At 45.8% G+C, this 57,671-nt stretch carries 50 protein-coding genes, 1 pseudogene and 1 riboswitch (1 of these 52 running past the window's edge); of the genes and pseudogenes, 42 read left to right on the top strand and 9 right to left on the bottom strand.

What is annotated here, in order from left to right; genetic code table 11:
• The 4 genes in view from dnaK to SCJ97_06860 are tightly spaced (at most 59 nt apart) and all read right to left on the bottom strand, a layout consistent with a single transcriptional unit that may run on beyond the window.
• Positions 1–875 carry the beginning of a molecular chaperone DnaK gene (dnaK, locus tag SCJ97_06875; GenBank protein MDW7739764.1) on the bottom strand. The gene continues 1,009 nt to the left of window position 1, outside the view, so 875 of the gene's 1,884 nt are visible here — the first part of the coding sequence; it begins with the start codon at positions 873–875; its stop codon lies beyond the left edge, outside the window.
• Between the two features lie 59 nt (positions 876–934).
• The gene (locus SCJ97_06870; GenBank protein MDW7739763.1) at positions 935–1,297 is read right to left on the bottom strand and encodes a rubredoxin; all 363 of its coding nucleotides are present in this window, start codon (positions 1,295–1,297) and stop codon (positions 935–937) included.
• Between the two features lie 45 nt (positions 1,298–1,342).
• Complete coding sequence (locus SCJ97_06865) at positions 1,343–1,786, bottom strand: type II toxin-antitoxin system VapC family toxin (protein MDW7739762.1); 444 nt, start codon at positions 1,784–1,786, stop codon at positions 1,343–1,345.
• Complete coding sequence (locus SCJ97_06860) at positions 1,779–2,066, bottom strand: type II toxin-antitoxin system prevent-host-death family antitoxin (GenBank protein MDW7739761.1); 288 nt, start codon at positions 2,064–2,066, stop codon at positions 1,779–1,781. The genes SCJ97_06865 and SCJ97_06860 overlap by 8 nt, the downstream gene beginning before the upstream one ends.
• A gap of 257 nt (positions 2,067–2,323) precedes the next feature.
• On the opposite strand from SCJ97_06860, the gene SCJ97_06855 reads away from it, so the two are divergent.
• Both SCJ97_06855 and hpt read left to right on the top strand, forming a co-directional pair.
• Positions 2,324–3,280 carry a cytidylate kinase family protein gene (locus tag SCJ97_06855; protein MDW7739760.1) on the top strand — a complete coding sequence of 319 codons (957 nt, stop codon included), beginning with the start codon at positions 2,324–2,326 and terminating at the stop codon, positions 3,278–3,280.
• Between the two features lie 2 nt (positions 3,281–3,282).
• Positions 3,283–3,828 carry a hypoxanthine phosphoribosyltransferase gene (gene hpt / locus SCJ97_06850; protein MDW7739759.1) on the top strand — a complete coding sequence of 182 codons (546 nt, stop codon included), beginning with the start codon at positions 3,283–3,285 and terminating at the stop codon, positions 3,826–3,828.
• A 197-nt stretch (positions 3,829–4,025) separates the two neighbouring features.
• Here the strand turns inward: hpt and SCJ97_06845 are convergent, their stop codons facing one another.
• Positions 4,026–4,193 carry a hypothetical protein gene (locus SCJ97_06845; protein ID MDW7739758.1) on the bottom strand — a complete coding sequence of 56 codons (168 nt, stop codon included), beginning with the start codon at positions 4,191–4,193 and terminating at the stop codon, positions 4,026–4,028.
• 131 nt (positions 4,194–4,324) lie between these two features.
• On the opposite strand from SCJ97_06845, the gene atpD reads away from it, so the two are divergent.
• The 9 genes from atpD to SCJ97_06800 are packed head-to-tail and all read left to right on the top strand — an operon-like array spanning position 4,325 to position 11,157.
• The gene (gene atpD, locus SCJ97_06840; GenBank protein MDW7739757.1) at positions 4,325–5,824 is read left to right on the top strand and encodes a F0F1 ATP synthase subunit beta; all 1,500 of its coding nucleotides are present in this window, start codon (positions 4,325–4,327) and stop codon (positions 5,822–5,824) included.
• A 36-nt stretch (positions 5,825–5,860) separates the two neighbouring features.
• Complete coding sequence (locus tag SCJ97_06835) at positions 5,861–6,253, top strand: F0F1 ATP synthase subunit epsilon (protein ID MDW7739756.1); 393 nt, start codon at positions 5,861–5,863, stop codon at positions 6,251–6,253.
• Positions 6,250–6,576 carry an AtpZ/AtpI family protein gene (locus SCJ97_06830; GenBank protein MDW7739755.1) on the top strand — a complete coding sequence of 109 codons (327 nt, stop codon included), beginning with the start codon at positions 6,250–6,252 and terminating at the stop codon, positions 6,574–6,576. Before SCJ97_06835 ends, SCJ97_06830 begins: the two co-directional genes overlap by 4 nt.
• Before the next feature lie 18 nt (positions 6,577–6,594).
• Positions 6,595–6,897: an ATP synthase subunit I gene (locus SCJ97_06825; GenBank protein MDW7739754.1), complete on the top strand. Its 303-nt coding sequence runs from the start codon at positions 6,595–6,597 to the stop codon at positions 6,895–6,897.
• Complete coding sequence (locus SCJ97_06820) at positions 6,887–7,579, top strand: F0F1 ATP synthase subunit A (GenBank protein ID MDW7739753.1); 693 nt, start codon at positions 6,887–6,889, stop codon at positions 7,577–7,579. Before SCJ97_06825 ends, SCJ97_06820 begins: the two co-directional genes overlap by 11 nt.
• 1 nt (position 7,580) lies before the next feature.
• Positions 7,581–7,850 (top strand): F0F1 ATP synthase subunit C, encoded by a 270-nt coding sequence (locus SCJ97_06815; GenBank protein MDW7739752.1) that lies wholly within the window; start codon positions 7,581–7,583, stop codon positions 7,848–7,850.
• Positions 7,851–7,889: 39 nt separating this feature from the next.
• Entirely contained in the window at positions 7,890–8,705 is an 816-nt protein-coding gene (locus SCJ97_06810) for a hypothetical protein (protein ID MDW7739751.1), read from the top strand.
• Positions 8,686–10,239, top strand: coding sequence for an alternate F1F0 ATPase, F1 subunit alpha (locus SCJ97_06805; GenBank protein MDW7739750.1), 1,554 nt, complete (start codon positions 8,686–8,688; stop codon positions 10,237–10,239). Before SCJ97_06810 ends, SCJ97_06805 begins: the two co-directional genes overlap by 20 nt.
• 3 nt (positions 10,240–10,242) lie before the next feature.
• A complete protein-coding gene (locus SCJ97_06800; GenBank protein ID MDW7739749.1) occupies positions 10,243–11,157 on the top strand; it encodes a F0F1 ATP synthase subunit gamma in 915 nt (304 codons plus the stop codon).
• 15 nt (positions 11,158–11,172) lie between these two features.
• Here SCJ97_06800 and SCJ97_06795 read toward each other — a convergent pair whose 3' ends face one another.
• Positions 11,173–12,678: an MFS transporter gene (locus SCJ97_06795; GenBank protein ID MDW7739748.1), complete on the bottom strand. Its 1,506-nt coding sequence runs from the start codon at positions 12,676–12,678 to the stop codon at positions 11,173–11,175.
• Positions 12,679–12,735: 57 nt separating this feature from the next.
• On the opposite strand from SCJ97_06795, the gene SCJ97_06790 reads away from it, so the two are divergent.
• The 17 genes and pseudogenes from SCJ97_06790 to SCJ97_06710 all read left to right on the top strand — a co-directional run bounded on the left by SCJ97_06790 (position 12,736) and on the right by SCJ97_06710 (position 35,647).
• Positions 12,736–13,005 carry a hypothetical protein gene (locus SCJ97_06790; GenBank protein ID MDW7739747.1) on the top strand — a complete coding sequence of 90 codons (270 nt, stop codon included), beginning with the start codon at positions 12,736–12,738 and terminating at the stop codon, positions 13,003–13,005.
• 68 nt (positions 13,006–13,073) lie between these two features.
• Complete coding sequence (locus SCJ97_06785) at positions 13,074–14,762, top strand: sigma 54-interacting transcriptional regulator (GenBank protein MDW7739746.1); 1,689 nt, start codon at positions 13,074–13,076, stop codon at positions 14,760–14,762.
• A 283-nt stretch (positions 14,763–15,045) separates the two neighbouring features.
• Positions 15,046–16,416: pseudogene (gene mtbB, locus SCJ97_06780) on the top strand ([dimethylamine--corrinoid protein] Co-methyltransferase).
• A gap of 11 nt (positions 16,417–16,427) precedes the next feature.
• The gene (locus SCJ97_06775) at positions 16,428–17,072 is read left to right on the top strand and encodes a cobalamin-dependent protein (GenBank protein ID MDW7739745.1); all 645 of its coding nucleotides are present in this window, start codon (positions 16,428–16,430) and stop codon (positions 17,070–17,072) included.
• Positions 17,073–17,522: 450 nt separating this feature from the next.
• The gene (locus SCJ97_06770) at positions 17,523–18,704 is read left to right on the top strand and encodes an ABC transporter substrate-binding protein (protein ID MDW7739744.1); all 1,182 of its coding nucleotides are present in this window, start codon (positions 17,523–17,525) and stop codon (positions 18,702–18,704) included.
• Positions 18,705–18,894: 190 nt separating this feature from the next.
• Positions 18,895–19,749, top strand: a complete 855-nt coding sequence (locus tag SCJ97_06765) for a branched-chain amino acid ABC transporter permease (GenBank protein MDW7739743.1) — start codon at positions 18,895–18,897, stop codon at positions 19,747–19,749.
• Positions 19,750–19,818: 69 nt separating this feature from the next.
• Positions 19,819–20,799 (top strand): branched-chain amino acid ABC transporter permease, encoded by a 981-nt coding sequence (locus SCJ97_06760; protein ID MDW7739742.1) that lies wholly within the window; start codon positions 19,819–19,821, stop codon positions 20,797–20,799.
• Positions 20,799–21,548, top strand: coding sequence for an ABC transporter ATP-binding protein (locus tag SCJ97_06755; GenBank protein ID MDW7739741.1), 750 nt, complete (start codon positions 20,799–20,801; stop codon positions 21,546–21,548). Before SCJ97_06760 ends, SCJ97_06755 begins: the two co-directional genes overlap by 1 nt.
• Positions 21,535–22,242, top strand: a complete 708-nt coding sequence (locus SCJ97_06750; protein ID MDW7739740.1) for an ABC transporter ATP-binding protein — start codon at positions 21,535–21,537, stop codon at positions 22,240–22,242. Before SCJ97_06755 ends, SCJ97_06750 begins: the two co-directional genes overlap by 14 nt.
• A 197-nt stretch (positions 22,243–22,439) precedes the next feature.
• Positions 22,440–23,513, top strand: a complete 1,074-nt coding sequence (locus SCJ97_06745) for a hypothetical protein (protein MDW7739739.1) — start codon at positions 22,440–22,442, stop codon at positions 23,511–23,513.
• A gap of 22 nt (positions 23,514–23,535) precedes the next feature.
• Positions 23,536–25,377: an aldehyde ferredoxin oxidoreductase family protein gene (locus tag SCJ97_06740; protein ID MDW7739738.1), complete on the top strand. Its 1,842-nt coding sequence runs from the start codon at positions 23,536–23,538 to the stop codon at positions 25,375–25,377.
• A gap of 79 nt (positions 25,378–25,456) precedes the next feature.
• Positions 25,457–26,770, top strand: a complete 1,314-nt coding sequence (locus SCJ97_06735; GenBank protein ID MDW7739737.1) for an aminotransferase class III-fold pyridoxal phosphate-dependent enzyme — start codon at positions 25,457–25,459, stop codon at positions 26,768–26,770.
• Positions 26,771–27,101: 331 nt separating this feature from the next.
• The gene (locus tag SCJ97_06730) at positions 27,102–28,415 is read left to right on the top strand and encodes an aminotransferase class III-fold pyridoxal phosphate-dependent enzyme (GenBank protein MDW7739736.1); all 1,314 of its coding nucleotides are present in this window, start codon (positions 27,102–27,104) and stop codon (positions 28,413–28,415) included.
• A 347-nt stretch (positions 28,416–28,762) separates the two neighbouring features.
• Positions 28,763–31,105 carry an InlB B-repeat-containing protein gene (locus tag SCJ97_06725; GenBank protein MDW7739735.1) on the top strand — a complete coding sequence of 781 codons (2,343 nt, stop codon included), beginning with the start codon at positions 28,763–28,765 and terminating at the stop codon, positions 31,103–31,105.
• A 112-nt stretch (positions 31,106–31,217) separates the two neighbouring features.
• Positions 31,218–32,486, top strand: coding sequence for an amidohydrolase family protein (locus tag SCJ97_06720; protein ID MDW7739734.1), 1,269 nt, complete (start codon positions 31,218–31,220; stop codon positions 32,484–32,486).
• A gap of 275 nt (positions 32,487–32,761) precedes the next feature.
• Positions 32,762–33,757, top strand: a complete 996-nt coding sequence (locus tag SCJ97_06715; protein MDW7739733.1) for a hypothetical protein — start codon at positions 32,762–32,764, stop codon at positions 33,755–33,757.
• Between the two features lie 165 nt (positions 33,758–33,922).
• Positions 33,923–35,647, top strand: coding sequence for a hypothetical protein (locus tag SCJ97_06710; protein MDW7739732.1), 1,725 nt, complete (start codon positions 33,923–33,925; stop codon positions 35,645–35,647).
• 60 nt (positions 35,648–35,707) lie between these two features.
• On the opposite strand, the gene SCJ97_06705 is transcribed toward SCJ97_06710, so the two are convergent.
• Positions 35,708–37,576, bottom strand: coding sequence for a hypothetical protein (locus SCJ97_06705; protein ID MDW7739731.1), 1,869 nt, complete (start codon positions 37,574–37,576; stop codon positions 35,708–35,710).
• Positions 37,577–37,600: 24 nt separating this feature from the next.
• Positions 37,601–38,146: a pyruvate kinase alpha/beta domain-containing protein gene (locus SCJ97_06700; protein ID MDW7739730.1), complete on the bottom strand. Its 546-nt coding sequence runs from the start codon at positions 38,144–38,146 to the stop codon at positions 37,601–37,603.
• 166 nt (positions 38,147–38,312) lie between these two features.
• Positions 38,313–38,404, top strand: a riboswitch (cyclic di-GMP riboswitch).
• A gap of 82 nt (positions 38,405–38,486) precedes the next feature.
• Between SCJ97_06700 and SCJ97_06695 the strand changes: the two genes are divergently transcribed.
• The 14 genes from SCJ97_06695 (at position 38,487) to SCJ97_06630 (ending at position 57,214) form a co-directional block, all read left to right on the top strand.
• On the top strand, positions 38,487–39,932 hold the full coding sequence (locus SCJ97_06695; GenBank protein ID MDW7739729.1) for a hypothetical protein: 1,446 nt from the start codon (positions 38,487–38,489) through the stop codon (positions 39,930–39,932).
• A gap of 39 nt (positions 39,933–39,971) precedes the next feature.
• Positions 39,972–41,741: an N-acetylmuramoyl-L-alanine amidase gene (locus tag SCJ97_06690; protein ID MDW7739728.1), complete on the top strand. Its 1,770-nt coding sequence runs from the start codon at positions 39,972–39,974 to the stop codon at positions 41,739–41,741.
• Positions 41,742–42,150: 409 nt separating this feature from the next.
• Positions 42,151–42,864 (top strand): hypothetical protein, encoded by a 714-nt coding sequence (locus tag SCJ97_06685; protein MDW7739727.1) that lies wholly within the window; start codon positions 42,151–42,153, stop codon positions 42,862–42,864.
• Between the two features lie 128 nt (positions 42,865–42,992).
• On the top strand, positions 42,993–43,997 hold the full coding sequence (locus tag SCJ97_06680; GenBank protein MDW7739726.1) for a cohesin domain-containing protein: 1,005 nt from the start codon (positions 42,993–42,995) through the stop codon (positions 43,995–43,997).
• A gap of 90 nt (positions 43,998–44,087) precedes the next feature.
• Positions 44,088–44,843, top strand: a complete 756-nt coding sequence (locus SCJ97_06675) for a cohesin domain-containing protein (protein ID MDW7739725.1) — start codon at positions 44,088–44,090, stop codon at positions 44,841–44,843.
• A 110-nt stretch (positions 44,844–44,953) separates the two neighbouring features.
• The gene (locus SCJ97_06670; GenBank protein MDW7739724.1) at positions 44,954–47,455 is read left to right on the top strand and encodes an Ig-like domain-containing protein; all 2,502 of its coding nucleotides are present in this window, start codon (positions 44,954–44,956) and stop codon (positions 47,453–47,455) included.
• A 286-nt stretch (positions 47,456–47,741) separates the two neighbouring features.
• Entirely contained in the window at positions 47,742–49,733 is a 1,992-nt protein-coding gene (locus SCJ97_06665) for a dockerin type I domain-containing protein (protein ID MDW7739723.1), read from the top strand.
• A gap of 55 nt (positions 49,734–49,788) precedes the next feature.
• On the top strand, positions 49,789–51,717 hold the full coding sequence (locus SCJ97_06660) for a hypothetical protein (GenBank protein ID MDW7739722.1): 1,929 nt from the start codon (positions 49,789–49,791) through the stop codon (positions 51,715–51,717).
• A 23-nt stretch (positions 51,718–51,740) separates the two neighbouring features.
• Entirely contained in the window at positions 51,741–53,531 is a 1,791-nt protein-coding gene (locus SCJ97_06655; protein MDW7739721.1) for a phospholipid carrier-dependent glycosyltransferase, read from the top strand.
• Positions 53,532–53,617: 86 nt separating this feature from the next.
• Positions 53,618–54,571, top strand: a complete 954-nt coding sequence (locus SCJ97_06650) for a glycosyltransferase family 2 protein (GenBank protein MDW7739720.1) — start codon at positions 53,618–53,620, stop codon at positions 54,569–54,571.
• The gene (locus tag SCJ97_06645; protein MDW7739719.1) at positions 54,531–54,980 is read left to right on the top strand and encodes a GtrA family protein; all 450 of its coding nucleotides are present in this window, start codon (positions 54,531–54,533) and stop codon (positions 54,978–54,980) included. Before SCJ97_06650 ends, SCJ97_06645 begins: the two co-directional genes overlap by 41 nt.
• Before the next feature lie 99 nt (positions 54,981–55,079).
• Positions 55,080–55,928 carry a universal stress protein gene (locus SCJ97_06640; protein MDW7739718.1) on the top strand — a complete coding sequence of 283 codons (849 nt, stop codon included), beginning with the start codon at positions 55,080–55,082 and terminating at the stop codon, positions 55,926–55,928.
• 25 nt (positions 55,929–55,953) lie between these two features.
• Positions 55,954–56,571: a cyclase family protein gene (locus tag SCJ97_06635; GenBank protein MDW7739717.1), complete on the top strand. Its 618-nt coding sequence runs from the start codon at positions 55,954–55,956 to the stop codon at positions 56,569–56,571.
• A gap of 52 nt (positions 56,572–56,623) precedes the next feature.
• Entirely contained in the window at positions 56,624–57,214 is a 591-nt protein-coding gene (locus SCJ97_06630; protein MDW7739716.1) for a hypothetical protein, read from the top strand.
• 226 nt (positions 57,215–57,440) lie between these two features.
• Here SCJ97_06630 and SCJ97_06625 read toward each other — a convergent pair.
• Positions 57,441–57,671 (bottom strand): IS30 family transposase (locus SCJ97_06625; protein ID MDW7739715.1); only part of this gene is annotated, 231 nt, incomplete at its 5' end.

Below are 57,671 nucleotides of genomic sequence, written 5' to 3'. Positions count from 1 at the left end.
TTGGTATCGAGATGTTTCGGCCCGCTTGCATCAGCAGTAATAAAAGGCACGCTGATAGCAGTTTCGGTTGTCGAAGAAAGTTCGATTTTTGCCTTTTCCGCAGCCTCAATCAAACGCTGCAGAGCCTGTTTATCCTGACGCAGGTCGATCCCCTGATCTTTCTTGAACTCCTCTGCAAGCCAGTCGACAACAACCTTGTCGAAATTGTCACCTCCAAGATGGGTATCCCCGTTTGTTGACTTAACTTCAAACACGCCATCGCCAACTTCCAGAATAGATACGTCGAAAGTACCGCCACCCAGGTCGAAGACCAGGATAGTCTCGTTTGTTTTCTTATCGAGCCCGTAGGCCAGCGATGCGGCTGTGGGCTCATTGATGATCCTCAATACATTTAATCCGGCAATTTTTCCAGCGTCCTTTGTTGCCTGGCGCTGGGCATCATTAAAATATGCCGGAACAGTAACAACTGCATCGGTTACCTTTTCACCCAGGTGTTTGGAAGCATCTTCGACCAATTTTTTAAGAACCATGGCCGAGATTTCTTCCGGTGCATACTGCTTATCGGTAACCTGGAAACGAACCGCATTATTCGGTCCGGAAATAACATTGTACGGGACCAATTTACGTTCAGATTCTACTTCATTAAATTGGCGTCCGATAAATCGTTTTACGGAAAAAAGGGTATTTTCAGGATTAAGGGCAGCCTGACGCTTGGCAACCTGCCCGACCAGCCTTTCCCCGGAGTCTTTAAAAGCGACTACCGAGGGGGTGGTTCTCGAACCCTCTGCATTGGTTATTACCTCCGGTTTACCACCTTCTACAACTGCAACAGCAGAGAAGGTGGTGCCGAGGTCAATTCCTACAGCTTTACCCATTCTATTCACCTCATTTCATTAATCTGTTAGTCAGGTTATAAATAACCTCTTTAGTTTAACTAATCCAACAAACCGTCACTGGCAACTTTAACCCAGATACATTCCTGGGCATGTCCGGCCAGTTCTTCCTTGATCATCTTGCGTATATCTTCGGTATCTTTCTGGGTCTGACCAAAGATTTCATTACATCCATCATCAAGATCGAGATCAATACCTTCCTGGGCCAATTGATGGATAGCTTCCAGGTGGTCAAGTATTTCTGCATATTTTTCCCTCGTGGCCAAGGCATCGCGCATCATCTCCGCTTCTTCCTCGTCAAGAAGCTTGAAATTCTCTTTTGGATATCCGCATTTTGGACACTGATCGGGCGGCTCTTCTCCTTCGTGCAGGTAACCGCAGATTTCACAACGCCACATTTTCATTTAGTAAACCTCTCCTTCCAAAATATTATTCGATCAGGCAGAAAGTTAATCTAACTTACCGTTTATGCACAACTTTAATCTTTCACCTTTAGAAGCCCTGGCCAGCTCCCGATCAAATGTTAAAATCATCAGTTCGGGAAACTCCTGCTGTAGGGTTTTTGCCGTGGCCAGGTGCCAGAGGCTTGAGCCTTTCAGCGGCCATTTATAGGCCAGTTCCTTTAAAGCGCTGTGAGGAGGCACTATATTAAGCCTGCTCCATGGACCGGACTCAAGCAATTCAAAAATTGAATCGATAATCATTTCAGGTAAAAAGCGCTCTCTTCGTATACGATTGATTGCTGTAAATACTTCGGCCAGGGTCAGAGCGGTAACCAGGTGAACACCTTTTTGACTGGCTTTTTCCAGCACCACTTCACTGTGACTATCCCTGATCAGGTAAGAGAGGAGTGCGGTTGAATCCCAGTAGATTACAGTCAGTTTCTCAGTCATCCTGATTCTCCTCCCCGACTTGACTCTCGTTAAATTCTTCAGGCAGTTCAATAGGAGCATTTCTCCGATTTTCCGGCTGTGGGGAGGTTTCAATTAATCCGCAGCTTTCGTAATTCCTGATTCTTTCTTCCAGGGATAAATTTTTCCCCTGGGCGGGAATAAGCATGGCGACGGGGGTGCCGCGATCGGTAATAATTATTTCCATCCCGTTTCGCACATCTTTGATCAGTTTGCTCAGGTTAATTCTTGCTTCCCTGATACCAATGTAGTTCTTTTTCACCTATACCACACCCTAATGTAGTCACAGTTACTACATTAAATTATAGGCTTTAACAACTCATTTGTCAATAAAAATGTGTACACAAGAACTACACAATTTATCTGGCAAGATTAACTTTATCGATTACGGATGGGCAGGAATAAAAAATAGAGTTGTCGAATTTTAATACCAAAATAGTTCAGATTTAGGAGCATACCTTTAGATTCAAAAAACTTTAAAAGCACGATCAGTATAGAATATATACAGGGGGTTTATGATTGGGCATAATTACGATCTCGCGTGAATTTGGCAGTGGAGGGGAAACAGTGGCCCGTTTGGTTGCAGAAAAAACCGGTTTCCTCTTGGTTAACAAGGATACAATCACCCAGGGATTGGCTGAATACGGAGTAGAAATACCGGATCCAAGGCTGGAATTCATGATTCAGGAAGAAGATAATGTGCAGACTGTTCGTCAGTACATAGAAGCAATGCATGATTATATTTATGACCTGGCGATCCGGAATAGCCTAGTTATTATAGGGCGCGGGGGTTCTGTTCTCTTTAGGGACTATCCTCCGGCATTGCATGTCAGGATTATCTCCCAGTTTACACACAGGGTTCAGAAGGTTATGAAGCTTTACGATCTGAATGCGGCAACTGCAGTCAGGTTGGTTAAAGAACAGGATTGTGATAAACGGAAATATTACCGGCAAATATTTGATGAAAACTGGATGAACGTGCGGCCCTATGATCTCGTCCTTAACACTGAAAAAATGAACTTGGAAGATGCGGCAGACATCATAGTAACCGCTTATCACATTCATGCCGAACCAAGAGCTGTTAAAAACGGTGAAGGTATAACCGAATACGAAGAGCGAATATTTACTACCCCGGCAGAAGTAGAAGCTGAAAAGTTTATGCACCCCAGCGAAGAAGAATTTGCCAAAATGCTTGATTTCTATCGTATCCGCTGGGAATATGAACCGAGAACATTTCTGCTCGAGTGGGATAGTGAAGGAAATGTTATAGAAGCTTTTTCTCCGGACTTCTATCTGCCGGATCAGGATCTTTTTATTGAACTAACCACCCAGAAACCTAAGCAGGCCTGGAAGAAAAACAGAAAAATCAGGAGGATGGGGGAGCTTTACCCGGAAATAAATGTCCGGCTGATTGATAAGAAAGGTTTTGAAAGCCTGCTTAAAAAGCACAGCATAAATCAGGATGGTGAAGAATAAACTTGAGCGAAAAAAAACCATACTCCGATGACCAGTTAAAAATTATCCTCACCCAGGAAGAAATAGAAGAGAAGATCACCGAGCTTGGTAAAACAATTTCCCGTGATTACGCGGGGAAGGAATTAATAATCATCGGTGTTCTGCGCGGTTCAGTCTTCTTTGTTGTCGACCTGAGCCGTAAAATTTATATCCCCTTTGGAATTGATTTTATCAGCATATCACATTACAGTGAGCAGGTTGATTCTGCAGGTGTGGTAAGGATTACCAAAGATTTGGATCTCAGCATATCCGGAAAGCATGTCCTCATCGTTGAAGATATTGTTGATACAGGGCTGAGCCTGGGTTATCTGTTGCGAAACCTGAAAACAAGAAACCCGGCCGATATCAAGGTATGTACCCTGCTTAACGTTGAAGCTCGCAGGATCGTAGAGGTGCCAGTTGATTACAAGGGGTTCGATCTGCCCAATATCTTTGTCGTCGGCTATGGCCTTGACTATAACGAGAAGTACCGCAACCTGCAATTTATTGCGGAGTATAATCGCCCATAATAAAACCAGGCCCCAACAGACCTGCGGCTTACCTTCAGAATCTTCATCCCCGACCATCGACGGCTGCTTCACTCGCCCCTACAGACGACTTCTTTCAACCTCCGGTCAGTTTCTTCAGACTCTGTGCTGTGGTTTTCCGGCGCTTCCCGGCTTGGTTCCGGTTTAACCCTTTCCCTTACCTTTCGGCTGCCGCTTCCTTACAGCTGCCCGATTCTTTTGGATAGTTCCGGTTTCCAATCGAGGTTTGCACCTTTTTCTTCTGCCGGTTTTTCCCTTTGAGTCGGACCTGGTTCACCTTTCAGTCTCTCGGAACCTGGTAAAATTATATTAGCATGGATCCCGGTGTCTGTCAATAGTTTTTTCAATATTTTTTATAAAAAATTTATTTGATCTTATATTTTGCTAATGAAGGCACAATAATCATTGTGTTTATAAAGGGAAAAATTATTTTTTAGCCAATAATATAGATCAGGTAAACGATAAGGGAGCGGCTTACATGAAAGCAGAAAAGAAAGCTGAAGCAGAAGACCGGCAAAACCTCGGAACGGTAACAGCTGTACGCGGCAGTGTGGTTGATGTTTACTTCCCAGCTTCTATACCAGCTTTACATACCAGGCTGGATGCCGGCCCTGAAAAGAATATTGTAGTCGAGGTTGTGTCCCATCACGATGGCGGAATTGTCCGGGGAATTGCCCTGTCGCCAACGAAAGGACTTCGCCGGAGCGATCCGGTTGTTGACAGCGGTGATATGATACGTGTCCCTGTGGGCAACGAGGTTTTGGGACGCATGTTTAATGTATTCGGCGAGACAATTGATGAAAAAGAGCCGCTTAGAGACATTGAAAGAAGAGGGATTCATAATCCACCTGCATCGATTGCACGACGGGTAACAACATCGGAAATTTTCGAAACAGGTATAAAGGCTATCGACCTGCTTACTCCCCTTGAGCGCGGTGGCAAGGCCGGATTGTTCGGCGGCGCCGGGGTAGGTAAGACTGTTTTGATCACCGAATTGATCAACAATACTGTTGGTAAACATGAAGGGGTCAGTATCTTTTGCGGTATCGGGGAAAGGTCCCGTGAAGCGGAGGAACTCTACCGCGAAATCCAGGAAGCCGGAGTACTGGATAATACAGTAATGATCTTCGGTCAGATGAACGAACCCCCCGGAGCCCGTTTTCTAGTAGGCCATTCTGCCCTGACCATGGCCGAGTATTTCAGGGATGATGCTAAACAGGATGTTTTGCTTTTAATCGATAACATATTCCGTTTTGTTCAGGCCGGTTCGGAAGTGTCGGGCCTGCTCGGTAAAATGCCATCCAGGGTGGGCTACCAACCTACCCTGTCGACCGAAATTGCCGAACTGCAGGAAAGGATTTCAAATACGTCTTCCGGAGCGATCACCTCGATCCAGGCGGTCTATGTTCCGGCCGATGACTTTACCGATCCATCGGCAACGCACACATTTGCCCACCTTTCAGCTTCAATTATCCTTTCAAGAAAAAGGGCCAGTGAGGGATTATACCCGGCAGTCGATCCACTTCGCTCCTGGTCAAAAATGCTCACACCTCTCGTTGTTGGTGAGAGACACTACAAGGTAGCCCAGGAAGTTAGGCGGACCCTTGCCGAGTACGAAGAACTTAAAGATATTATCGCCATGCTCGGGCTGGAAGAACTATCCCAGGATGACCGTCGGGTAGTGAACAGGGCCCGGCGCCTGGAACGCTTTTTAACCCAGCCGTTTGTAACGACTGAACAATTTACCGGTTACAACGGAAAAGTAGTTGACCTGGAAGATGCCATCGATGGATGTGAAAGAATCCTGGCCGACGAATTCTCCGATTACTCTGAATCTGATCTTTACATGCTCGGTAAAATTGGTGAGGTAAAAACAAAGGTCGGTAAAAGCAGCGCAAGCATTGTAAACAAGGATGAACAGGGAGAAACCAAGCCGCAACAGGATGATGAGAATATCGATAATCCGGCAGATCAGTAAATACCGGCGAATGAAAACTTTGGGAGATTAAGAAATATGAATCTGAAAATTTTACTTCCGGCGGGTATTTTAATGGAAGGGGCAGTAACGAAAATTACTGCAGAGGCAGAGAACGGATATTTTACCATTCTGCCCCGGCACATTGATTTTGTGGCCGCCCTTGTTCCGAGTCTTTTTTCATATCTTACGCCAGACGGCAGCGAAAACTTTCTTGCCCTTGATGAAGGTATATTGGTCAAACAGGGAGATCAGGTCTATGTATCGGCAGCCCGGGCTGTCCCCGGTGAAGATTTGGATCACCTGCAGGAAACGGTGGAAAGTGAGCTTAAAATACTTGATGAAAACGAGAAGAAGGCCCGCACCGTAATGGCCAGGCTCGAAGCAGATACATTGCGCAGGTTTACCAGGCTGGGAGGGGAGCGCCGGTGATCACTGATAAAAATGATAATCGGAATAAAAAGCTGCCTGGCACTGTAGGTAAAAAGGCGGCCCGCAGAATTAAAGCACGCCGTACCCGGGATCGCAGCGTCTGGTTCGGGGTCGGCCTGTTCGGCATGGTCGGCTGGACCGTGGCGATAACAACCATCATCGGGGTGGTAATCGGGATATGGCTTGACCGGATCTGGCCCGGACCCTATTCATGGACTCTTACTTTTTTAATCATCGGTTTGATTATCGGCTGTATCAATGCCTGGTACTGGATTAACAAAGAAAGCAAATCTGATGATGACAATTATGATCAGCAAGATTAAACGAGGAGCCGGTTTATGATGATCTGGTTTTATATTATTCTTTCAGTATTGGCTGGTTTAATATTGGGTGGTTTCTTCTTTGGCGGTCTCTGGTGGACTGTCCAGCGAATTACCTGCAGCGGCAGGCCATATTTATTATCGGTAGCCAGTTTCCTGATCAGGACTACCTTTATTCTCATTGCTTTTTATTTTTTGTTACAGGCAGGCTGGTCTTATCTGCTGGCAGCCCTGGCTGGTTTTCTTGTTTCCCGGACAGTTCTGGCCTACAAGCTGGAGCCGAAGAAGCAAATGAAAGGGGGATGCGTAAAAAGTGACCATTAACCCTGATGGTACTCTTCTCTTTCAATGGGGTTGGTTTACGATCAATGCCACCATCTTTTTTACCTGGCTGGTTATGGCCCTGCTGACCCTGGGTTCATGGCTGGTTACCCGGAACTTAAAAAGCGAAGGATCGCTATCCCGCTGGCAAAACCTACTTGAAGTTCTGGTTAACGGTATTAATAGTCAGATCAGGGAAGTGAGCCGTCAGGAACCGGGGCCGTACCTGCCTTTTGTCGGGACACTCTTTATCTTTATCGCCATCTCAAATATATTAACAATCATTCCCGGATTTATCCCGCCGACCAGCTCACTTTCAACTACGGCAGCCCTGGCTATCTGTGTTTTTATCGCGGTTCCGGTGTTCGGCATCGCTCACCGGGGAGTTCTGGAATACCTGCGGCAGTACCTGAAACCGACTTTTTTCATGCTTCCCTTCAACATCATCGGGGAACTAAGCCGGACCCTTGCCCTGGCAGTGCGTCTATACGGTAACATGATGAGCGGAACGATCATAGTTGCCATCCTTCTGACAATCACTCCCCTGATCTTTCCAATTGTCATGCAGGCTCTGGGTTTGCTGACCGGATTGATCCAGGCTTATATATTTGCTATTCTGGCCATGGTTTATATTGCTTCGGCCAGTAAAGTACACCAGGATCTGGAGAAAAAAGGAGAGGAATAATATGGAAAATCTGAGTATGATCGGCATCATATCAATCGCCACAGCCGGACTGACCATTGCTATCGGTTCCGTTGGACCGGCGCTCGGTCAGGGCCGGGCAGTTTCCCAGGCTTTAAGCTCGATTGCCCAGCAACCCGATGAAGCCAATACGATTACCAGAACCCTTTTTGTCGGGCTGGCTATGATTGAATCGACAGCGATTTACTGTTTTGTGGTAACCATGATCCTGATTTTCGCCAACCCCTTCTGGAATTTTTTCCTGCAGCAGTAGGGTAGGTGAAATCCAAGCCTTAATTACGGGAGAATAAAGATGATTATAGACTGGTATACGGTAATATTTCAGATTGTAAACTTTCTGGTGCTTGTCTTTTTGCTGCGCTATTTTCTTTATGGGCCGATTATCAAGGCCATGGATGATCGTGAAGGTAAGATAGTGCAGAGGGAAAAAGAGGCGGAAACTCAAAAAACTAATGCCGAAAAAGAGGCAAAGGCGTTTCGTCAAAAGAGTGAGGAATTGGATAATAAAGAAGAAGAAATACTTGAAAAAGCCCGTCAGGCTGTAGATCAGGAAAAACGAAAACTGCTGGATCAGGCTCGCAGCGAGGTGGACGAAACCAAGCAGCGTTGGGAAGAGGCACTCGAAAGAGAGAAAGAGAGTTTTATCAGTGAACTGCGCAGAAAAATCGGCCGCCAGGCTTGCACCATTGCCCGCCGCTGTCTGCAGGATCTGGCTGATACAAAGTTGGAAGAGTTAACCCTGGACCTTTTTCTCCGCAAATTTGAAACCATGTCCTCTGATGAAGTTTCAACCCTGAAAGAAGCTGTTATTGCCGAAAAGAAAATAAATTTACGCAGTGCTTTTAAAATACCGGAAAAGAAAATGGACGGCCTGGAAAGGTCGCTTAAGAAAATGTTGACAAAGCAAACAGAAAAACTGCAGATATCGGTCAAAGAAGACCCCGATTTGATCTGCGGCCTTGAACTGGAAGCAGAAGGCTACCGCATAGCCTGGAATATTGACAGCTACCTGGAAGATGTGGAGGAGGAACTGCTCAAAGAACTTGATCAGACTGCTCTTACGGAGAAGGCAGGGGAGGTGCAGGGTGGTGGCACAGAAAAAACCTGATCAGAAAACACTGCTTTCCACCCTCTATAGTGCATTTGATTCCGGTGAATCTGCTATGCAGGATGTTCTCGATAATCTACCTGTCGACCCGAAAGTGGAAGAAATCGGAACGGTCATATCCATCGGCAGCGGTATTGCCCGGGTGTCCGGGCTGGCTGGTGTTCAGGCAGAAGAGCTCGTAGAATTTCCCGGTGGGGTAACCGGTATAGCCTTTAACCTGGATCCCCATGAAGTTGGGGTAATTATGCTCGGAAGTTCCGACAACATTGTTTCCGGCGACCGGGTACGCAGGACAGGCCGGGTTGTCGATATTCCGGTTGGAGAAGATCTCCTCGGGCGGGTGATCGATGCGGCAGCAAAACCCCTTGATAACCGGGGGCCAGTTAATTTCAAGGAAAGGCGTCCGGTTGAAAGTGAAGCCCCGCCGATCATGTCCCGCGATCCGGTGACCGAACCCCTGCAAACCGGATTAAAGGTTGTAGATGCTCTGATCCCGGTTGGACGAGGACAGCGTGAGCTAATCCTGGGCGACCGGCAGATCGGCAAGACGGCTATTGCCCTTGATACTATTATCAATCAGGCAGATAAAGACGTAATCTGTGTTTACTGTTCAATTGGCCAGCAGGGTGCCGATGTAGCGAAATTTATTGCCCAGCTAAGAAAATACGGGGCGATGGATTATTCAATCGTGGTTGTTGCTTCTGGTGACGGTCCGCCAGGCCTCAGATTTGTTGCCCCCTTTGCTGCCACGACCATTGCCGAATATTTCATGGAACAGGGTCGGGATGTCCTCATTGTCTACGATGATTTAACCCTGCATGCCCGATCCTACCGTGAACTCTCCCTGCTGCTGGAACGTCCACCGGGGCGGGAAGCCTATCCCGGTGATATATTCTACCTCCATTCCAGACTTCTAGAGCGGGCAACCCATCTTCGGGAAGAATTCGGTGGAGGTTCCCTAACCGCCCTGCCAATCATCGAAACCCAGGCGCAAAATATTTCAGCTTATATCCCGACCAACCTGATTTCCATTACCGATGGGCAGATCTACCTGTCTCCAGAACTGTTTCAGCGTAATCATCTCCCGGCAGTTGATGTGGGAAAATCTGTATCAAGGGTAGGCGGCAAAACCCAACTGCCGGCTTACCGGACTGTAACCGGCGACCTTCGCCTCTCCTATGCCCAGTTCGAGGAACTGGAGATGTTTGCCCGCTTTGGAACCCGCCTTGATGAAAAAACCAGGGAAACTATCGAACGGGGCAGGCGGGTCCGAAAAGTGCTCACCCAACCCGAACTCAAGCCCCTGACTATCCCCGAGCAGATTGCCGTTCTACTTTCAGTTACTGAAGGACTCTTTGACGATATAGAAGTCGAGGCAATACCGCAGGCCGAGGAGAAAATCAGGAAAGCGATGCTTGAGGAACTCTCGGGAATCTGTCAGAAGATTGAAGATGGAGAAGTACTTGAAGATGAAGACCAGGATGCTATTATAGCTGTGGCAAAAAGATCTTTGAGTCCTGAATCGGAGGATTAATACTTGAGCTCAACATTAGAAACCCTGCAGAAACAGATCTCCAGCGGAGAGGATCTCTCATCAATCGTCAGAACGATGAAAGCGCTGGCGGCAACAAGTGTGCGCCAGTACGAAAAAGCAGCAGAATCACTCGATGACTACTACCATACGGTTGAATTGGGCCTATCCGTTGTACTTTCTTCAGAGATGGAAACTCCGGTAGCCCGGAAAGATGGCCGGGAAATCCCAACCCTGATGCTGATATTCGGTTCAGACCACGGCCTGGCCGGGCGTTTCAACGAGCAGATCGTCACTTTTGCTCTCGAAGAATACAGCGGTGAAGCTGACGGGGAAACCGGGAGTTTTCATCTTACCCCCAGTGCTATGGTTGCAGCCGCAGGCGAGCAGGTTATCACCAGGGTCAGTGCTACCGGGGCCAATCTTGTCCGTAGTTTTCATATGCCTACCTCGATTTCGGCCATAACCCCTTTCATCCAGCAGCTTCTGGAGCAGATTGAAAAGTGGCGTTTCAGTGATGGTGCTGAAAAGGTTTTGCTCTTCTACAATCGTCCGGTTACCGGTGGATTCAGTCCACAGGCGGAAGTTATGCTTCCGGTAAATCTTTCCCAGCTGCGGGATACCAGGCTTGAGTGGGAATCGAGATCGCTGCCCACCTATACCATGAAACCCTCCCGGCTGTTATCTTCCCTGCTGCGCCAGTATTTTTTTGTTTCGCTTTACCGTGCTTGTGCCCTCTCTCTTGCCGCAGAAAATACAAGCCGCCTGGCAGCGATGCAGGCGGCTGAAAAAAACATCAATGAACGGCTCGATCAACTGAAGACATCATTCCAGCAGGAACGGCAGGCGGCAATAACCGAAGAGTTGCTCGATATTATTTCCGGATTCAGGGCGGTAAAAGAAAAGTTAAATACCCGGTAGCAGGTTATAAACCCTTTAGATTCTTTCTCTCTGCAGTTTGTTAAGAATTAATTTTCTCTCCAATGTAACCCTTCGCAGCCAGGTCAGGTAGACTCCCGCTGCAACCCCCGGTAAACATACGGCTGCAGTTAAGTAGTAGACATCCCTGAAACCGGGGATCGGCCCGGTCAAACCCTCAAATGAAGCAGGCATTAGTGCGTAGAGTATGATCCCACCGATTGTTGTTCCTGCTGCCGCTCCGGTAAAGCGAACCATATTATGTACCCCACTGGTTATGCCGTGCTCATTGGAACTTACCGTAGAGAGAACCGAATAGAGGGCCGGAGTGTGGGTCAGGGCGAAACCCAACCCATTTAAGGCCAACCCAACGGCAATAAATGGATAAGCTGTTTCGGTGGTTATCTGGGAGAGCATCAGAAATGAACCGGAACGGATGATCATTCCAAACAAAATTGGCAGGCCGGGTCCGAAGCGATCGGCTATGCGGCCGCCGACTGGTGAAACCAGGGCAACCGTGATTGCTGCCGGGGTTAGTAAGAGAGCGGTTGCTGAAGCGCTCTGCCCCTGAACAGTATTGAAGAAGATGGGCATAACAAAGACAGTGCCAGCAACAACAAACTGTTCAATAAAGCCGACGAACAAACCCAGGTTAAATCTTGGATCACGCATCAGCACAGGGCTGAGCAGGGGGTCGCTCGATGCCTTCTCAGTCCGGTAAAAAGCGTAAATCATCAGGACAAAGGCGACCATGCTGATCCTTATCCAGTTGTTCTGCCATCCCCAATCAGGCAGGAGGGTAATCCCTAAAAGAAGGGTTGCCGTTGAGCTGATCAGCAGTAATGCTCCGGTAACATCAAAGTTCCCCTTGGTTCCTCTAACATAGGTGCCCAGTTCTTTATTTGCAATCATCTGCCTCCCGGCAGCGATAACGATAATTACGGCGACAACAGCTATAATCTGAAAAGAGCCCCTCCATGAGAAGAGGTCAGCAAGGTAGCCGGAGACAACCGGACCGATAACCGCTCCGGCAGCGCCGATACTACCCCATATGCCGAGAATCTTACCCCTTTGTCCCTCTTCTGTCTTCGACAGCAAAATGGCCAGGGAATTGGGAACCAGCATCGCTGCCCCGAGAGCCTGTACAACCCTTCCCACTAAAAGCCAGGAAAGGGAAAAAGCTGTGCCGCAGAGCAGGGAGCCTATCCCGAGAACAAATAGCCCGGCCAGGAAGAAGCGTCTCGGTCCGTACATATCACCCACCCTGCCGGCGATCGGTATTAAAGCGGCGACCGGAAGGGTATAGGCGTTAACAACCCAGGTTAGCCAGTTCAGACTCACCCCAAGGTCGGCCATGATATCGGGCAGCAGAATCTTGATCGAAGTCAGATTCATAATTGATAAAAAGTAAGCGGTAAAAATAAAAAACATCCGGACGATCATCTCCAGCATAAAATGATGTTGATTCTGTAGGTTGTTACTAAACCTGCCTTCCAGTTTAGCAGTAACAAAAGCTAATTTCAAACTCTTATTTTCCGTGGGGCAGAAGGATTCATCGGCAGCGAAGCGAAATAAATGATTATGAAAATCATTGTTAAATTGATGCCGCCATATCGCAAAAAAGGTGATCAGGGTGTATATCCATTCGAGCTGGATGTTGAGCAGCTTAACCTTGAGGATCTGGCCGGCTACCTCAACACCAAGCACCGGGAGCTTTTCGGCTATGCCCTGCTTGATGAACGGGGCTTGCTGACCGCTGAATTTATTGTCAACAGCAGAAGCGTCTCTATCACCGACAACTTAAAAGAAGGTGATATTGTTACTGTTGTTCCTTACATCTGTGGCGGCTAACTGATCGACTCTTGGGCAACTACACTTTGACTGATCTTGTATGATCAGTTAATCATGGAGACATTTTGATGAAAAGGAAAGAACAGAAAAATTCTTTTTATGCTGTTCTCTTCAATCAGGAAGGGTATGTTTGTGGTGTACAAAAAAGTGGTAATGCAGATTATTCTATAACCATTGGCGACAGTTGGAGCAAAATCTGGCCTGGAGAATTAATGCAGGATGGAAACTCATTCTTATCTAAAGGCCAAAAAATAACTTATCTGGTTAGAGTAAGTGAAATTCGACATGCCCAGGAACTACCTTTTATTTATCTGGCTATTCTACAAGATAAAGAACAGATTGGTGAACCTCAGGTAAACGAATCCATTAAGGATTTAAAAAAGAAGATCAATTTTTATGAAACGATAATTAATGGTTCCTGCGACGAGGTTTTTATCACCGACGGTAAGGGAATAATAATTTTCGCCAATCCGGTAAGCGAAAGTCACTACGGCATACCGGTATCGGAGATGATTGGAAAGAGCGTTTGGGAACTCGAGGAAAGAGGTATTTATTATCCGGCAGTAACACCGATGGTCCTGCGGGAAAAGAAAAAGATTACGATTGATCAAGAAACCGGGATCGGGAAAAAACTGATGCTCACTGCCACCCCTATTTTTAATAATAAAAATGAAATTGAGATGGTCATTTGCAACTCCAGGGATGTTACTGCTCTTGAGGATATGAAAAAAAGTTATCATGATATTAAGCAGAAAGTGCATAATAAGCAGACAGGACTTTGCATGAAAAAAAGCGCTGAAGTCGAAAGCAGTCAGTTGGTGTATGCCGGAGATTCACCGATTGCAGAGCTATTGCAGATGACCAGGCGTATTGCCCAGACTGAAAGCGTCGTTTTGCTGCAAGGTGAAACTGGAACCGGCAAGGATCTTTTTGCCAGGCAGGTGCATGACTTAAGCAGCAGGCGGAACAAGCAGTTTTTAAAAATCAACTGCGCAGCGCTGCCGCAGGAATTAATTGAATCCGAACTTTTTGGTTACAAGTCCGGCGCTTTTACCGGCGCAAGCCCGAAGGGCAAAATTGGACGGTTCTCACTTGCCGACAGGGGCACAATTTTTTTAGATGAAATTGGAGAGGTACCACTTTCTTTGCAGCCGAAACTCTTGCAGGTTATTGAAGAGCAGAAATTTACCCCAATCGGATCCAGCGCTGTTGAGGAAGTTAATGTTCGGATTATTGCTTCAACAAACCGCGACCTGAAAAGGATGATTGGCGAAGGGGCTTTTCGTGAGGATCTTTATTACAGGCTTTGTGTGCTGTCAATCGAAATTCCCCCTCTGCGCGAGCGTAAAACAGATATTCCGACCTTACTCAATCACTATTTAGGAATTTTTTCTGAAAAACACAGCCGTAAAATCAAACTCACAACCGATGCTATAAATGTTCTGGTTAATTACAACTGGCCGGGTAATGTAAGGGAACTTAAGCATCTGACAGAGTTATTAACCGTCACTGTTACGACCAGAGAAATTAAGATAGAACATCTGCCCCCTCATATCACCCAGCACAGTAAAAAGTTATTTTTCCCGCTGGAAAATTCCAGGCTTGAAACTACTCTCGAAGCGGTAGAACGGGAGCTTGTGACAAACAGTTACAAAAAACACGGCAGTTCTTACAAAGTGGCCAGTTCTCTTGGAATCAGCCAGAGCAGTGCTATCAGGAAAATCCGCAAATATCTTAATGACAATAATGCTAAATAAATGGTAAAGCAATAATTTTTATTGCTAAGTCATAAATGACTTAGCATAAGTTTTTATTATGTCCGGTTATATGTCGGAGATCTCCGATTATTCATCCCCGCTCGAATTTATATCATATCTTTATTCTCAACACCTACGCTAACTAAAGCAATTTCTATTTTTCAGGACTTGGCAGAAAAATTGCACTATATATTTCTTAGCCATTCCATTGGTGAAATTCAGATTTTAGGTTATTAAATATCAACGATAGTAAAAGAGGTGTTCTTAATTGATTGTAACCAGAATGGGTGATGGATACTTTGTAACGATGAGTGAAGAAGAAGTAAAAGCAGATGTTCAGGAGGGAGTGGAGGATGCTGTTAAACGCGGCAAGATCGAGCCTCTTTTTACAGATGAAATCGACTGTATTGTCGATATCTGCTGCCGTCCGCAAAAATTTGTCAGCGTGCAGCATGGCAACGAGCTGATCTTAACTTATGATTCAGGAACCCTTAAAATCACCCGTCTAGGGATTCCGATCGGCATGCCCCAGATTATGCAGATTTACGAGCGGGCTTTTGCTGCTGACACGCTGGAGCTGGCTTATGTTCATTACAGTTTCAAACCGATCAAGATGATTGTGCCCGAGGAGCAGTACGCGGTTGCTGAAACTTCCCTAGTTACAACAGCGCCGCTCTTCTACGGGGCGATGCCAAACCTGCCGCTATACACTCAGCCTGACGGACCCTGCCCCAATGCCGCTGAACTTTTGCCGGCTGGCAAGATTGCCGAAGCAAGGGCGGCCCAGGAAGAAGCGGTTGAGTATGCTGTTAAAGATATGGTTTTTGTCGGCAGCGGCGTTTATGAAGCCGGGGCCGACGGGATCAACTTTGATACCACAGCAGCGGCCGGTGATGCCGAGTTTCAGGCAACGTTATTGGCCTGTGAACAGTTGCGGGCCAAGTATCCCGATATGGCGATCGAAATCGGCATGGCCGGTGAATTTGTCCTCGGTTTTCACGGACAGCTGTCTTACGACGGGGTGCGCCTGGCCGGTCTTTACCCGCACCAGCAGGTTAAACTGGCCGAAAAAGCGGGGGCCAGTATTTTTGGCGCCGTGGTTAACACTAACAGCAGCCGTTCGTTCCCCTGGAACTTAGGAAGAGCCGTTACTTTTTGCAAGGCCTGTGTAGAGGCGGCAAATATCCCTGTTCACGCTAACGTTGGCATGGGGGTCGGGGCGGTACCGCTGGTAATGACCCCGCCGATCGATTGTGTATCGCGAGTTTCAACGGCCATGGCTGAAGTCGGTAAACTCGACGGGTTATAGGTAGGCTACGGCGATCCTGCCGGGATGGCTTTAACTCATATGCATGCTTCTGGCATGGGTGGAATACGGACTGCCGGAGATCTGGTGGCCCGGATGCAAATGTCGAAGAAGATGCGTCTAAACGAAGCCAAGGAATATGTAGCCGGAAAGTTAAAAGTTTCGGTAACCGATCTTTCTAACGAAGTGATCATGAATGAAGTGCGCCAGGCCTTAGATATTGCTACGGTTTATAGCGGGATGGGTGAGCAGTCGAGAGGGATTGAAGCAAAGTTTCGCATTGCGCAGTTGCTGGACCTTGAAATAAATTCTGTAAGCCGATTTTTAAGAAAAACCGGGTGGCGTTAGGAGGCTAATTAATGGCAGATAACATTGATTTTATTAAAAAAATTATCGAATCAGTGGTTGGAGGAGACGAAGCCGGTGCTGAAGCGTTAGCCCGCCAGGCGTTGGAACAGAAAATGGATCCTCTTCAGGTAATTAATGAAGGATACGTGGTGGGGATCAAGCAGGTCGGCGACATGTTCGAATGCGGCGAACTCTTTTTACCCGAACTGATCCAGGTCGCGGAAGTGGTAAAAAAAGCTACGGAGATTCTCAATACCGCCATTACCGGTGGAGCGGAAAGTAACAAGGGCAACGTGCTCATTGCTACGGTAGAGGGAGATATCCACGATATCGGTAAGGCAATTGTTGTATCGTTGCTCGTAGCAAATGGCTTTAATATCTTGGATTTGGGCCGCGATGTGCCAACGCTGGACATTATTGCCAAGGCCGAAGAGTTCAAGGCTGATGTTATCGGCACCAGCGCTCTTTTAACTACGACGATGGTCAAACAGAAAGAGCTGGAAGATGCCCTAGTCAAGGAAGGTTTGAAGAGCAAGTACAAAACCATTGTCGGAGGCGCACCGGTTACCGTACGCTGGGCGGAAAAAATCGGCGCCGATGCTTACGCGGAGAATGCCGGGGAGGGCGTAAATAAGATCATTAAGCTGATTGGTTAGAATGCTCATGCTGGCATGAGAATAAAAAGAAATAAGGGGAAGTTCATCAGAAGCTTTCCCTTATTTCTTTTTATTCCTCCGATTTAGCGTGAGTCAAAAAAGACTCAGCATAATTCATCTTTGCCTTAATTAAATTGTGATAAAATTCACTTGTTTCCCCGGCTATTTCTTCACCCTTATCCTTATACCTCCTTAATAAAGAATAAATAAGACGATGTCAAGGCTTAAAAAATATAATATTTAGTATTGCATGAATTGTGCAATTCTGGCATGAATAATGCAATTAAATACTTATTATTTACTTATTCTACCGAAAGTATCCCATAACGCTCTGCAGTTTTCGAAAATATTTTGTAGGGGGTGGTGCTGGCTAAACTCAATTATTTAAGGTGGGTGGTTTTCAACAGTTAAAGGCGGGTTAATTTCGAATCACAAGGAGGAATATTCCATTTGAGGATTTCAAAAATATTTCTATTATGTTTGATTATGCTGCTGGTAATCTTTATGGTGCTTGGCTGCCAGACTGATAGCGGCGTTCCAGACACTGATACCGAACTGGAAACAGTTACCGGAGATAATGTAATTAAGATCGGTTACGTTGCACCATTCACTGGACCGGCCGCTGAGTTTGGCACCAACGGTTTGAGGGGCGTTGAAATTGCTGTAGACGAAGTAAACGCCCAGGGAATAGTAATCGATGGAGAGGTATATACGATCGAGATTGTTCGCTATGACAGTGTCTGTGAACCTACCCAGTCGGTTGCTTCGGTTCATAAAATGATTCTGGAAGATGGAGTAGTAGCATTCCTCGGTGACCACTGCAGTTCCTGCTGCATGGCTATTGCTCCCTTGGCCGATTCATATGAAGTGCCGGGTATCACCATTGAATGTGCAGCAGAAGCCGTTACCAAGCCCGGACATCCATACTTTTTCAGGATGAGGCCTGACATGGCCTTGATGAGCCCACTGGCCGCAGGACCAATTTTTGAAGCTATCCAACCGGCTACTATTGCTTTTGTAGCTGTAAATGACGATTACGGCCGTTCCTGGGTTGAAACTCATCAGGAAGGGCTGATCGAATTTGGTGTGGAAACCGTGGCAGAAGAGTACTTTGAGCGCGGCACAACCGACTATACAATTTTGCTCAGCAAAATCAGTCAGCTTGAACCTGACATGGTTGGCTATGTAGGCACATCGACTGAAGGTGCGTTGCTCCTGGAGCAGGCTTATGAAATGGGCATGATTCCGGATGTTGCTTTCTATGGGGCGGAAGAAATGGCATCGTACGAAATGCTGGATCTGGCCGGAGCTGAAGTGCTGGAAGGAACCTACGCTATTGCCCTTTACGGGGAAGCGCCTGCCGAACTGGAAGCTGCAGTATTATCCAGGTATAATGCACCGTTACATTACGCGATCATCTTTGCCTACGACGGGGTGTATGTTTTAGCGGATGCAATAACAAGAGCCCAGTCACTGGACCCGAAAGACATCAGGGATGCTCTGAAAGCCGGAACTTATGAAACGCTTGCCGGCTTTACAGAATTCAAGGATTTCGATGGCTATCAGAACCAGGGATTCTATGTGCCTTATCTGATCAGGTGGGAAGATGGAGATATGGTTTTGGTTAAATAATTGGATCACCTGACAATGAACGTAGAACTATAAATCTATACACCTGATATTGGATTAAGCAACAGATACATTGAAGAGCAAACGCAGGTTTTGCACTATTTGTACCTGCGTTTGTTCTTCCTTGATTATACAGCCTGCCATCTAAAGGTTTTAAGAACTTACCTCTATGTTACAGAAAGGAGAGTTCAGTTTGGAATTATACATAATAAACGGGCTGGTTTTAGGCTCAATCTACGCCCTGATAGCTTTAGGTCTGAACCTGATCTGGAGTATCACCGACATCCCGGATTTCAGCCAGGGCGGTATTTATGTAATTGCAGCCTACGTAGTATATTTTTGCATTACTTCATTAAGCATACCCTGGTACATCGCGATGCTTGTTGCAGCGCTGGTTGGGGCAATTATGGCTTACAGTTTTGAAAAATTGCTCTACCGTCGCTGGCGGGGCAGAACAGACCACATTCAGCTTTTATGTGCGATAGCTCTCTTTTTCCTGCTGGCCAACCTGGCTATCTATCTCTGGACCGCAAAATCCTTGAATCTCGAACACTACATAAAAGGAGTAGTAAACATTTTCGGCGTGGGTGTTTCTTACCAGAGATTGATGATTATTGTTGTTGTTATTATTCTTTTTGTTGTTATCAACTTGTTTTTGAAAAAAACCAAAACCGGAAAAGCAATCAGGGCAGCAACCCAGGATATCGAAGTAGCGCCCTGGATGGGTATTGATATAAATAAGGTTTTTTCGATTATATTCGCCATGGGAGGAGCACTGTCCGGAATAGCGGCAACCTTGATTGCACCTGTATTTGCTGTTTATCCGATGATGGGTGAATTGCCTTTATTAAAAGCTCTTGTAGTTGTTATCCTGGGTGGTAAAGGAAGCCTCGGTGGTACTTTAATTGCCGGTATGGGGCTAGGTGTACTGGAAAGCTTGGGGGCAGGCTATATCTCTACATCATACCAGCATGGCTATGCTTTTATTATTCTCTTGATCGTCCTAATTTTTAGGCCGCAGGGTCTGTTTGGCTCGCGGAAAGAATAATCTTCGGGCTACATAGTCTGTCAGAGTAGGCTATGAGCTGTTTGATAATGTGATATGAGAGGTGAAATTATGGAACTGGCGAAAAGTAATTCTACCATTACAAATAAAATAAATTACCGAATGTGGATAGCTGCACTGGTTGTAGTAGTGGCAATAAGTTTTGTGCCGGTGTTTTTTTCCCGCTATGTGATTTATGTAGCTACCCTGGCTTTGTTATATGCGATGCTGACAGCCAGTTATGACCTTATTTTTGGCTATACCGGCCAGCTGTCATTTTCACAGGGCGCTTTTTTCGGCCTGGGTGCCTACACTTCAGCGCTATTGACCTTGATGGCTGGCCTTAATTTCTGGCTGGCATTTGTCATTACTATTATTGTCGGCTTTATAATTGCGGTATTGGTCGGGGCTCCTGCCTTAAGATTAAGGGGTTCTTACTTTGCTGTTACAACATTTTTTCTGGCTCATTTTGTTTACCTGGTGTTTCTGAATACCAACCAGCTCACAGGGGGGCCGATGGGTTTAAGAGGCGTACAGCCTCCTCCGAACATCGGACCGATAGATTTTTCCTCGATGAATGTATACTTTTATTTTGTTTTAATCTTTACAATCTTGGTAGTTCTTTTCTTATACTACCTGATTTATAAAACTGAAATCGGTAAACGTTTCGTGGCGATCCGCGAGGATCAAGACCTGGCGGAATCGCTGGGAGTCAATACTTCGTTCTACAAGGTTCTTTCATTCAGCATCAGTGGAGCCCTGGCAGCGCTTGCCGGATCGCTTTTTGCCCACTTTTTTCTGCTGCTTCACCCGTCGCAGTTCGCCTGGTTTACTTCAGAAATGGTGGTAATCATGACTCTGGTCGGTGGTGCTGGCACCTTGATTGGTCCAGTCCTCGGTGCTGCAGTGGTTACCTTTGTTCTCGAACTCTTCAGGTACGCTCCAGAGCTTAGATATATTATCTGGGCTGCCGCGCTGATTGCCATTTTGGTTTTCGAACCCAAAGGTTTGATGGGGATGGCCAAAAGAATTCGCTTCAGGAGGTCACAGTAATGGAAAACATACTCGAGGTTAAAGGATTAAAAAAACAGTTTGGTGGGTTGACTGCGGTTAACAATATTGATTTTTCGGTAGAAAAAGGTAGCATTACAGGTATTATCGGGCCTAATGGTGCGGGCAAAACCACTACTTTTGGAATGATCGCCGGTGAACACCAGCCCACTGCAGGCAGCATTAAATTCGAGGGCGAACGGATTGAAAAGCTCAAACCTTCTCTGATCTGCAAAAAGGGGATCGCCAGAACTTTTCAGGTGGTCAAGGTTTTCAGGGAATTAACAGTTTACGAGCATGTTGTCATGGGCGCCGTAGCTGGCAAATCCTGCTTTTCCAAATGTTCTTATCAACCTTTTGAAATTGAACATCTACTTGAGTTAACCGGTTTTGAAGATGATCACAAAAAGATTGCCGGCAGTCTTACATCAGCGCGCCAAAAGCAGTTGTGTCTGGCAACAGCCTTGGCAACAAAACCGAAAATGCTTCTTTTGGATGAACTGATGGCCGGTCTTAACCTTACCGAAATTGAAAAATGCCTTCAGGTCTTGCGTAAAGTAAATGAAGAAATGGGCATCACCCTGGTTATAATTGAACACGTGATGCGGGTAATTATGAGTCTCTGTAAAAAAATCATTGTACTCGATACAGGACAGATCATCGCTGAAGGCACGCCAGAAGAGATCTCAGAAAATGAACGAGTGATCAATGCTTACCTCGGGAAGGAGGAAAAAGCAAATGTTGGAAGTTAAAAAATTATCAGTTGGCTATAAAGGGGTCCAGGTTATCTGGGATGTTTCCTTCACCGTTGAAGAGGGCGAACTTGTTGCTCTTGTTGGTTCTAACGGGGCTGGTAAAAGTACGATCCTGAAGACCATTTCTGGAGCAATTAAAGTGATCTCCGGCGATATTGTTTTTAAAGGGGAATCGCTCGTTGGAGTGCAGGCTCACAAGGTTGTCGCCAAAGGTCTTGCCTACATTCCTGAAGGCAGAAGGGTTTTCCCCTACATGACAGTTAAAGAAAACCTGGAACTCGGTGCCTACATCGAGAGTGATAACAATAAAGTTAAGCAAAATCTTGACCGGGTGTTTGAACTATTTCCGAAGCTTAAAGAAAGACAAAGCCAAATGGCAGGAACCTTTAGCGGGGGAGAACAGCAGATGCTGGTTGTTGGCCGGGCTCTGATGTCGGCGCCTAAATTTTTAATGATTGATGAACCTTCTCTGGGTTTGCAGCCCACCATTGTAAACATTGTTTACGAGGCGATTAAAACGCTGCACAAACAGGGCATTACAATTCTGCTTGTTGAGCAAAATGTGCAAAAAAGCCTCGAGATTGCCAGCAGAGGCTTTGTTCTCGAAAATGGTCGTATTTCGCTTGCCGGTCCCAGCCAAGAGCTTTTGAAAAATGAGGAAATGAAGAAGGTTTATCTGGGAATAAGTTAAAGGAGCCCAAGCTTTTGCCTTCAAGAAAAACAATACGATTAATCGCAATATGTGTCTTACTGGCAATACTAATAGTGACGGGGAACTTTAATGATTTAGTATATGCCAATTCTGCAGAAACGGAAAGCATTCTTCAAGACCAGGTCCTTTATTATTTTTGGGCTTATTGCCCTTTGTGCACTGAGCCGGATGAGAATTTGGTCAGGTTTCAGGAATACCCTGTCCCTATTGAAGTTTACGAAGTTGTCTATAACTCAGAAAACTTGGAGTATTTCAACCAGGTCAGGGCCGAGTTCGGGATCGACATGATAATTTTTCCGATCTTTATCTACAATGAGCAATACTGGATCGGAGATTCTGATGTAATCCTGGAAGATGTTGCTGCGGCGGTCGAGCGCTCCTTCGACGAGAACATTGCGGAGAGGCAGCAAACTGTTATCCGGTTTCCCCTCGTCGGAGAAATTGATCTGCTTTCCTCGCCAATAATTTTAACAACTGTAGTCATTGCTTTTCTGGATGGCTTCAATCCATGCTCATTTTTCGTGCTTACTTTTTTACTGGCGATTATCGTCCATTCCGCTTCACGAAAAAGAATTTTGCTTGTAGGATTGACATTCTTAATTGTAACTTCCATAGTCTACGGACTGTTTATGCTTGGGGCATTAAATATCATGCTGATCGCTTCACAGCTTTTCTGGATCCGCAACCTGGTGGCGGTTATTGTTGTTATCCTCGGGATACTTGGCATCAAGGACTATTTTGCCTTTAAGGAAGGCCTCTCCATGAGTATTCCTGACAGTTATAAATCAAAATATTACAGTCAGGTCAGGAAGGTTTTATATTCAGAATCAGTTATCCCCATGATTACTGCAACTGCTGTAATGGCTTTGGGTATAGCTCTGGTTGAACTGCCCTGTACTGCAGGGTTTCCCTTTGTCTGGACCGGTATCATCACCGGGCTTGACTTGTCAACTGCTGAGTACATTTTTTTATTTGCTCTCTATCTGGTTATCTATTTTGCTGATGAGTTTGTGATTTTTTTGCTGGCTCTGCTTAAAATGCGCACTGTAAAATTAACCGAGGAATCCGGCAGGTTCCTGAAACTTGTTGCCGGAAGCCTTATGTTAGTCTTGGGATTGGTATTAGTGGTCAAGCCTGCTCTTATGGAAAGTCTAAGAGGTATGGTCGTGGCTTTTAGTACTGCATTTATGCTAATATTGATCCTGTACGGAGTAAATAGGCTTTCATTAAAGAGATCTAAGAATATATAATTGTTTGAAAGGGGATGGGTAGATGTATGGTTTCTACGGAAAAATCTTAGAGATAAATTTATCGACAAGTGAGCAGAAAGAGACTTCAGTTCCTAAGGAGGATTACCGCCTTTTTCTTGGCGGTAGCGGCTTAGCGGCCAGACTTTACGATCAGCGGGGATATACCCGGTTTGAGCCCCTGGCGGGAGAAGCACCGCTCATCATCATGACCGGTATTTTAACGGGTTACAATATCCCCACCGCCTGCAAAGCCGCTTTCTGCGGCAAGTCACCGGCCACCGGAATCTGGGCGGAAGCAGTTGTCGGCGGTTACTGGCCGGCAGCAATTAAAACGAGCGGTTATGATGGTTTGATAGTCACCGGAAAAGCGGAAAAACCGATTTATTTCTATTTTGGTGATGGAGAATTTGAAATTAGGGATGCTTCTGAGTTATGGGGTCAGGATGTTTATGCTACAGTTGATAAATTGCAGGCTGAACATGGTGAAAAAGTAAAAGTGGCCGCTATCGGACCGGCCGGTGAAAATGAAGTACTTGTTTCAGCAATTATGATCGATGGCCGTGATGCAAGGGCAGCAGGCCGTTGCGGAATGGGTGCCCTGATGGGTTCAAAGAATTTAAAAGCGATTGCGGTGAAGAAGAGTGAAAACAACCCTGCTATTAATGATAGTGCCGGGCTTTCGGAAGCGCGTAAAAAAGTTCTGCCAACCATTCGTGAAAAGGCCAAAGGACTGAGTGATTTTGGAACTGCAGGCGGGGTTCCTGTTGTGGAAAAACTGGGTGATCTGCCGATCCGCAACTGGACAATGGGAAGTTGGACTGAAGGAGCGGCAAAAGTATCGGGCCAGGCGATGGCTGAAGAGTTTTTTGTAAAGCACTATGCCTGCTATGCTTGTCCGATACGTTGCGGTAAGGAGATGAAAGTGCCTCTCGGTCCCAACAGCGGTACTATATCTCACGGGCCTGAATATGAAACCATCGCCGGTTTTGGAGCGATGTGTTTAAATGATGATCCGGCTTACGTTATTACCGCTAATGATCTTTGTAACCGGCTCGGAATTGATACAATATCGGGTTCGGCAGTGATCGCTTTTGCGATGGAGCTGTATGAACATGATTTAATCCCTGCAGAATTACTTGGCGAATTGAAACCTGAATGGGGTAATGGCGAGGCGATCCTGACCCTGATTAACCAGATCGCTTACCGCGAAGGGTTGGGCGAATATCTTGGACGGGGTGTGAAGAGAGCCGCAAAATTTTTTGGACCGCTGGCAGAGGAATTTGCTGTTGAGAGCAAAGGATTGGAATTTGCCTATCACGATCCCCGTGCATTCACTAGCATGGCCCTGATTTATGCCACAGGAAACCGGGGAGCCTGCCACCTTGAGGGGCTTACATATTTTAATGAGAACAGGGCTTTTCCCGGCTCCTTGATGGGTTTAAAGGATGAATTTGATCCCCACGGGATTAAAGATAAACCACTTTTGGCAAAAACGATGCAGGATTATATGATTACTTTCAATGCTTTAGGTATATGTAAGTTCTTAATGCGGGGACATATCGTACCGAAAAATATTGCTGAATGGGTTTCCAGGGTTACCGGCTGGACTTTCGACGAGAAAGAATTAATGGAAGCCGGAGAGCGGCTTTTCAATTTAAAGCGTAAAATAAATTGTGGGCTGGGTATAAGTCGCAAAGACGACACACTGTCGCCTCGTCTCCTAGCCCATGACCGCGGTGAAGGAGCTGCTGCCGGCAGCTTACCCCATCTCGGTAAAATGCTCTACGAGTATTACAAACTTAGAGGTTGGAGTAATGAAGGCATTCCCCTTTCTGAAACACTGAGCAGGTTAGGTTTAGACTGAACAGTAATAATGAAAGGTAGATCATCCTTAATGACAGTGCAGTTTAAATCCATATTTTAATTTATTGGAGGTAGAAGTCATGTCGACTGTTGAGGAACTGGAACGGAAATATGTAATGAGGTCGTGGGCAGTCCAGGGCAAAAATACCTATGAAGAGATTGTCGGAGGTGAAGGTTGCTGGTTTTGGAATAAAGAAGGTAAAAAATACCTTGATCTCTCGTCACAGCTGATAAACACGAATATCGGGCATCAGCACCCTAAAATCATCGCCGCGCTTAAAGCGCAGGCTGACAAACTCTGCTATATTTCTCCCAGCTATGCCAGCGAACCCCGAGCACAATTGGCAGAACTGATCGCCAAACATACTCCCGGTAATCTGCAGAAAAGCCTCTTTACCCTGGGAGGAGCCGAATCCAACGATAATGCGATTAAAATTGCCCGCGCCTATACCGGACGTTTTAAAATCCTTGCCCGCTATCGATCTTATCATGGAGCGACTTATGGGGCGATTACCCTGACCGGTGACCCCCGTCGCCCACCGGTTGAACCTGGTATACCCGGAGTAGTTCATGTCTTTGAACCCTACTGCTACCGCTGCAGTTTTGGCCAGATATATCCAGGCTGCGGTCTCGAGTGTGCCGAGCATGTTCGGGAAATAATTCAGTACGAAGGGCCGGAAACAGTAGCTGCTTTCTTTGTCGAACCTGTAACCGGCACCAATGGTGTTTTTGTACCACCGAAGGAATATCTGCCCCGAATCAGGGAAATATGTGACGAATTCGGTGTGCTGATGGTGGCTGATGAAGTTATGACCGGCTGGGGCCGGACCGGTAAATGGTTTGGCGTCGATAACTGGAATGTAGTTCCGGATATTATGACCTTGGCTAAAGGGGTTACCCAGGGCTACGTACCTCTTGGGGCAGTGGTGGTTAACGATAAGATCACCAATTACTTTGACGATCATATGCTCTGGTGTGGTTTAACCTACAGCGGCCACCCGCTGGCCTGTGCTACAGGAGTGGCTACAGTCAAGATCTACGAAGAAGAGAATCTAATCGAAAACTCAGCTGCTATGGGTGTAATTCTCAAAAAACGTTTAGAAGAGATCAAAGATAAACACCCATCGGTTGGTGATATCCGAGCAATCGGACTTTTCTCTTCAATCGAACTGGTTAAGAACCGCGAAACCAAAGAACCACTGGCTCCATGGAATGGCCCCGACCCGGGGATAATCGGTCAAATTGGCGCCTGTCTGAAGAGTAAAGGAGTTTACGCTTATCTCAGATGGAATTACATGTTTATTGCCCCGCCAATTGCTATAAATGAAGAAGAAATGAAATTTGGTCTTGATGCGGTTGACGAATGCCTTGAACTGGCTGACAAGGTTTTATAATCAGCTGTACCTGAAAGATTAATGCCTTACGGAATCTCCTGTTAACCGGAACTGGCAGCGACAGGATATTATCTAAATGATCCGCTTCAATTGCAGCGGATCATTTTTCTGATGGTTCACTGCTTAACCTGATACAAGTTACAATCCTGATTGATTTTTGTTGTATTTTATTATATCCTTGATGCTATAGTCTGAATGACTATCGACATTATTAATATCCAATACCCAAAATCAGAGTTAAAGTGACTCTTTTTCTTTTTAAACGGCAATTATTGGATTTGCTTTGTCAAGAAGAAGTCAAACATCTAGTCGAATAAATGGAGGGTATCCAATGTCTGCAGCAGAAGAACTCGAAAGAAAATATGTTTTACGGTCCTGGGCTGTCCAGGGTTCCATGCCCTATGAAGAAATTGTCGGCGGCAAAGGTTGCTGGTTCTGGGATCGTGATGGAAAGAAATACCTCGATTTTTCATCCCAGTGGGTAAACACCAATATAGGTCATCAGCATCCCCGGGTTTTGGCCGCAATCAAGGAGCAGGTTGACAAACTCTGCTATATCGCTCCAAACTTCGGTAACGAAACCAGGGGCAAGCTTGCAGAACTTGTTGTCAAGCACACACCGGGCGATCTCTGTAAAGTATTTTTCACTCTTGGTGGTGGAGAATCGAATGATAATGCCATGAACCTGGTTCGCCAATTTACCGGACGTTTCAAGGTGATGTCCCGCTACCGCTCGTATCACGGCTCAACACTTGGTGGTCTTAGCCTGTCCGGAGATCCCCGACGTATCCCGGCCGAACCGCTGCTTCCCGGTGTGGTCCGTTTCTTCGACGCCTACTGCTATCGCTGCAGCTTTGGTAAAACCTACCCGGGCTGCGGACTCGAATGCGCCGAACATGTGCGCGAAATAATGCTCTATGAAGGCCCGGAAACAATCGCTGCCGTATTCCTCGAGCCGGTTACCGGCACCAACGGGGTATTTGTTCCCCCGAAAGAGTACCTGCCCAGGATCAGGGAAATATGTGATGAATTCGGCGTTCTACTGGTTGCCGATGAGGTAATGTCCGGCTGGGGCAGAACCGGCAAATGGTTCGGTATCGACAATTTTAATGTTGTTCCCGATGTAATGACCATGGCCAAGGGTCTAACCCAGGGCTATGTGCCCCTGGGAGCAATAGTTGTCAATGAAAAGATAGCCAAATACTATGATGACAAGATGTTCTGGTTTGGCCTTACCTACAGCGGGCACCCCCTGGCCTGTGCGGCCGGGATTGCCACAGTAAAAGTATACGAGGAAGAAAACCTGATTGAGCATTCGGCCCAAATGGGTGTGAAACTGAAGGCTGGACTGGAAGAGCTGAAAGCGAAACACCCCACGGTGGGCGATGTTCGCTCCATCGGCCTATTTTCCGCCATAGAACTGGTTAAAGACCGGGAAACAAAAGAACCCCTTGCCCCCTGGAACGGACCAGATCCGGGAATCATGGGCCAGATTAACAAGTGCCTGCGCGATAAAGGCGTATATGTCTACCTGCGCTGGAACTATATGTTCATCGCCCCGCCGATCGCCATTAACGATGAGGAGCTGAAATTTGGCCTCGATGCAGTCGATGCCTGCCTCGATCTGGCCGATAAGGCGCTTTAGCAGACTAAATTGCTTTACAAGACTTGCAGATAAAACAATAACAATATAGTACCCCCGTTCAGCGGGGGTATTTTTTGTTGAACATTATTTTGTAACAAACTCGTAACGATTATTAATTATTATAATCTTAGGACAACAAATATATATACTTTTTTACCATTCAAGATAAGCCTTAGGGGTGATGTGCCTGAGGTTTTTACTGGCTATAAATATAGTTAGAATAGGTTAAGTGCATATTTTCACTTATGACGAGGATTTCGTATGGTCGGGAGGCGGTAAGAAATTATATTCAATATATTTTTATATTCATACTGCATTGATCAATTAAAGGGAGGTCGATTAACCAGATGAAAGCTTTTCGAATCAAGCACAAGAAATTAATGCCGGTTGTCGCTTTTATGATAGCGGCCATGATGCTGCTGGTGCCCCTGGCAGCACTTGCGCAGGACGAAGGTGGTAACGGGGATGATAACGGTAACAATGATCTAAATGCAAGTCAGGTTCAAGCGGTTGATACTACATATAAGGTAAATATTACAGTTGAACCATCAAATAGTGGAACTTTCACAGGTGATGGTGAATATAAGGAAGATGATGAAGTTACAGTTAAAGCAACTGCAAATGATGGATTTGAATTTGTTGAATGGACAGGTGACAGAACCGGGGATAAGCCCGAACTCACTTTTATAATGCCAGCAAGTGATATTAACCTTGTTGCAAATTTTAAAGTAGTAGAGTCGAAAACTGAAGAAACTGTTACAGTAGAATCTTATACATTGTCTCTTTCTGCCGATCCTTCAGAGGGAGGTTCAGTTAGTGGAAGTGGTAGTTATCCCGAAGGTGAATCGGTGAATATTTCAGCCAGCGCCAATGAAGGCTATGAATTTGTAAACTGGACTAAAAATGGCACCGAAGTAAGCGCGAGTGCATCTTTCAGTTATTCAATGCTGGCTGAAGATGCAGATTTGGTTGCCAATTTTGTAGAAGCAGCACCGATGATTTTGCAAACTACGTATGATCTCTCTGAAGTTTTTTGGGATGGAAGGGGTGATGATTCCCTCGATTGTAGCAAAGCTGGAGAGGGACCCAGACCAACTGATGGGTCAGGTTGGATACATTGGATCTTTAATTTTGCAGCAGCACATAGTGAATTTCCTGATGATCCTGAAGCAAAACTTACATTAGGTGGAACTGGCTCAGGAGAATATACCCCTTATGATTCACCATCAAATGCTTGGCATTTTTTCACACCATATTATCCTATTGATGGGTTAACTGCTGTTCTAACATTCTATGGAACAGCTGGTGGGGGCGGTGGTTTAGTCATCTCTGATTACTGCCCGGGGGAAGCGGTTGTTGAACCCATGCTGACCATCGAAAAAGAACTGCTCGATTCAGAAGGAGTAGCAGTACTAAACAGCGACGTTGAGTTTGAATTTGATATCAGCGGTGGAGCGTTTGATCCCGGACAAACATTTACGTTCAGCGTCGATAGCCCGAAAGAGTTTGGTCCTGACGACGGCTTGGCGTTTGATGTTGTATATACCATAAGTGAAGTTGAACATGATGATTATGAATTTGTCAGCATATCCCAAACATCAGTTACTCTAACCGAAGGCAACAATCATATTACAGTAACTATTGTAAACCAGGAACCTGAGCTTGGCTCAATAATCATCCAAAAAGCGATTAAAGATCCAGAAGGAGAAACAATTCCATCAACTAAAACCTTTACATTTGATATTTATATTCAAGGAGGAGTCAAGGTTCGTACAGTAACAGTAGACGTTGTAGATGGTATTGGCTCTGAGAAAGTTGAAGGTTTAGCTTTGGAAATATATGAAATTGTAGAAGTGGGTAACGCTGCGTATGCTTACACGCTGGATCCCCCTGATGGTATTGTTGATCTTACTCAGGGTGAAAATGAAGTTACTATCAATGTTACTAATACTCCAAGACCTATACTTAATATTGTAAAAGAACTTGAAGGTGATGATGGGGATCCGGATGAGGAGTTTACTGTATTATTAAACGGTGGATCGTTTGTCGATGAAGAGATTACTATCAGTGTTAATACCAGCCCAATCACCTTAGGCTACTCTGATGGATTACGCTTTGATGAAGAATACACAGTTACAGAAGAAGATCACTCAGATTATGATTTAGTAAGTATAACCCCTTCGACATTCACGCTTAAAGATTTAGATGATGAATTCGAAATAACAGTTATTGTACTTAATAGACTACAAGATACTGGTGAAGGCGAAGACGAAGGTGAAGACGAAGGCGAAGATGAGGGCGAAGACGAAGGCGAAGATGAGGGCGAAGACGAAGGCGAAGATGAGGGTGAAGACGAAGGCGAAGATGAGGGTGAAGACGAAGGTGAAGATGAGGGTGAAGACGAAGGCGAAGATGAGGGTGAAGACGAAGGCGAAGATGAGGGTGAAGACGAAGGTGAAATTACCGTAGCCCAGGAAACCCCGCAGACTCAGCCTGAAGAAGAACCGGAAGAAGAAGTAACTGTTGAACCGGAAGAGCCTGGCACTGAACCCGGTGAAGGCGAGTTGGTTATTGAACCGGAACGTCCGGAGCAGGTTCCCGAATCCAGTGGAAACCTCATCCCCTTATTCTCGCTCAGCTTCCTGTTTACAGGTGGAGGAATTATTCTGAGAAAGCTTAAGGGAAAGTAAGATAGTTTGATTGCATTTAACGGGGGGGCAGTTAACCTTTAGCCCCCCCGTTTAGTTAGTACTGAAAGGTCGGATTGCTAAAAAGTAATAAAAGAGTTAATGGAGAACACAGATGGCCAAAGTGTTTATCGACAAACTGCTACAGCTAATTGAAGATTATCAGACTCTATTTGGTGTTATCACTGGTTTGATAATTGTAGTAATCGTTTTTTTTATATTCTTTCTTCCCGGTTTTCAGGAAAATATATTTGGAGACCCATCTCTCTATTACAGCAACAGCCTGGAAACACCTCCGAGCACTATAGATGAAACAATTATCCGGAAAGTCTCTTTTACCTATGATGAAGCAGATTCATTAGCGGCTTTGAACATGTTTATTGAAAATAAGATGATTATCGATGTGCACGAGCATATCCAGTCATTCCGTCAGGCTCCGGTATATCTTCATGCCATGAACAGGTTGGGCATAGGTAAAATGTGCCTTATGGGCACTTCAAAATTTACTTTAACAGCAAAGGAAGAAGATGGTTTTACCGAGGTTGATAAGAATAATGAGGAGTTAATGAAGATTGCCAGGGCTTACCCAGATCGTTTTGAAGCATGGCCTGCAGTCGATCCCCTGGACCCGGATAAGCTGGAAAAGTTCAAAGCTTTGGTAGAGCAGGGCGCAACAGGCTTGAAACTATATATCGGTCATGGTTATGTGACAAAAAATAATGAATACATGTTTCATCCCATTGCCATGGATGACCCCGAAATGCTGCCCCTGTATGCTTTTTGCGAGGAGAATTTTGTTCCGGTCTGTATACATGTCAATCCCTTTGGCGGCAAAAAGGGTTTTGCCGAGGAATTTATCGCGGTTCTCACCCAATTTCCGGATATGAAGGTAATAGCTCCGCACTTCATCTTATCCAGCATAGCCAGTGACAGGTTGCGTGAATATCTTGATACATTCCCCAATCTCTATACCGACATCAGCTTTGGAAATGTCTACGCTCCAAACGGTTTAAAGAGAATCAGCAAGGATCCTGATAAATTCCGCCAGCTCGTTGATGATTATCCTGAACGTTTTATGTTCGGCGCCGACCTAGTACTTACTGGGAACACGCTTAAAGATGAAAATTGGGTTACGGAGCAGATCGAAGCCTATCTGTTAATGCTGACCCGTGAATCTTATACCACTCCGCTCACCGAAGAAACCCTTAGGGGTCTCGCTCTACCGCCTAATCAATTGGCCAACATCCTCTTTTTAAATTATATTAAATTCCTGGATTTGAAACCGGTTGGCACCCAGATCGCCCGTGAAATTGACTGGAGCAGAATGAATCAGGAGCCAACCGGCAGGCAGCCCGGCGAAACTTTCTCCCCGGAAACCGAGTAATTTATTATCTATTCCGGATTGCATCTACCGATTTATTCCCTTAATAATTCGAGCCAATCTATCTGAAATATATTTTGTAACAGAAATATAACAGCTTGATTATATTATAATATTAGGATATAATACTGATTAGATAATATTATTATATCTGATTATCTTAAAACCGAGGGGTAATGAAACCTGTTTTCTACACTGGTCACTTTAAACAGGCGGAGCCAATAGTGAATCCAGCCTCACCTTTATGAGCTTTAAAAATTTGAAGGGAGGCTTTTTAAATGAACGCCTACACATTTAAACTCTACAAGTTACAATTTGTTACTGTAATGATGGTTGTATTAATGTTGTTGATCCCAATGATTGTATTCGCCCAGGAAGAGGTGGTAGTCGAAGTTCAGGATGCCAACGAACCACCACCATCTCACTCAACCTATGAAGTAGAAGTAACTCACGATGCCGGAGAGGTGGGAGATGAGATTGATTTTAAGGTTGATTTAAAGGTTACCGATTATCCCGCTGCAGGAACACCGGGCCAATCAGATACAAGCTATCTAGATAATTTCAAAGTAACCTTCTCAACCGGGATGGATCTTATTAATTCACCATCTTTCAAATTGTTTGATGAGAATGATGAGGAGATACTCTCAAAATCCTGGTCGTTAAATTCTAACCCAAGAGATGATAGCGACCCGGAAAATATAATTCCGGCAAGTATTTATTTACAGGCTGACGGAGCATCTGACAGGCTTTCTTTGGACCAAAGAATTGAACTGTACTTCCTCGCACTTGCTGAAGAAGCAGCAAATACCTTGACTTTTGAAGCTTATTCTGATGCACACAACCAGACAGAAAACAACCCAAAAGGACATCAATATGTAATGAGCAGTTCGGAAGTAATTGTTAATCCAACACCTACGCCAACGCCTACACCAACACCTACGCCAACGCCTACGCCAACACCACCGGTATCCACCCCTACACCACCGGTATCTACCCCACCGGTAACGACCCCCACACCTCCGGTGACGACGCCAACGCCTGAGATTGTAATCCCTCAGGAGATACCGCAAACTGAGCCTGAAGAGGTTGTTGAAGTAGATCCTGAAGAACCGCAAACTGAGCCCGAGGAAGGCGAGTTGGTTCTGGAACCTGAAGCTCCGGAAACCACTCCGGATTCAAGTGGTAATATGATACCACTAATCTCATTAAGCATAATACTGACCAGCGGTGGAGCGGTTCTTGCTAAGTTGAAAGGGAAAAGAGAACAAGAGTAAATAGAAAATGATTGAATAAGCAGGGGAGCGGTAATAAGCCGCTCCCTGAATTTTTATTAGTTTGTAACAAACTTATAACGGATTTTTAATATAATTAAAATAAGCAATACAAGAATCACTACCGAATAAGTAGTATTACAACCAAGCTGAAGGGAGGCTAAAAAAATGAAAACCTCAATATTAAAGAATAAAAAGCTAATGGCTTTTTTTGCAGTTACTGTTGCTCTTATCATGCTCTTACTTCCTCTGGCCGCACTGGCCCAGATCGAAAATGGCGGAGAGCCAACCTACTCTGAAGAATGGGATGGACGAGGTAAAGACTCAATTGACTGCAGTAAAGCCGGTGAAGGAGGCCGCCCTGATAATGGTGAAGGCTGGATCCACTGGATATTCAGCACAAAAGGTGATTCAACCAACGCTGTTATAACCCTGAGCGGATCAGGAAATGGAACTTATCAACCTGTAGAGCCTTTAAATGCTGAAGTATGGCATTTTATTACCCCCTATTTTGATGTATATGAGTTGACAGCATCAATAGAATTATTCGGAGGGGAAAAAGGACCTGGTGGAGGTCTGGTGATTTCTGATTACTGCCCCGGTACCGAAGTTATTGACCCTATGCTGACCATCGAAAAAGAACTTCTTGATGTAGAAGGAGAAGAGGTACTGAACAGCGACGTTGAGTTTGAATTTATCATCAACGGTGGTGCGTTCGGGGAAAGCGGAGAAACTTTCTCTTTCAGCGTAAATAATCCGAAAGAATTCGGCCTAGATGATGACCTGGAGTTCGAAGTTGAATACACAATAGAAGAAGTAGAACATGCTGATTATGAATTTGTCAGCATTTCCCAAACATCGGTTACTCTAATCGAAGGGAGCAATTATATTACAGTAACCATTGTTAACCAGGAAATAGAACGCGGTTCGCTGATCATCGAAAAGTTGGTCAAAGCCGAGGCAGATGATGAAGAAACGATTCCATCCAACAAGACATTTATCTTCAATATATATGACGCCGAGACCGATGAACTGGTCAGGGAAGGCGTGGAAGTAAATGTTGTTAACGGGGAAGGGTCAACTTCAGTTGATGGCTTACTCCTGAAAGAATACAAACTTGTTGAAATGAATGCAGAAGGCTATGAAGTCACCCTGGATCCGGAAGACGGAATAGTTGATTTGACAACAGCCGAAAACAACACTGTAACCATCATAGTAACCAACACGCCACGGCCGCGGTTGATAATCGAGAAAGTTCTGCTCGATGCTGAAGGCATATCCATTGAAGACAGCGATGTTGAATTTACGGCTCTGCTAAATGGTGGAGATTTCGAAGATGAAGAGATTACCTTCAGTGTGAATAACCCGGCGGTCCTAGGCTACTCAGACGGTCTGAGGTTCGATGTAGAATACATAGTAACCGAAGTTGAACATGAAGAATACACTTTTATCAGCATCAACCCTGACGAACCCTTTGAGTTAACTGAAGAAGAAAACGAAGTTACAATTGTTATCACCAACCAAACCGATAATAGTAATGGCGACGGAGACGGCGATGGAGACGGAGACGGTGATGGAGACGGCGATGGCGATGGAGACGGTGACGGTGATGGAGACGGCGACGGTGATGGAGACGGTGACGGTGATGGAGACGGAGACGGTGACGGTGATGGAGACGGAGACGGTGATGGAGACGTCCAGGATGAAGAAATTGAAGTAGAACTCGAAGAACCCGAAGTCGAACCTGAACCGGAGGAAGAACAAATGATCGTTCTCGCTCCGGAAGCTCCGCTGGCAACTCCTTCAACCGGAGGTGTGCTGTTCACTATCATATCACTGGGAGCACTCCTAACCGGAAGCGGACTCCTTGTTAAGAAGCTAAAAGTTAAATAACAGGAACTGAATGCAAATAAAATGCCGGAGCGGAATTAACCTGCTCCGGTATTATTTTTTCTAGTAAATTCCGAAGTCTTCGTCCTCAAATACTTCAAGGATTTTTAACGCGGCCAAATAGTTATGTTGCACATTGTCACAGCGTATTTCGTTATCGTAAACAGTAGTCCTGATCCCACCTTCAACATATTTACGCATCGGAGGTGAAGTGTAAAACATATCCACCTCATCTACAAACTGCAGCTGCATTACACTGCGCAACCCCCGGTTTATTGCTTTCCGGTAACTTTCCATTCTTTCCATCTCGCCGGTTCCCCTGGCCAGTTCAAAGGCATCCGCCAGACCTTCAAGATATACACCGGTTGAAGAAGAATGAGGAGGTCCGAAAGGCCTGTTGGGGTCATAGAAGCGACCCGGCGTATCTCTGTATAAGGGGTTTTCAGGCCACTGTTGAATTGGCAGTAGCCAGTCATTCATTTCGAAAATAAAATCCTTTAGCTCTTCGTTACCCGTGATTTTCCAGATGATATAGTATGCCTGGGTATGCCAGGGAATAAAAGCCGGATTCCGGTTGTCCGGATCAAGATGCCAGTCACGATAGAATTCGAAGGACTTCATAAATTTCTCCAGCAGTTGGGGATCCCGTTCTTTATCATACAGCGCAGCCCAGTAAAGTAAAGCCTCGCCGGGGTAGAAATTTTGAAAGCGCATATCGCCTTCCGGCCTGTAAAAACTGGTGAACGATCCGTCGCTGTTCCATAAAGAATCTATAGTTCTCTGCAAGGCCGTCTCATATTCCACCCACTTTTCTCTTCCCGGGTGTTCCAGCAGAGCCAGGGCGGCCAGGGCAACGGCGCCCAGCTTGACTTCATCGTTAAAAATAATTTGCCCGAACCCCTCTTCTTCAATATAGAAATTATCCAGGTTGTAATGAATATTTTTTTCAGCAAGGGTAAATATTTCCGGCTTGTTTTCAGCTTTTCCGAAACGGATTAGCCCAACGGCAGCCATCCACTGCCTGATCATATTATTTGCAGTCGATTCCCTTACTGCACTCGGCCAGTACTTATAGGTCATCCTTCCGTCTTCGTGAACATTGTTATTGAGCCACATTCCTGATAAGCGGGCAAGTCTTTCAACTGATTCACGGGTAACCGCTGCCGGTTCAACAAAGATATTACCTCTTTCCATCAATGTTGCCCTGGGAGTATCACCTAATTTGACCAGGACCTGCTCACCGGAAAAAGTAAATATCCGGGCTCCTTCAGAAAATTCGTCAAAGGATAGATCAAATTTTTCCCTGAACAGCTCCATCAACCGGGGATTGCTCCTGTTGCTGGCCACGATATAGGTCTGGGCATAGCGCTCGACTATATTATCGCCAAATACTATTTCTAACCCCAATATGCCACGGTGTATATTCGAAGTCAGGTTGTGAGATGAATCCGGTTGATCCAGAAATCTTTCCCGAAAGCTGTGTCCCAGGCAGATTTCCAGGGTATCGATCGAATTAATTTCATCCCTGGTTAACCTGTTTTTTGCCGTTCTGATGACTGCTTCAAGCGCTTCACCGGTTGTTCCCCGGGTTTCCCAGGCTTCAACCAACCGCCTCCCGTTGCTGCGGGCGGAAATATAGACAGCCTGGACAGGCTCATCTAAACGATTTTCAATATTGATATATACCGGATGGTTTCTGTTAAACCAGAGATTGTTGATGTAGATACCGAACTCACCCATGTCATGTTCTTCCAGCAGATTATCAGGAGTATATTCATCAGGTGTAGTTCTGAGCAGCAGTATATCGGCATCACCTGAAAGCTTGAGGCCCGGATCTCCCAGAAATCCGGGCAGAACAATATAGAGCAGTATACCGAGTTGAACAAGAACTACTGCACTTACAAGAATAATTATTTTTTTCTTTTTCGACATGATCCCGCTCCCGCTCCAAAAAAGTTAATTCCGCGGCATACAGATGATCTCTTTTGCTTTAGTATCGAAGAAATTGCTGGTATGGGCGGGAACGATCACACAGGCTGCATCTGCGCCGCGGCCTGTTCCCCCGACAGCGATTATTTCCTCTCCATAGGGAATTAAACCGGCATCAAGCGCCATTGAGCTGATCTCAACACAGACTTTAATCCCCTGCCCGAACAAGCGGAGTGTTGCCGCCACTATTTCGGAAGGGAAAACTCCCTGGAACTTATTGCGTAAAGCCCTGTCGATCCCGGCAAAGAGGTGGGTGGTTGTCAGCAGCATGACCCCTTTATCCTGAAGTTTCCGCCTCATGCCAGGCTCCATTTCATCTTCTCCCGGACCGGTAAAGCCGACATGATGGGTAACACAGGTTACGTTTAACCCTTTGCCCACGAAAAGTTCGGCGGTCGCTCCGCTGTTCGATGCAACCACCACATGCTTGATACCGAGCTCCTCAGCCCGTTTTAATACTGCCTCTACCGTTGCTTCAGTATTCACTTTACCTGCTTTTGGCCAGTATTTCATTCGTCAAATCCTCCAATCAAGATTACTTAATACCGGTAATTCAACAAAGAACCTAAAATTTCCTATATTAAATGTTGACAATATTGGGCAGCCCTGATAATATTATTATGAAAAATTAGAAATATTTGTCGCGATTTAATAAATTATCCTGTTTGCTTGAGAACCTGACCGACAAAGGCATCCCTGTCGAAAGGCAGGAGCGCAAAGCCAAGGGTCTACGGCCGGATGAGAAAAGGCTAGGACAGCCTGGCTGACGAAACAGGTTTATTTGTATCTAGATAAAGAGCTAATTAGAGAGATAAGGTTTCAGGCATTCATTTAATTCAGGGAGGTTCCGCTGATGACCAGGTCTGAGCGGAGAAAGCTGCGTAAGAAAAAGCTTGGTATTTTACCCCAGGTTATAATCCTCGTGCTTGTTATTGTTGTTACTTCACTTGTTCTCTTCTTTACAGACAGTTTCGGTTTTGCCAGTTCTTTACGCGGGTTACTGACTGCCAGCAGTGCAGAACTTGTTGACGAAGATGGACTAAGAGTAATCGAAGGCGACTTTACTGTCGAAAAAGCAGGAGAATTACTTGAAAATTCCCATATTTACGGCAATCTCTACCTGGCACCCTCGATCGGTGACGGCAGTGTCAACCTTAAGAATGTTAAAGTCGATGGCCTTCTACTGGTACAGGGCGGTGGGATGAGCTCTATTGCAATCAGCGATTCGACCTTCGGGGAAGTTAAGGTCAATCGTCCCGATGGCCGGGTCAGGTTGGTAGTGTCGGGAGAAACAACCATCGAGAGCATCAGCCTTGAAACCGGTGCCCGCCTGGTCAGTAATCCGGCGAGGGGGTTCGATGGATTTAAAACAGTTGAAGTTATGACTGACGACATAGTGGAACTGAACGGGAAATTTAAATCGCTCCAGGTCAGGGTTCGCGAGGCCAACGTGGAGATCGACAGCGAATCTCTTGAAGAACTGGTCATTGCCAGAAATGCCGGGGGAACGGCAATCAGTTATCCCGACGGCATGAAAATCAAGAACCTTTACCTGGATGGAACTGCCATAATCATCGGCCGGGGTGAAATTGATCAGGCCTACCTGGCAGCAACCGGACTTAACGAGTTGACCGGTGAATTCAACCAGGCACGAATAATGGCCGAGGCAGGCCAATTCAACCTGCTGGCCGGTTCAACCTATAAAGAACTTATTGTATCGAAGGAAGCCCTGAATAATACTCTTGACCTCCAGGGAAATGTGGTGGTCAATTATCTTGAGCTCAACGAAGCGGTTGAGATCACCGGTAAGGGTACAATTGAAAAAATTGTTGTCAATGCAGACGGTTCCACGATGGAACAGATACCGCAGGAAATTGAACTGGCCGAAGATATAAACATTCTAATCGACGGTTACGAAATTTCCAGCCCGGAGATGCTCAAGGCATTAATCGAACACGGCGATCCCGATTATTATGCAGCAGAACCGACGCCAACGCCAACACCTACACCCGTGCCGACAGCGACGCCTGCGCCGACGCAAACCCCTACACCGACGCCTACTCCAACTCCATCTCCCACCCCGGAGCCGGAAGAAGAGCTGGTTAAGGAGTTTCTGGTTGAAGAGGGGCTGACTCCGGGCAAGAAGATGGTTATTGTCATACTCAATACCTCTTCACCAAGGGATTATACGGTTACCGTTGGTGGTATTGTCCTGGGCTACAGTGAAGCAATTGGCGGGTTCAGGGGAGAAGTAGATGAATCGTTAGCCAAGCGGAGCAATCTGGTTGTTTCGCCGTAAATAGTAAGTGAAGGTTGATGATAAACCGGAGGTGTACCGGTGCCGAAATCTAAGATATTAACTTACCGGGTTTTGACAGCAGCAATTCTGATCCTGCTTTTCTTAAGCATGCAGGCTTCTGCTGCTGTCACCGGATTTGTAGCCAAGGATGCAAAAGGAGATCTTTTTGAATATCGTTATGAAGATCTTCTCGATTCTTATGCCCTGAAACTACTCGGCAAATCGAACGGTCTGTTTGAAGACTTCACAAAAAAATCAGTTTTTGCTCTACTCGACAGCAAAAACGGTTATTTAGACTACAATGATATTCTCGATCAGTATGCCGCTTCGGTAGTGGCCGGCAAGAAATTTGACTTGCTTAAATATACCGAGAGCTCCGACGCTAAAAAAGCGGAAATGCCGTCTATTGTTAAGCTGGTTGAGCTTAACTCGGGAACCCTGGTTCACAGTACCAAGACTATCGGGACCGGCCATACAGGGTCGAATCCTCCCTCGGGTTCCGTAAACAAAACACCTATAGCCGGAAAAGCCGGCGCCACCCTTGAACAGGCTCAACTCTGGGCCAAAAACCGTTCTGCCCATCAGAGATTTATAGATATTGCTCCGTTATACTGGCATTATGGCGAACTGATCGGCATACGGCCCGAAGTACTATACGCCCAGGCCGCCCTGGAAACCAACTTCGGCAAATATACCGGCCAGGTTCCACCTGAGTATAACAACTGGGCGGGAATTAAAATTGCCGCTGCAACCGACGATAAGCCGGAAGATCACGACAGGTTCGCCACTCCGGAAGATGGGGTCAGGGGGCATTTCAACCATATGGCAGCTTATGTCGGCTTAAGCCCCTTTGGTGAAACCCATGAACGCTACGCCGTAGTGATCAGTCAGAGTTGGGCCGGTTCAATTCGTTATGTTGAAGAGTTGAGCGGACGCTGGGCTCCTTCAGCAGAGTATCATTTAACTCTACTGAACCTGCTGGATCAGATAATGAATACAAAAACGAATACAGCCAGCCCGATCAATACCAACGGCGGTCTTGCCGGTAAAAATGTTCTGGTCGGAGTTGATATATTGCGTTTGCGAAACGGACCCGGTTTGGATTACGAAATAATAGACCGTCTGAACCTGGGTACAATCTTAACGGTTGAGGGGAACCAAAATGACTGGTTAAAGGTCGTAACACCGGGAGGCAGGGATGGCTGGGTTCACGGAGACTACGTAACGGTTGCCGACGTTCCCAAAGACCTGTTCAAAGGAAAGACTATCGGCGTGGATCCCGGACATGGTGGATCAGACCGCGGTGCCATTGGGGTTACCGGGGTTATGGAAAAGGTAATCAACCTTTCCGTTGCCAAGCATCTGATCGCGCTGCTCGAAGAGGCCGGGGCAAAGGTGGTTACAACCCGCACCTCAGATATCTCGATCAGTCATGCTCAGCGGGCTGAAATTATTAATAAAGCAAAAGTCGATCTTTTTATCAGTATACATGCCAATGCCTTCACCAATCCGGAGTCAAACGGAACAGAAACGCATTACAGCTCTTTAAACAATAACGGTGGAGCTGATAAGTATCTGGCAGAACAGATTCAGCGGGAAATGGTAGCGGCTTTGAATCTTCGCGACCGTGGGGTTAAATCAAACAGCTTCTACATCTTAACCAATGTGGATGCGCCGGCCGCCCTGGTAGAGCTGGCATTTTTAACCAACCCGGAGGAAGAAGCCCTGCTCAGTAAACCAAAAACACATGGCACGGTTGCCCAGGCGTTATTTAAAGGGATTGAAGCCTACCTGCTTAAGTATAGATAAGAAAGAAAAAGGAAAAAATGTATTAAAAACAATAACTATAATAATGAATACCATTTATAGAAGTTAAATTTATAAGAAATCAGCAGTACGATATAAAAAAAGCTTGATTTATTTGAATAAACAGTATAAACTAACTTTAAATAGTAACCAGATCAGAGAAATATTTACACGCAAAAGAAGGATCTTTTGCAAAAAAATTGAATATTTATCAGCAGAATATGTTATAATAATAATGATATCTTTAAGTTAGAGTTAACAGATTTTATACAGACATAATAATTCTATCTCTTTTAAGGAGGTGAAGCTCGCCGGTTATCAGTTTGGAACTTTTAGGATATGCTCTTGGGTTTGCATAACCTGACAGATAGAGAAAAGAGCATACGAGCGATTTTAAAAGGGAGAGAATCAAATGAAAAGGCTAGTCAGGAATGGACAGCTTCTGATCGTCATCCTACTGGTTGGTTTGGCCCTAATAATGTTCACCTCAGGCTCAGCCCTGGCCAACGACGAAGAAGAAGTAAACACGGAAGAAGAAGTATTAATTGAACAAGCTTACACCGCCGAAGAGAAGATGGCGGCGATTAACGCTGCAAATGCCGCAATTCTTAAAATACCCCCGGTACAATATATCGTTGGTTTGGATCAGCCTGCAATCGGTATGGTCGCTGAAGCCCGTGCTCTGGTTGAAATTGCCAAAGAGCAATATGGCGCTGTTGACAGCGATTTTTCAGGTCTTGCCAAATTGATGGAAGCCGAGCACAAAGTTTCGAAACTACTTGCCATTAAGGCAGCGCAAAATGCAATTGCTGCACTCCCCCCACTATCTGAGATAACTGAAGAACACAGGGCTGCCGTAGCAGAAGCCCGGGCACTGGTAGATATCGCCATGGTAGAGTATGGTGCTACCCGTTTTGATATCTGCTGGTTTTTGGATGCCCTGCAGGATGCCGAGGATAAACTTGGGGAAGAGCCTGAACCGACACCAACACCGACACCAAAACCTAAACCTGACGATCGGGTACCGACACCACCAACCGGTGGATTATATGGAGCTTTTGCTATTGGAGTTATGCTGGCAGTTTCTGGTTTTATGTTTACCAGGCGGCGAAAAGGACGCCATTAAAATATGAAAAATGCATGCCAGGGAGAAGCAAAGTTTTTCGCTTGTTACTTACGGGTAAAAGGAGGGTAGAATTAAACCTCATTATCAATATCTTGAAACTGAAATAATAAAGGGGTGTAAATATAATGATGAAAAAGAGTAAGTATGTTTTAATCGCTTTAGTAATTTGTATCTCGTTTTTACTGGTATTCTCTCAGGCTGCATTTGCTGCAGATGGCGTAAAACTGAAAGCCAGTATAGCAACAGGAATAACCGGTGATGAGGTGACAATCATCATCACTGTTGAAGACGCTGAAGATACCGAAGGTGGCGAATTTGTCCTCTCCTTCGATGAAGACCTGGTCAAACCGGTTGATTTCGATGAAGGCAAATTTGTTTCTGATGCCAGTGGCAGCATGATCATGGAAAACCTCGAGTTTGATGACGGTAAACTGATGGTCATGTGGGTAACCCCCAATGGCGACACCGATGAGTCCGGAGAAGTTTGCAAAATTACCTTCGAACTACTGGATGACGGTGAAACCTTCCTTACCTTCAGCGATGTAGTTATCGCACCTGAAGATGCTGATGTCTCTGCAACGCATACTGCCGGTAAAATTACAATCGTTGACCCGGCTGTGGCCAAGCAGAATGCAATTGATGCTGCTGACGAGGCGATAGCCGATCTGCCTGATCCGGAAGATATTACTCTCGACGACAAGGCGGATGTTGAAGCAGCCCGCGCTCTGGTTGAAGAAGCAAAAACCAAGCATGGCGCTGTAAACAGCGATTTTGAAGATTATCAGAAGCTTTTGGATGCAGAGGCAATGATCGCCAAACTGGAAGCCATCAAGGTTGCCTGTGATGCTGTCAATGCCCTGCCTTCGGTCAGCAACCTGACCCTGGCTCACAAACCCGACGTGGTCGCCGCCCGCGCTCTGGTTACTGCAGCCAAGACTAATCACGGGGCAGTAGATGCCGATTTTACCTGCCTCAATACTCTGACCGCTGCAGAAAACAGGATCAAGGAGCTGGAAGGCCTGCAGCCGACACCGCCGACCGGTGGAACTACACTTCTCTTACCGCTCGGATTACTGGTAATCATTGGCGGTGGACTGGCGATTGCCCGCCGCAAGCGCTTTGCAGTTAAGTAATAAATTAGACATTGGGTTGCGGCGGTGATGTAACTGGTCACCGCCGCAGCAAGCACAGATATAATAACGATAGCACTATAAAGGATACCTATGGATAGATTCGTAAAAAACAGATTATTTAAAACCTTTTTTATCGCTCTTTGTATAACGCTCTTTGTTTCGATGCAGAATACCGCAGCTGCAGAAGGCCTGAAGCTTTCTGCCGGAGAGTCCAGAACTGTTGCAGGAGAGCAGTTTTTAGTCACGATCAGTGCTGAAAACGCTGCCGGCTCTGAGGGCGGTCAGTTTATACTTTCCTACAATCCCGACCTTGTCCGTCCGGTATCGCATGAATCCGGATCGCTCGTTAATAATGCTGCGAGTAGTATGGATATGGTCAACCTGGATTATACTCCGGAAAGCCTGAAGTATATGTGGATTACTCCTATGGCCGATACGGCTGACTCGGGGGTGGTTTGCAGAATCTGGTTCGAAGCATTGAAAGAAGGTCAGGCCAGCTTCAATTTCTATGATATTGTGATTGCGCCTGCCGGGTATTCATTAGGGGCTTCAGTATCGGGGAAAGCTATAATCGGCAGCAGCACTCAGGCTCCTACTCCAACGCCGACAGGTGAAGAGGAAGGGGAACCGGTTCCAGAACCGGAAAATGGTGAAGAAACTGCTGATGAGGACAAAGAGCAGATTGAGGAAAATGAGGACGAGGCAGATGAAGATGAAACACCGGAACCGACAGACAGCGACAGTTTTAACTATTTACCGATTATTATCGTTGTCGCTTTGGCGATTCTCCTGCCGGCCGGGTTTGCCATTTTTAAGCGTTTTAGAAAACCGGCCTCCAAGAAGTAACTTTGAATTTTATATGAACCAGGGAGAAAGAAAGATTGTCTGATATTAATGGACCATTAATATTTTAAGATTTAATCAAGTATCTACTTAGCGAAAGTGAGGTTATTAAGATGCCGAAATCTCAAAGGAAGAGAGCAGGAGCAAAAGTATCTTTAATTTTGCTCTCCGTTATTCTATTCCTGCTGCTATTTGCTCCGGCTGCTTCGGCAGCAACGTTTGGTGATATTAACAATGACGGCGCAATTAATGTGCAGGATGTCGTATTGGTAATGAGGCATAATCTGGGATTAATCACATTAACCGATGCCCAGAAAGCTGTTGCCGATGTTAATGGTGATGGCAATATCAATGTTCAGGATGCCACATTGATTATGCAGTATTCACTTGGGCTGATTGATGAATTCACGATGGCTCAACTTCAGGTATCAAGTGCAACAGCAGTTAACCCGAAGCAGGTTGAAGTGGTCTTTAACAGGACCCTCAAACCCGAAGAGAGAACCAAAATGACCACAGCGAATTTCCATGTTGGTCTTCAGGCTTCTCCTCTGGTAGACAGGTTAACAGGAACCGGTTCAGCTGTTTCTATCAAAGATGATAACAAAACTGCCCTTCTCACAATGGCCAATGGTTATCACTTCGTGAACGGTTCAACAACTAACCGGGTAGTGGTCAAGAGCGCAGTTGGTTTAACCGCTGACTATACCAATGCAAGTGTTAGCTTTGTTGATACCAGTGTCCCCACCTTGGTTTCAGTTCATACAGAAGGACCGAGAAATCTTGTTTTAACTTTCTCAGAACCTCTGGATCGCACAGTCATACCTACAAATGTAACATTAAATGGCGGTGCAATTGCTCTCAACCTGTTTGGCGCAACATACGTTGATGCCCGTCGGGAATTGAGGATTGATACTTTTGCAGACTTGGCAGCCGGAACATATACTCTGGCAATCAATGCCGGAACCAGCCTGAAAGACTACTCTGGTTTCTCGGTAGCCCCCACATCTGTATCCTTTACCCATACTCCTATTACGACTGCTCCAACTGTTAGTGTTAAATCGTCAACCGAGAGTACAGTAACACTGGAATTTTCTAGGGCAATCAATGAAACAACTTTATTAGGTAATATCAGTGTACTGTTCAGGCATACTTATGATTCGGTTCTCAACCAGGTAACCGGTACTGCAGTAACGAACCCATCAGGAGATAAAAAGACATTTGTTGTCAATTTTGGCGCCAAGCTATTACCTCCGGGTACTACACAATTCTGGATGAAATATGCTGATGGTACTCCTGATGCAAATAAGGTTAAAGATACCTGGGGCAATATAATTCAGCCCTTTACATTAAGTGTAACTACAATACCTGATACGACTGCGCCTACAGCTACTGTCACAGTTCATTCAAACACACAGATTGATGTCCAGTATAGTGAAGCCGTCCAGGGTGCCGATACGTTGGCTAATTACTCATTGAAGAAGGGGACTACAACGGTAACTCTCAGCAGCGTTTCTTCCCTTGGTGGCAACAAATACCGCCTAACTTCAGCTGCTGCACTGCAAGGAGAGTATACACTGACAATATCCAATATTAAAGATACTTCACCAGCGGAGAATCCGATGGGAACCCAAGTATATAACGTAAATGTACCGGATACTATCGCACCTGAGGTAGTTAACTTGGCTGGAGCAGCAGATGATGTATTCTATACACTGGATACAATTAAAAAGATACGCATCTTCTTTAGTGAACCGATGAATTCAATCGATTTGGCTACTAAGGCAATGTATGAGAATTTACTTGATGGTAGTGCGAATCCGACAGTTGCAACTCCTGCAGCAGACGGCAAGTCAGTATACCTCGAGTTTGCCAACGATGTTGCAGGCAATATACGTGTTGGAGCTCTCAAGGACCTCGCTGGAAACTCACTTGGCATTGCTACTGAGTTATTACCTGTAGCATATACGCTTGGCCTAAATCCCGGAGTTTCCAATCCAGTAAGAGCAACTACGATTACTACTATCCGCGTTTACCTGAGCGATATTGTAACAAGTGCAAGTATCAATGATTTTGAAATCAGAATTGATGCGGCACCTGTTACATGGGTTAACCCGGCAAGCATCAGTATCGATAACAGTAGTGGTAAGTCAGTTTTAACTCTGACTCTGGCTGGTGCTAATGCAATTGGTTATGACGCAAAAGATGATGGTGGATTAGTAACCAGGCTAAGGACTGTTTCATCTCCAGGAACACCTGGGCCAGCAACTAACACTAAGGATGCCTATGGTTTCCCGGTGACGATTGCTTCAACAATTATTGCTGATAGGATAGCACCTGCTGTTGACAGCATCACTTTTATAGATGCGACAGAAATAATTGTTAAGTTGACTGAGGATGTTGCACCAGGCTCAATGTCGCTTGCTGGCCTGAACGGCTTCTCAATATCCGGTGGTAGCTTAACACAAGCAGTAAAAGGTGTAAATGATGACGAAATAATTTTAACCGGAACAGGATTTACAAATAACACTGATGTATTTTACAACTCAGCAGCCGGAATAACTGATGTAGCTGGCAACTTGCTCCCCAGCTTTAGCCGAACCAGCACTTTGGATTAATAGTTGCGGAATTGAGAGTATCTATAAAAACAGTTTAAAATATCGCCCTGAGGAGCACGCGAACCACTCGCGTGCTCCTTTGTACAAAAACTGCTTAACAGCTAACTAAACTATCGGTAAATATATTGTTAAAGAGAATATAAAGCTTGCAAAGAATGTATTTTTCAGAAATATTAACCATAATTAGCAGGAATATTTTGAGTGAAGTAGAAAAAGTAAACAGATCTGTTTTATGTTGAGTATGTCTTATTTGTTTATTTCTCGACTCGAAAGGGTGATGGGAATGTTGGCGCAGTACAGAAAAAATCTATTTTCAGGGAGCAAGAGATTTCAGGGTTTATATGCAGGAGCAGCGTTTATAATCGTGGTGGCACTATTCTTTGCCCTCATCGCTATGACACCTTCGCCTGCAGGAGCCCAACTGGCAGTGACGACGGTAGTCAGCGCCGGTAACAGCCATACTTTGGCCATCAGGGGAGACGGCAGTGTCTGGTCCTGGGGCTACAACGGGTTTGGCCAGCTGGGTGACGGTACCAGGGAAGACCGGCACAGTCCGGAAGTTATCAGCGGTTTGACCAATGTTAAAGCGGTCAGCGCCGGTAACGGTTTTTCACTGGCGGTGAAAACCGACGGTACCGTCTGGTCCTGGGGTAGAAACAACCTTGGCCAGCTCGGCAATGCCACGAAGACAGAACGGACCACCCCGGGCGCCGTGTCGAACCTGACCGGTGTTTCTATGGTCAGCGCCGGTTACGGACATTCCCTCGCCCTTAAAAATGACGGAACTGTCTGGACCTGGGGGTATAATACTTACGGCCAGCTGGGCGACAGCACCTTTATAGACAGGACTATACCTGTAAGGATTAGCTGTCTAAGCAACGTTAAAGCTGTCAGCGCCGGTTATAACCATTCGCTGGCTTTGAAGAGCGACGGCACTGTCTTGGCCTGGGGTCAGAACAACTGGGGTCAGCTGGGCGATAATTCGACTACCAGCAGGGCCAGGCCGGTCCAGGTAGCTAATCTAACCGGTATTGTGGCTGTCAGCGCCGGGCGTTATCATTCCATGGCCCTTAAGGATGACGGTACCGTCTGGACCTGGGGTAGAAATGACAGCGGCCAGCTGGGGATCGGCACGGAAACAAGCCGGATTACCCCTGTTGAAGTAAAAGACCTGATCGGTGTTGCTGCTATAGGCGCCGGGGATGAACATTCCCTGGCAGCGAAAACAAATGGCACCGTTTGGACCTGGGGCAGCAACAGTTACGGACAGCTGGGCGATGGAACCGGGATTCACCGGTTACTTCCGGTTCAGGCTGCAGGGCTGACGGGAGCAAAAGCAATTGCCGCCGGCAACAATAATTCCTTTGCGCTTAAAACCGACAGCACCCTGTGGGGTTGGGGTTCAAACGGTTCCGGTCAGCTGGGTGACGGCACAACAGTTAACCGCGGGTATCCCATGCAGGTTAAATTTACCCATACTATAGTGGTCGGCGTGAATCCACCGGTTTACGGCACTGCAGCCGGAGGCGGTGAATATGAAAACGGGGCAATTGCCACTGTGGTCGCCACGCCGAACAAGGGTTATGTCTTTGTCAACTGGACTGAAAGAGGCACCGTGGTTTCCACCAGGGCTTCTTATTCTTTTGAGGTTACTTCGAGCAGAAACCTGAAGGCTACCTTCAAGGCTGCACCCGATGTCTTGAGAGATTATCTTAATGCTAATTATACAGATGTAAATATTGTTGCTTCAAATAAGGGCAGCATACAGGAAACGCATTATTCCGATTTTTACAGCTATACCACCCTGGCGGGCCGGAACCTGCTTTTCGCGCTCTCCTGGACTGAAGATGATGACCTGCTGGATCTTCAGGTTTTCAGCCCCGGAGGTTTCCAGTATACTTTTTCGAATATCATAACCTACAGGGATTTGAATATAGTTATCGGACGGTTTGATAATGCGGTTGCCGGGACATGGACCTACCGGATTTACGGACGGAAAGTGGACGGAAACAGTGTTGATTACTCAACACATGTTGCCCTGCACCGTTATCCTGCAGACAGCATCAACCCTGATCAGAAGACCGGGGATATCAATGACGATGATGTGATCGATATCAACGATGTTGTAATGGTCATGCAGTACGTTTTGGGCAGCAGAACGCTTACCTCAAGCCAAAGACAGGTTGCCGATGTGAATGGAGACGGCAAGATAGACGTGATCGATGTCAGCCTGATCATGCGCAAAGCGCTTGGTCTGATCACCGAATTTCCGTCCTGATTTGCTAACTATTGAAGATACAGAGAAGGTTTGTTGATCTAGAGGGAGATTATTGATGCCGGGAATAATTCACCTGATTTTTCACCTTGGTTGCGGATTTCTAATCAGCCAAAAGATATTTCCCGGCAGGGTTAACCTGAAACAATTTAGTTCCGGACTTCTTTTCGGACTCTTATGCGCCATGTGGTCACCTGTACCCGGCGCATTTATTTTTGGTTTTTCCCCCGCGGCGCATTACCTGGGATGGTTTCTGACCGGCATGTTGACATTTTCGGTTTATTTGCTTTACAGGAACCATCGGGACAATAATCTTAAAGAAGAAAATTATGAAGCAAATACGGAGTTAAGCATTTTTGAAATTGGTCTCATCTTGACTTTTACCATCTTCTTCTGTGCCATGCTGGCCTCTCACTTTAATATGGCGCCGGATGGGTCAGTTTATACCAGGGGTAATCTTTATGGAGACCTGCCCTTTCACCTGGCCATGATTACCGGTTTGGCTGAACAGGGTGGTTTTCCTCCTGTTTATACAATATTTGCCGGAGCTCATCTTGGTTATCCCTTTCTGACAAACCTGCTTTCATCTTCACTTTATCTCTTAGGCTTCAGTCTGCGCTGGTCGGTCCTGATTACCTCATTTATATTTGCTTTTGCCTTGTTTTACTGGTTTTTCCGCCTGGCGCGGGAGATCCTGATGTCAGGATTTTCGGTAGTTCTATCAGCGTTTTTTTTCTTTATTAACGGGGGGTTGGGTGCATTTTTCCTGTTGGCCAGGCTATGGGCCGGTCCGGGAAGAATTGATGCGCTCAGTGGAAATCTTTTCATGTCGCCGACCAACTGGGTGGAGCAGAACCTGGTCTGGTCAAATGTTGTTTGTGATCTGCTGCTGCCGCAGAGAACAACCCTGGCAGGCTGGGCTGTGCTTTTCTTCGCTCTCTTTTTGCTTTACCGTGCTTATAAAACCGGAGAGAAGAGATATCTTTTGCTGTCGGGAATTATCGGCGGCCTTTTGCCACTGGTCCACACGCATTCTTTTCTTGCCTTCATCGTGATCGGCTTTTGCTGGTTTATCCTTGCCCTTATCCGGGCAGCCGATAAAAAAGCTCTCTTTCTTCGGTGGCTATACCTGGCTCTGCCTTTAATTATTCTTGCCCTGCCCCAGCTTCTCATCTGGACCTTTCCCCAGGCCGGGAGTCCGGGATTTTTAAGGTTTATTGGTGGCTGGAATGAACGGGGTGATTTATGGCCCTGGTTCTGGATTAAAAATGTAGGCGTGATCTTCATTCTGGCTGTAGTGGCCTTGATTAGAGGGAGAAGGGAAAAACTCTATTTATATCTACCGGCAGTTATTCTCTTTATCACTGCCGAATTTTTTGCTTTCCAGCCCTGGGTCTGGGATAATATAAAGATATTTTTCATCTGGTATCTCTTAACAGTATTTATAGTAGCAGATTATCTGAAAATTATTTATTATATATATCGTGAGCGGCCTGCGAGCGCATATATTTTCGGCATGGTTATCTTTCTGGTGATATTTTCCGGTGCGCTCAGCCTGCTGAGAGAAGTGCAGCTTTCACCGGCGCTCCTTTTTTCCCGGGATCAGGTTGAGCTGGCAGACTATGTAAAAGATAATTTGCCGGAAGATAGTATATATCTCACAGCAGACAATCATAATAATGCGCTTGCTTCCCTGGCCGGGAGGACAATATTTTGCGGATATGATGGATGGCTGTGGAGCCAGGGTATCGATTATTCGGAACGCAAGGGAATAGTTAATACGATGTTTAACAACCCGGAGCAGTTTGCTCTACTGGCCAGGGAAAATGGGATCGACTATGTACTGTTCGGCCCCGATGAAAGGAACAGGTATGAATCAACCTGGATGGAAATCGCCCGGCAGTATCCGTTGGTATATGAAAGCGGCGATTATCTTCTCTGTGCTGTTTCTCTCGAGGCCAAGGAACTGCTGCTCAGGCAGAAATAATCAAGCTGGGAGCTTCTATAGTTATGATAAACCCTCCTGATGAAAAAAAGTATATGACCGTAAAAGATTGGCTGCTTATCGCCTTGCTGCTGGCAGTCTATATACCCCTGTCACTTATTAACCTCGGTTCACGGGAAGTCCCGGAATCATACTGGATACCGGCAGAAACGGGCGACACCTTTGTGGTCGATTTTGGCCGTGAACGTGAAATATCGAAGATTGCCTTCTATTCCGGAATAGATGATGGGGAGTACCAGCTAGAATTTATTAATGAACTCTTGGAGCATACCGGTGATTTGGTTTTCAGTAAAGGGACTAACTATAACTGGCATTTTATGGATATTGCGCGGTTGGGACGGTATGCGAGACTCACCGTGCTGAAGCCTGGAGGCATGCTTAATGAGCTGGCTTTCTACCGGAAAGGTTCGATCCAACCTTTATATATTGAAGCCATACTGGATGAGGAACTTAACCCTGAAGGAATAGGGAGCCCTACTGATCTCTTTGATGAACAGAACCTGATTCCTGACAGGCCTTCGTTTATGACCGGGATGTACTTTGATGAAATCTATTTTGGCCGCACAGCTTTCGAGCACTTAAACAGGTTGGTGCCCTATGATTCTGTTCAACCGCCCCTGGCCAAGCTGCTGATCAGTCTCGGCATCGTGATCTTCGGCATGAACCCATTCGGCTGGCGAATTATCAATGTATTATCCGGGATTGCAATGATCCCTGTAATCTATATATTTGGAAAGCGCCTGTTCGGGAAAACCGAATGCGCATTTCTGGCGGCTTTCTTGCTAACCTTTGACTTCATGCATTTTGCCCATACCCGTTTTGCCACGCTCGAAGGGTTCATGGTTCTATTTATCTTGCTGTCCTACTATTTTATGTATGAATTTATCTCGCGTGACTTTTTCACTGCAGACTTGCGTTCGCTATATATACCGCTGTTTTTCTCCGGGTTATTTTTCGGTTTGGCCGGAGCATCAAAACTGAACGGTGTTTACTCAGGCCTGGGCCTGGCTGTCATATTTTTCTGGGCGCTTTGGGAAAATAGAGTAAGATTCAGAAAGGCCAGGGCTGAATCAGCAGTAATCGGTGACTTGGGGGAGAATGATCACGCTGACCGTTTGGTGGAAAGGTTTTTAACGAACCGCAACCGGATAATGGTGACAGTGGTGGCTGCTTTTATTTTTTTCATTATTGTACCACTGGTGGTATATATCCTCTCCTATATTCCGGTGATGTTGATTCCGGATCATGGTTTTGCCGATGTGCTCAGGTATCAGACCCACATGTTTAATTATCACCGTTTTCTGGAGGCAACCCACCCCTTTTCCTCACCATGGTATGAATGGCCGCTTATGCTGAAACCGATCTGGATTTACCAGGGCAAGGAACTGCCCGCCGGATTCATCTCCAGTATAGTCTCATTTGGCAACCCGGCAGTATGGTGGGGTGGCTTTATCGCTTTTTTCCTGGTAATCTACGATGCATTCAAATTAAGAGATCGCAAACTAATATTTGTTCTCATCGCCATATTTTCGCAGTATATTCCCTGGGTGATCATTCCCCGCCTGACTTTTATCTACCATTACTTTGCAACGGTTCCTTTTCTAATCTTCGGGCTTGTCTATGTGTTGGGGGAAGTAAGGAAGCGTTGGGCATTTGGCAAAGAACTGGTCATCTTTTTTGCCATCATAACCTTGATTCTGTTTGTTCTTTTCTATCCGATCTTGTCGGGAATGATTGTTGAAAGAGCTTATGTAGAAACGTACCTGCGCTGGTTTCCGGGCTGGGTTTTTCATTGAGCCGGTAGGTTTTATTTATCGATAAAGCGAAATTATAACCAGGCACTTCCTGTTGCAAAGTAGCCGTCACTAAGAGGAGGTTGGATATGACTGTACAGGTTGTATATTCGGTAATTGTACCTTTATTCAACGAAGAAGAAGTGATTGAAGAGACACACCGGCGCTTGAGCGAAGTGATGGAGAAAACCGGTGAAGCATATGAGCTGATTTTTGTCGACGACGGCAGCCGGGATCGCTCACGGGAAATTATCTGCGGTCTTTGTAAAAATGATCCCCATGCCAGGCTTATCGGGTTTTCAAGAAATTTTGGGCATGAGGCAGCCACCTCGGCCGGTCTTTCCAGGGCAGGTGGGGAAGCGATAGTGATCATCGATGCCGATCTGCAGGACCCTCCCGAAGTTATTCTGGAGATGATTGATAAATGGCGTGAAGGGTACAAAGTCGTCTACGGTAAAAGAAAAGTACGGAAGGGAGAAAATATATTTAAAAGGGCTACAGCCAGTATATTCTATAGGTTGCTAAATGCCCTCAGTTCAATATCGATTCCCATGGATACAGGCGATTTCAGGTTGATCGACCGGCAGGTTTGCCGGGCGATGAGACAGATGCCCGAGAAAAACCGTTTTATCAGGGGCATGGTCAGCTGGGTTGGCTTTAAAACTACTGCTGTTGAATATGTCCGGGATGAGCGCTGGGCCGGTGAAACCAAGTATTCATTCAGTAAACTGCTCGCCCTGGCCTGGGATGCAGTTACCTCTTTTTCCTACAAGCCTCTTAAACTTGCTACCTATGTGGGCTTTATCTTATCTTTTGCCAGCTTTGTCTATTTAATAGTGGTTATTGTCCAGCGGATTGGCGACCCCACTGCAGTGCCCGGCTGGGCTTCCATCGTGGTTATTAATTTATTCTTCAACGGGGTTATCCTGATCATGCTCGGGATCCTTGGCGAGTATCTGGGTCGTATATTTGAAGAAACCAAGAATCGTCCGCTTTATATCATTGAATTTACCGAAGGGTTTGGAGATGATGGGATCACTTAAAGTTTTGTTCAACAAATACCGTCATGACTTGTGGCAGATGGGAAAGTTCGGGATAGTCGGGGGTTTAAATACGCTGGTAGACTTCGGCGTGTTTTCTCTTCTCTACTATGCAGCAGGTGTCTATTATCTAACCGCCCAGGTTATCGCCTATGCTACGGCAACCTGCCACAGCTATTTATGGAACCGCTACTGGACTTTTCAGGCGAAACATAAACCCCATGTTGCAGAGTTTACTAAATTTGTGTTAGTCAATATCATTTCACTCGGAGTTTCCCTGGTTGTTCTTTTCCTGGGGCGGGAACAGGCAGGTTTGAGCACTTTGATCAGCAAAATTATCGCTACCTTTTTTGCCATGGTGGTTAATTTTTCCCTGAACCGGTTCTGGGTCTTTCGGGTTGGAAACAGATGAAAGTTGTTTCAGGGTAAGGGTGGGGCAAAGGTTTTAATGTTTTAAGAGCGAATATGAGACCAATAGAAAATTTAAGTTTTGAACGGGGAGGGTATTTTATTGTTTAGAAAAGTTATCGTTGCCGTGGACGCTTCCGGACCGTCGATGGAACTGCTGAATGGTATGGATGATCTGTTGAAACTGGGGATGAAAGAACTGATCATAGTCCATGTAATCAGGACTGAGACTGCGGGTATCGGCTTGAGCATCCGCCGGGAAAAATTTTTACAGAATATTGAAGATAAGAAGAGTGAAATTAATGCTCTCGGTGTGGAGGTAAAAATATTACAGCCCATCGGTAAGCCTTCCGAAGAAATAAAGCTTGTGGCTACTGAAGAAAAGGCCGATCTTATTTTGATCGGCTCTCTGGGGGAAGGCAGCCTGGTTCGCAGGCTATTTCTGGGGAGCACTGTGACCGAAGTTATTCGTGGAACTAAAATTTCTGTACTTGTAGAAAAGTATGCTCGTGAAGAAGGCAGATTGATGCGGATCCCTGTTTTTCAGGAGGGCAAACCGGCAACAGCTCTGCTGGCCACCGATTTCTCGCGCAGTTCTCTGCATATTTTCGACACATTTCTTGACCAGCCGGGTATTTTCGAACGGTTGGTTTTATTCAATGTGATCGACGAAGGCTATACCGAACAACAGCTTAAGGCTAATACCGAAAAAGCCATGGCCAGGCTTGAAGAGTGGAAAAGTGAGTTTGAATCCAAAGGCTTTGAAGTTAATATCGAAGTGGTCATCGGTGTTGCCTCCGAGCACATCATTGAAGCGTCGAAAAGGGATGATATATCTATCCTGGCCATATCAAGACGAGGCAGGAGCATGGTGGATGAGCTGGTCATTGGCAGTAATGCCGACCATATAGTCAGGCAGTCTGCCTGCCCGGTGCTGCTGTTGAAAGCTTAGGAGTTCATTTGGGGAGCTGGTTTGTATGCTAATCGATGTCAGCCTGGAAATCACCGATGGAATGGTCTTCAGACCTGGATCACCACCGGTAAAAATCAGGACAGAGGAGTTTTTTCATGAGGATGAGGATGGGAAATATAACACTGTTACGGTTTCCATGCCCCTTCACATGGGAACTCATATCGATATGGTCGACAAGAATAACAGGATTGAACCCGCACGGTTTATCGGCCGGGGTATACTTTTTGATGTCTCTAGTATAGTCGATCGGGAAATAGTTCTGGAAGACCTTGACCATAGCATTACAGTCGAAAAGGGTGACTTTGTTTTCTTTAAAACCGGGTGGGACCGCTATATTAACAGTGAACGCTACAAGATACACCCCGAAATTTCCCGGGAAATATTGGAGTGGCTAGTGGAAAAAGAGATCAATATGGTGGGGATCGATGCCCTGGGCCTCGGCAGGGGCAGGAAGCATGGAGATTGTGACCGCTACCTGTCGGGAAACAAGATCTATGTTATTGAAAATCTGGTTAACCTTGACCGGGTAAGGGGTAAAATCTTTAAGGTTTACTGTTTTCCGTTGAAGATCAGCGAAACCGATGCTATCCCCGCCCGGGTAATAGTTGACACAGATCATTAGAGCTGTTTAATAAGCTGTTTAATATGCTGATCCCTGGATGGAGGTGATGATTGTGTCCGACTCCAAGGAGAAGATCTCACTGGAGGATGAATTCAGCGAGCTGGATTACGATCCGAAGGAGAAAGCCGGTTGGCTTCTACCGGTTTTGATCATTGTTGTGTCGGTAGTTATAATGGGCGCTATAATCGTAACACTGGGTTCGCGACAGGATCCCGAAATTGAAATACCTTCCGTTGTTAATGGTGAGGAAGAAGTAGATAGAGCTGATGAGGGAGAAGTGGAAATATCTGATCCGGAAGAGGCTGAAGAAACGGATGCTGAGTCGGAGTCTTTGCCGGAAAGTGAGAAGGAACCGCCCAACCTGGCAGTGATTGAACCGGTGCTGCACAGGTGGCTGATCAACCGGACGGGCGATCCGCAGGTTATTTTGCTGCATACAGAAGAGTTAAATAATGTTGAAAGATTTTTTGAAACTTACGATCTTCAGGAAGATAATATTATTGTTTATGCCATAGATTACCTTGACGACACCATGGCCGGGGTTCTATTTGGGCCGCCTTACAGTGAATGGTCAATTCTGGCGGTCTTTATATGGGACGGCCGGGGATGGGCATTTCTGCAGGAACGTAAATTCCCAAAGTAAGTTCTACAGTGGGAAGCGTGTTGCGATAACCCTGAAAAATCAACGGATTTAAGTATGAGAAAAATTCAGCAAGCAATCGTCAAAGGTTAAAAATGGCGTTAAAATGGCTAAGAGTTATTAAACAATGGCAAGGCAAACAAGCCTGAACCGCTGGCGTTTCAGACTAACTTCAACTTATCGGGAACTTAGAATGGGAAATCTTCCTTGTATTTTATCGTGGTTTGAGTTATTTTTTAAGCAAGCTAGGCGATTGGTTTACTTTATCTGCCGAAACAGGAGTAATGCCTAGCAGGGTGGCAATCTCAGCCCCGTATGTAAATGCGAACAGCTCATACGGGGTTTTGCCACCTAAACTCTTGCGCTTAACGCTGTTGACGTGTGAAAAAATCAAATTCACATTATCCTGCGTAAAATGGTCGAAGGAGTTTCCCTTCGGGACGATATCTCGGAAAAGGGT

This window comes from Bacillota bacterium (assembly GCA_033549065.1).
GTDB lineage: Bacteria > Bacillota > Dethiobacteria > DTU022 > DTU022 > JAWSUE01.
Note: the sequence above shows the minus strand (reverse complement) of the source record. Positions and strands in the feature narration are given on the sequence as shown.

Bases quoted from the DNA above. Each gene is read 5' to 3' on its own strand.
- SCJ97_06870 (MDW7739763.1), bottom strand. From the start codon at position 1,297: ATGAAAATGTGGCGTTGTGAAATCTGCGGTTACCTGCACGAAGGAGAA.
- SCJ97_06865 (MDW7739762.1), bottom strand. From the start codon at position 1,786: ATGACTGAGAAACTGACTGTAATCTACTGGGATTCAACCGCACTCCTC.
- atpD (MDW7739757.1), top strand. From the start codon at position 4,325: ATGAAAGCAGAAAAGAAAGCTGAAGCAGAAGACCGGCAAAACCTCGGA.
- SCJ97_06835 (MDW7739756.1), top strand. From the start codon at position 5,861: ATGAATCTGAAAATTTTACTTCCGGCGGGTATTTTAATGGAAGGGGCA.
- SCJ97_06825 (MDW7739754.1), top strand. From the start codon at position 6,595: ATGATCTGGTTTTATATTATTCTTTCAGTATTGGCTGGTTTAATATTG.
- SCJ97_06815 (MDW7739752.1), top strand. From the start codon at position 7,581: ATGGAAAATCTGAGTATGATCGGCATCATATCAATCGCCACAGCCGGA.
- SCJ97_06810 (MDW7739751.1), top strand. From the start codon at position 7,890: ATGATTATAGACTGGTATACGGTAATATTTCAGATTGTAAACTTTCTG.
- SCJ97_06790 (MDW7739747.1), top strand. From the start codon at position 12,736: ATGAAAATCATTGTTAAATTGATGCCGCCATATCGCAAAAAAGGTGAT.
- SCJ97_06785 (MDW7739746.1), top strand. From the start codon at position 13,074: ATGAAAAGGAAAGAACAGAAAAATTCTTTTTATGCTGTTCTCTTCAAT.
- SCJ97_06775 (MDW7739745.1), top strand. From the start codon at position 16,428: ATGGCAGATAACATTGATTTTATTAAAAAAATTATCGAATCAGTGGTT.
- SCJ97_06760 (MDW7739742.1), top strand. From the start codon at position 19,819: ATGGAACTGGCGAAAAGTAATTCTACCATTACAAATAAAATAAATTAC.
- SCJ97_06755 (MDW7739741.1), top strand. From the start codon at position 20,799: ATGGAAAACATACTCGAGGTTAAAGGATTAAAAAAACAGTTTGGTGGG.
- SCJ97_06750 (MDW7739740.1), top strand. From the start codon at position 21,535: ATGTTGGAAGTTAAAAAATTATCAGTTGGCTATAAAGGGGTCCAGGTT.
- SCJ97_06740 (MDW7739738.1), top strand. From the start codon at position 23,536: ATGTATGGTTTCTACGGAAAAATCTTAGAGATAAATTTATCGACAAGT.
- SCJ97_06735 (MDW7739737.1), top strand. From the start codon at position 25,457: ATGTCGACTGTTGAGGAACTGGAACGGAAATATGTAATGAGGTCGTGG.
- SCJ97_06730 (MDW7739736.1), top strand. From the start codon at position 27,102: ATGTCTGCAGCAGAAGAACTCGAAAGAAAATATGTTTTACGGTCCTGG.
- SCJ97_06725 (MDW7739735.1), top strand. From the start codon at position 28,763: ATGAAAGCTTTTCGAATCAAGCACAAGAAATTAATGCCGGTTGTCGCT.
- SCJ97_06720 (MDW7739734.1), top strand. From the start codon at position 31,218: ATGGCCAAAGTGTTTATCGACAAACTGCTACAGCTAATTGAAGATTAT.
- SCJ97_06715 (MDW7739733.1), top strand. From the start codon at position 32,762: ATGAACGCCTACACATTTAAACTCTACAAGTTACAATTTGTTACTGTA.
- SCJ97_06710 (MDW7739732.1), top strand. From the start codon at position 33,923: ATGAAAACCTCAATATTAAAGAATAAAAAGCTAATGGCTTTTTTTGCA.
- SCJ97_06705 (MDW7739731.1), bottom strand. From the start codon at position 37,576: ATGTCGAAAAAGAAAAAAATAATTATTCTTGTAAGTGCAGTAGTTCTT.
- SCJ97_06700 (MDW7739730.1), bottom strand. From the start codon at position 38,146: ATGAAATACTGGCCAAAAGCAGGTAAAGTGAATACTGAAGCAACGGTA.
- SCJ97_06695 (MDW7739729.1), top strand. From the start codon at position 38,487: ATGACCAGGTCTGAGCGGAGAAAGCTGCGTAAGAAAAAGCTTGGTATT.
- SCJ97_06685 (MDW7739727.1), top strand. From the start codon at position 42,151: ATGAAAAGGCTAGTCAGGAATGGACAGCTTCTGATCGTCATCCTACTG.
- SCJ97_06680 (MDW7739726.1), top strand. From the start codon at position 42,993: ATGAAAAAGAGTAAGTATGTTTTAATCGCTTTAGTAATTTGTATCTCG.
- SCJ97_06675 (MDW7739725.1), top strand. From the start codon at position 44,088: ATGGATAGATTCGTAAAAAACAGATTATTTAAAACCTTTTTTATCGCT.
- SCJ97_06670 (MDW7739724.1), top strand. From the start codon at position 44,954: ATGCCGAAATCTCAAAGGAAGAGAGCAGGAGCAAAAGTATCTTTAATT.
- SCJ97_06660 (MDW7739722.1), top strand. From the start codon at position 49,789: ATGCCGGGAATAATTCACCTGATTTTTCACCTTGGTTGCGGATTTCTA.
- SCJ97_06655 (MDW7739721.1), top strand. From the start codon at position 51,741: ATGATAAACCCTCCTGATGAAAAAAAGTATATGACCGTAAAAGATTGG.
- SCJ97_06650 (MDW7739720.1), top strand. From the start codon at position 53,618: ATGACTGTACAGGTTGTATATTCGGTAATTGTACCTTTATTCAACGAA.
- SCJ97_06635 (MDW7739717.1), top strand. From the start codon at position 55,954: ATGCTAATCGATGTCAGCCTGGAAATCACCGATGGAATGGTCTTCAGA.